Origin of the sequence: Ensifer sp. M14, from assembly GCF_003355565.1 — a bacterium.
Lineage (GTDB): Bacteria > Pseudomonadota > Alphaproteobacteria > Rhizobiales > Rhizobiaceae > Ensifer.
This window is the reverse complement of the sequence record NZ_QJNR01000007.1, coordinates 688447-743403: the sequence shown is the minus strand read 5'-3', so window position 1 is coordinate 743403 and position 54957 is coordinate 688447. Positions and strand designations below refer to the sequence as shown.

The following is a 54957-nucleotide window of genomic DNA, read 5'->3' as shown; positions in this document are numbered from 1 at the left end:
GCGCTGTTTGCGCGCCTGCGTATCGTCGGCAGCAAGGAGTTCGGCGCCGCGATGGACGCACAGGAGCTGCAGGCCCGCCCGGTGTTCGAAATGCTGAGCAAGCATGCGGTTGACGTGGTACTCGGCGCCTTCGTGCCGCTCGCCAGCTTTGCGATGTTCCATCTGGTGACGATCTTTCCGCTCAGCTGGGTCATCCTCAATGGCGGACAGTCGGCGGCCCGGTTCCTCATGGTCCAGGTGGCAGGTGCCGCCGTCGGCGTCGTCGGCATCGTGGTGTCGGGTCTGATCGCCGACCGGATCGGCCGCCGCAACGAGCTGATGCTCGGCGCGACGCTGATCGCGATCTTCAGTTTCTCCGCACCCTTCCTGCTTGACGCCGGCGGGGCCGGACAGGACGCCTATATCCTGATCGGTTTTGCCGTGCTCGGCCTGACCTTCGGCCAGGCCTCCGGCGCCGTTTCCTCGCGTTTCACCCAGTATTACCGCTATACCGGCGCAGCGCTCACCTCGGATCTGGCGTGGCTCGTCGGCGCCGCCTTTGCACCGCTGGTGGCGCTTGGGCTTGCGACCAGCTTCGGCATCATCTTCATCGGCGGTTATCTAATCTCCGGTGCGATCTGCACGCTGGTGGCACTCAGCCTTACGAAGGCCCTCGACCAGAATTAACGGCGCCGCGTCTCAGCGGCCTTCCTCCGGATCAACCGTTGCGACGGGGCGCGTTGCCTCTCGAGGCGCCCCTTTACTCTTGCCGCTTGCCGAGCGAATAGTGCCCGATTGGCAGCAATTGCACCGGAGATCGGCAGAATGGACCGTATCGACGCCATGAAGGTCTTCGTCACGGCGATCGACGAGGGCAGCCTTGCGGGTGCCGCAAGGCGGCTGAACCGCTCACCGACGGCGGTCAGCAGGGCGCTGGGCTTCCTCGAGAACCATGTCGGCGTCGAGCTTTTGCACCGCACGACCCGGACCCTCAAGCTTAGCGAGGCCGGCGAGCGCTACGCGGCTGCGTGCCGGCGCGTGCTCACCGATCTGGAAGAAGCGGATCTGCTGGCCGGCGGCGAACGTTCGGCCCCGCGCGGCACGGTGACCATTTCGGCACCGCCGATCGTCAGCGAGGAGGTTTTGCGTCCGATCGTCGATCGTTTCCTCGATCACTACCCGGATGTCTCGGTCCGGCTGCTCCTGCTCGATCGTTTCGTCAACCTCGTCGACGAGGGCATCGATATCGCGCTGCGCATCGGCCATCTGGCCGATTCATCCGATGTTACCACCCGCCTCGGCGGCGATATCAGGCGCGTCGTCGTCGCTTCACCCGCCTACCTTGCAGATCACCCGCCGATCGAAGAACCCGCGGATCTCGCAAGACACCGGATCGTCGCCTTCAGCAATTTCGGTCTTGAGAGCTGGACCTTCACACCGGCGAAGGGTTCGACCATTCCGCGAACGGTTCACCTGACGCCGCGTTGCGTCGTCAACAGCGTGCGCGCCGCAGCGGACTCGGCTGCATCAGGCAAAGGGGTGACGAGGCTCTATTCCTACCACGTCGCCGAGCATATGCGGAACGGGCGACTGAAGATCGTGCTGGCGGAGGCCGAGCATCCTCCCCTGCCTGTCCATCTGCTCGCGCCGCGCGGCCGCTTGTCCGTGCCGAAGGTGCGCGCCTTTGTCGACTTTGCCGTTCCAACCCTGCGTGCGGAGTTTGCGCGTTTGGCACAGGAGGCAGGGACGCCGATCTGATTATGCCGATAATCGCACGGATGCTCGCCAATAAGCGAATATTCTACCGAATTCGCAATGGATCTAAAACAGTCGCATCAACGCCGAGGGCGTCGAGCGGTCGCCGAATAGCGATCGCTGCAACTGAAAAGGATCAAGATCATGAACACGGACCAGAAAGTCGTCATCATCACCGGCGCGTCGCAAGGCATCGGCGCCGCATTGGTGCAAGCCTACCGCAACCGCAACTATCGCGTGGTCGCCACATCCCGGTCGATCAAGGAGAGCGCCGATCCTGATATCGCGATCGTTCAGGGCGATATCGCCAAGCCCGAGACCGCCGAGCGGATCGCAAGAGTGGCGCTGGAGCGCTTCGGCCGCATCGATTCTCTGGTAAACAATGCCGGCGTCTTCCTGTCGAAGCCGTTTACCGAGTTCACCCAGGCCGACTACGACGACAACCTGGGTGTAAATGTCGCCGGCTTCTTCCACATCACCCAGCGCGCCGCCGCGCAGATGCTGAAACAGGGTTCGGGCCACATCGTCAGCATCACGACCAGCCTGGTCAACCAGCCGATCGCCGGCCTGCCGGCGGCCCTTGCCTCGCTGACCAAGGGCGGTTTGAACGCCGTGACGCAGTCGCTCGCCATTGAGTTTTCAAAGACCGGCGTGCGCGTCAACGCCGTTTCGCCTGGTATCATCAAGACGCCGATGCATGCGCCCGAGACACACGCCGCGCTGGCATCGTTGCACCCGGTCGGCCGGATGGGCGAAATCGACGATATCGTCGATGCCGTGCTCTATCTGGAGACGGCCAATTTCGTGACCGGTGAAATCCTCCACGTCGATGGCGGCCAGAACGCCGGGCGCTGGTAGCTGCCTTGACGCCGGCTCGCCCCTTGGCCGAGCCGGCAAACCGATTTCGGCTGCGCCTGCACACCGCCGCTGTCCCGACATCGCCAAACCACCAACAAAGGAGAGTGCCATGCCTATCGTCACCGTACAGGTCACGCGCGAAGGAACGTCGGCCGACCGCACTTCGGTGTCCGCCGAAGAAAAAGCGGCTATCATCAGCGGCGTCAGTGGAGTGCTGCTCAACGTGCTGAACAAGCCGCTTGAGTCGACCTATGTGATCATCGAGGAGGTCGATCTCGACAATTGGGGCTGGGGCGGCCTGCCGACTGCGCAATACCGGGCTCAGCGCGCAGCCAAAGCTGCGCCGTGAAATTCAGGTTAACCCCTCCCGCACCCTAGAGACGATGGCGCCGACAACTGCGCCGTCGTCTCGCGTGGCCATGGAATAAACTCCTGATGCATCCGTTCTTCCGTCCACCCGAACGGAGAACGGACATGTTGCACTTCTGGAAGAAAGAACCGCCACGCATTCAATTCCTCTGCCAGCCGGAAGACCTGGGGGTGATTGCCCCGCCCGTGGCGGCAAAGACCAGCCTGCCGGAATGGTACCGCAAGCTGCCGGCCGTCGATCCGCAGCATCTTTCGGCGAGAGACAACGGCCTGACCATCAAGCGCTGCATGCCCTTCCTCGACGCGATGACGACAGGCTGGATCCTGCCGCTGGCAGCCACGGTTCGTCTCGACGTCCGCGACGACGGGCGAGCCGTCGAGGCCGGCTGGGAATTCGACCGGGTGATGGTGAGCAATCACGGCGCCCACCAGGTCGCGGGCAATCCGAAAGCGCCGAGCCCCCCTTGCAAGTTTCACAATTACTGGTCCATCCGTACGCCTCCCGGCTGGAGCTGCCTGTTCGTGCCACCGCTCAACCGACCGCCGCAACCGTTCGAGTGCGTCGCCGGCGTCGTCGATACCGATACCTACTCGGCCAACATCCATTTCCCATTCTTCGCAACCGCGCCGGACGGCGTGCATGTTATCGAGAAGGGCACGCCGCTTGTTCAGGTCGTTCCCTTTCGTCGCGAAGATGCCGCGGTCAGGGCGGAGATCCGTGCGGAAACAGGCGAGGAAGCAGCAAGCCGCGACACCGTCTACCGCAACACGATCGCCAGCCCTGGCTGGTATCGAAAGATCGCGCGCGCTGCGCGCTGAGTTGCTGTCGGCAATGAAAACGGGGACCGGTCGATCGGTCCCCGCTTCGTCTCGTTTGTCTTGCGACCATACGGTCAGCGCGTATGCCACACCTTACCCGGGCGATAGGAGCGGTCCGAGCCGTTCGACGAGGAATTGGAAGAGCTATTCGAAGACGAATTCGAACTGGCGTTCGAGCTCGAGTTGGAAGAGCTGTTCGACGACGAATTAGAACTCGAGTTCGACGAAGAATTAGAGCTCGAATTACTCGACGAGTTGGAGGAGCTGTTGCCGGCAACCATGATACTGCCGTCAGTATGGCCGCCCGCCTGCCTGCCGTGGGTATGCGCGGGCGCCGCGCTCTCTTTTGCCTGCGCCTGCGTACCGGCAAAGGCGGCAACGCCGGCGATAAGGGCTGCGCTCAATTTCCAATGGTTCTTCATGCCCGTAACTCCTTGTTGAAAAGCGAACCGGCATCTCCGGTTCGAAGGAGTAACGGGCATCGGAGAACTCTATTCCATCGAGAACAACTTTCTCCGTTCTGACTGCTGCCGGCGCGACGCGACGATCGGTCATGAAACCGCCGACACCTCTACCCGCCGCTCGCGGCTTGCCATAAGCCCCGCGACGGCCGTGACAATGATGACGGCCGCGTAGATGTCGGTCGTTGCCTGGTAGCCCAGCGTCTTTGCCAGGAAACCAGCAGCCATCGCCGGCAGGCTGAAGGCGAGGTAGCTCTGGATGTAGAAAGCGGACAGCAGCCCGGCACGTTCATCCGCCTTGGCGAGCGGCATGATCGACCCCATGATCCCGAGAAAACTGGTGCCGAAGCCGGCCCCGGTCAGAAGGGTGCCGATGATCATGACCGGAACGTTTGCAAGGTGCGTGCCGGCAACCACGATCAGCATGCCCACGGTCGTTGCCGAAACACCGAAGGTCACGTTCGAACGGGCACCGCAGGCGCGGCGCAGGAAGACGCTGATGGCGCCCGCCGCCATCAATGCAGCGACAACGGCACCACCGGTCAACGGTGCCCTGCTGCCGGTGACGGACGCAACCAGCGACGGCATCAGCGAGAGATAGAAGCCGCCAAGCGCCCAGTTGGCGATGTTGATCGGCGTCACCCGTGCGAGCGGTCGCTTGATCTGGTCCGGAATGACGATCGTCGGCTTGAGCGAAGACAAGGCGCCCGACCGCTTGCCGCCGGTCTCCGGCGTCAGCCATATCACTGCTGCCAGCAAGACAAAGCCGATCAAGAGCAGGCCGTAGACGAGATGCAGCGGAAATGGCCCGTATTGAATGAGCGCGCTGGTCCCCAAGGCGCCGACGGCCATGCCGATCAGTGGCGCCAGCGAATTGACGAGCTGTCCCTTCACGCGATCGACGTCGACCAGTGATGCACCGATCGAGGCGCCGGCTATCCCGGTTGCAAGCCCCTGAACGATGCGCGCTGCGATCAGCCAGGATGGTGCATCGGCGACGACGAAGAGCGCCATCGCCACGATTTCGAGCAGCAGTGCACCAAAGATCACCGGTTTGCGACCGAGATGGTCGGATATCGACCCGGCGACCAGCAGAGCCGAAAGAAGTGCAAAGGCATAGACCGCGAAGATCCCGGTCATCATCACAGGCGAGGCTGCAAAGCTCTCCTGGTAGATGCGGTAGAGCGGCGTGGGTGCTGCCGATGCGCCGAAGAAGGTGGCAAGCGTGACCGCGTGGAAGGCGATAGGGTTGGCGGCGGGAGAGCCGCTCTCACTGGATTTGGCAGAGGAGAACATCTATATGGTCCTTAACGCTAAATCATTGCGTTTGGGCGATATAGGAACAAGCAGGCATAAAAGCAAATAATTTGCGTTTATGCTACGATGAACGTTTCTGATCCATACGCAGCGGACGGAAGGAAGGTCTATGGCAGGCAGGGAAGGTCTTCGCCCGGGAGGGCGGAGTGCTCGGGTGCAGGCGTCGGTGCACGGCGCAGTCCAGGCGCTGATGACGAGAATGGAGCGCGGGGATATCACCATCCCTGTGATCGCCGCGGAGGCAGGCGTTACGCCGTCGACCATCTACCGCCGTTGGGGTGATATCCAGGAGCTGTTGGCGGACGTCGCTGTCGAGCGGTTGAAACCCGACATGGAGCCGGTCGCCACGGGAAATGGGCGTGAGGATCTTCTGGCCTGGGCCGAGCAATATGCCGAGGAAATGTCGTCAAAACCGGGGCGCGAAATGATACGCGACGTACTGGCGGCGCAGGATGGCAGCGGCGCCTATCAGTGCTGCAACTTCACCAAGCAGCAGATCGAGGTGATTGCGGAGCGCGCGAAAGGCCGTGGCGAAGCATTTCCAGATGTCGACGCAATCATGGACCGCGTCGTCTCGCCCATCATGTACCGGATCCTCTTTGGCGAGGCGCCGGATGCGGCACATGTCGCACGCCTGGTGTCAGGCGCAATGGAGCTGATTTCGCCCGCGCTGGTCGGCGAACTCGCCTGATCAGAGGTTAACGGCTGTGATAGAGCGCCGCGGCCAGAAGCGCTTGAGCGTCGCCAGACCAAGGACGACGACAGCGCCCAACCCATAGGCGAGCACATCCCACCAGTCCGGCGTGGCGCCGATCACGATCCTCAAGATCGAATTGGCAATGCGAATATCGAGCATGGCCGCCAGATACTGGGTAAGCTCGATGGTCACGCCCAGCAGGAAAGCGACGCTGGCAAGCAGTTGAGGTCGAGCCTTCACGATCGAGCCGAGCGTGCAGTACACCCAAATGACGGCAAGGACATCTCCGGAAAAACCGCGAACCCATCCCCAGCTGGCCCCAAGGGTTGCCAGCAGAACAAGGATGACGAGCAGCAGGATGGAAAACACGAAAGCCGTGCGATCGAAGTGAAGTTGCATGGCAAGCGATGTAACGGGACGCGACCGGCCTGTCGAGCGGCGAAGCAACGCAATGGACACCATCGCGAGCAGCATTTCTGCTGCCTCAGGCCGCGCAAGTTCGGAACAGCCGCGGGACAGTACAAGCCGTTTCACGCGCAGAACGAAATGCCGGATCACCATCGGCGAGCGCGAAATCGTCGCGGATGCCACCGTTGCCGGGAAAAATTCTAAGCACAGCGACGCCTTCGGCCTGCCCTGCATGATGAAGACGAACGCAGCAAGACTGCCAGTCGCAACCGAAGCCCGCCACGCGGCTGCGATAGACGACCGGCTCATCGACATGGAGGTCGGTGGCGCCCAGAAACATGGTGGCGCTGACTTCGCGCCAACGTCGGGTTTCTCCCTGAAACAGACACTGATCGAGGCCGCCAGTCGCGGCTGAAGCGTCAATTTCGCACGACGCGACGGCGGTTTCGTCGGGCGTGCCGTTCATCAGGTCCATAGCCCCCGCTCCGACTTCACCCCACGCCCGCTAGAACAGCAACTCGCCGACGGAGAGCTTTCGGAGCGCGACGGCGATGTTGGCGACGAGCGCCTCCTTGTTGGGACCGTGATCGGGATATCGCGTCATGTTGTCGCCATTGTGCATGAAGACATACCCACCGCGCCCGGTCGGCGTGGGATATTGCCAGATCCAGTCGGCCGGCTTCGGGTCGCCCTCGGGACCGACATCTGTCAGCCAGATCGCCCCTGCCGGCGGGTCGGTCCAACCACGCGCATACTGGCCGAAAATCCCCTGCCATCCGTCGAAGCGCTCTCCGAGATCGGCAAAAATCCCGAACCGGTCGTTGCGCACCCTGACCTTGATATTGCTGAACGGCCGCGGCGAAACCGCGTGGAACGGCGCCATGAACGGCAGCCACGGCTGGCATGGCTCCGCGCAAATGATCAGGTTTCCGCCGTGTTCGAGAAAGGCGACGAGATCGTCGGCCCGGCTTTTCAGGAAGAACTCGTCGTGGCTGCTCGGGATGTAAAGCGTGTCCGTCTTGCCCAGCAGTTCGGGCCCGAGCTCGTAAAGCGGAGCGAAGTGCGGCTCAAATCCCGCCTGCTTCAGGCTCGGGTCAATCCATTCGGGGTGCCACTCCGACGGGACATGCGAGCATTGCAGATAGGTGAAGCGGTTTCTCTTTGGCCGTTCGATCCCGAGTTCGCGGTTCAGCCAGGGATAGAAGGACTGCAGAAAGCGTGTCGTCGCCGGCATGAAGCGCTGGCCGTTGTGCGAGTGCGGGTCCAGCGTTGCAAGCAGCAGCCGACCACCGCCCGAAAGCGACGGAAAGTCGAGGAACAGGCTGCCGCCGCCGTCGTCGATCTCAAGGATCGAGCGCGCGCCCTCTGGCACGTTATAGGAGCCGCCCCAATGCCAGCTCATATGCGCAAGCGGCAGGCTTTCGGTGATCGGGTGATGCGGTGCGGAGAGACTGACCTCCAGCCTTTCGCCCTTGGTCCACCACAACCAGTCACGGCAGTTGCCTGGCGTCCATGTCAGTCCGGGAATGTCGAGCCAGTTCGCATGGCCCTGCAGACAGACAACGAGAAAACCGCCGCCATGCATGTAGGCGTTCAGCTGCTCGGCATAGGCAAGCGGTGCCGCCGCGTCCATCGCATCCGGCATGACCACCGCCGCATAGGCCGACAGGTCGACCTTGGGCAGGTCATGGATATAGACGAGGTCGTTGAGATAATGGCGGAAATCCTGGAAGCTGCGCAGCTGCCAGCTGTTGCCCCAGTGAATATAGGCGATGCCTTTGCCACGTCTCGTCTCAGCCATCGAGATTGGCTCCGTCTTGCCGGAACACCGGCGCATAGGTGTGTTTGGAAAGCCCGTCGAAATCCGCCCGCGCGATCGGCAGGTCGTAAAGGGCGCTCAGGTTTTCGGCGCTGAGCGCGTCTGCGGTCGGGCCGCAGACATAGCTGTTGCCGCTGGTCATCAACAGCACGTCGCTGGCGATCTCGACCGCGTGCTGCGGCATGTGGGTGGAAAAGACGATCGTCATGTCGTGCGTCTCCCCGAGGTGCTCGAGCAGCCCCAGAACCTTGTCCTGGTTCTTGTAGTCGAGGGCCGCGCAGGGCTCGTCGAGCACCAGCAGTTCGCATTCCGATGCCAGCGCCTGGGCGATCATGACCAGCTGGCGCTGGCCGCCGCTCAGGGAATTGAAGACCTGCGGTTCGAAATGTTCGATGCCGAGCATATGGAAGTAGTGCCGGACGATCTCATAGTCTTTTCTGCCGGGCGCGCCGAACAGGCCGAGGTGGCGGGCTCTTCCCATCAGCGCGATATCGAGGGCGGAATAGGCAAACGGCACTTCGAACAGCTGCGGCACGAAGCCCACCTGCCCGCCGATCGAAAGATGTCCGGACCTCGGCTTGATGAGGCCGATGAGGGTGTTGATCAGCGTCGTCTTGCCGACGCCGTTGGCGCCGAGAACGGCCAGCGTCCGGCCGCGTTCAAGGCTCAGGCTGTAATTCCTGAGGATGGTCTTGCCACCACGCTCGACGGTGAGATCGCTCGCCTCAATCACTGGACCAGCCTCCCTTGGCATGCAGGCGACGCAGGATCACCGCAAAAACCGGAACGCCGATCAGCGCGGTGATGATGCCGAGCGGGATTTCGGCCGTCGTCACCGTGCGCGCCAGATTGTCGACCATCAGCAGATAGATCGAACCCATCACGCCGGAAACAGGCAGAAGACGTTGATGATCGGCACCAACCAGTGCGCGGGCGACGTGGGGGATGACGAGACCGACCCAGCCGATAATGCCCGAGGTCGCGACCACGCCCGCCGATATCAACGCCGAGGCGATGAGAATGATCCACTGCACCAGCACGACCTTGGTGCCAAGGGCGCGCGCCTTCTCCTCCCCAAGCGACATGATGTTGATCTGGAAGCGCAGGAGATAGATCGCAAGAGCGGAAGGCACGACGGCGGCGGCCACCAGCAGGACATCGAGATAGTTGCTGGAGGCGATGCTGCCCATCAGCCAGTAGGTGATTGCCGGCAGTTTCTGGAAGGGATCGGCGAGCAGCTTGGCGATGGAAATCGCCGCCGAAAAGAATGCCGATATGACCACGCCGGCCAGAACCAGCGTCAGCATGCTCGTGCGTCCGCGAACGGTCGCCAGCAGCTTGACCAGAAAGACGCTGCCGACACCGAAGAGAAAGGCCAGCCCCAAAAGCAGGTAGCCCTGCATACCGATGAGGATTGCCAGCGTGCCGCCGAAGCCGGCGCCCGACGTGACGCCGATGATGCCCGGATCGACCAGCGGATTGCGGAAAAGCCCCTGGAGTGCAGCACCCGAAACGGCAAGCCCGAAGCCGACGATAACGGCCGCCATGATGCGCGGCAGGCGAACCTGCTCGACGACGACTTCCTGCACCGGATCCCAATAGGCCGTGACCAGCGGGTGGACATTGTCGATCAGGATGTAAGCGACATCCCTGACCGACAGGTCGTAGCGCCCGATCGTTATCGAATAGAGGATGACGACGACCAGCAGCGCAATCAGCGCCGGGAGGACGGAAACCGAAGCCAGTTTCCGGCCGACCCAGCCGGTTGACGGCGCCTCAGTCGAAGAGTTCGGCATATCTGGTCGCCGGCGCGTTGCGCTCGGTTTCGAGGATCGACTTCACCTGCTCGTCCGAAAGGGCGGCACCGTAGATCAGCTTGTAGGTATCGCCGATCTGCGTCTTGAATTCTGGCGCGAAGTCGGCACCGTGGGCGATCGCCGCCAGCCATTCGGACGTCAGGAAAATTTCCGGTGCGTCGGGCGTGCGGGCGAAGACCGGCTGCTTGTAGACGCGCTTGTCCTTGACGGCCTTGAGGCTCGCCAGCACCGGGTTGTCGAAGAAGTCCTTGGGATTGAGATCGTCCGCATAGGCCGGGATGATGATGATTTCGGGGTTCCACACCAGCAGCTGCTCGAAATCGACCGTGCGCCACCATTCGCCGGTGCCGTCGGCTGCCGGGTTGGTGACGCCGCTCAACGACAGGTCCTGCGAACCGTTGGCGATGACCTGGATCTGGTCGGCGACCTTGTCGATGTGCAGCACCGAAGGAAGCTTGGCCTTGTCGAGCTTGGCGACCTTGCCGTCGAGTTCCTTCAGGATATCGGACTGCGCCTTCAGGATCGCCTGGGCGCGGTCGTTGCGGCCGGTCATGTAGCCGGTCAAGGTGACGTAGTCGAGCCGGTCCTGCTCCGAGCAGCACTGCCAGCCAACGACCGTCAGACCGACGCGCTCCAGCGGCTCGATCAGCTTCTCGTCGTGGGTCCACTGGATGATCGCATCCGGCTTCTGTGCCAGGATCGCCTCGACATTCGGCACGAAACCGTCCTGAGCAGCACTTGCGTTGACCTTTGCCATCTCCGGCAGCATCTCGGCATAGATGCCCTTGGTGAAATAGCGCACCAGGCTGTCCTTGTTCATGCCGGCGATATGGTCTGCTTTTTCATCGACGGCGCGATAGATGATCGGCGCGGAGCGGACGATGGTGACGACCCGTTCGGGGGGCTTGGCAAAGGTGATCGTCTTTCCGCGGTGATCGACGAACGAACTTTCAGCAAGCGCCATTGCCGGCAGGACGAGCGACAACGACACTACCAATGCGGAGAAGGCCTTGAGGCGGCAGGACATGGATCACTCCCTTGACTGGCGCCTGCGCCCTGGTGACCCGAGCGCCGACGACCCTGTGGCAATTTCATGAGTTTGCTAGTCAAGTTAAGACTGCGTGTCCAGCACAAATTGAGGGTATGAGGGTCGCATTTGGCCGGCACTGCTCGCGTTGAGCGCAAGAGAGCGGAGGCAGGCAATGTGCGATTGAGCAGTGGGTAGACGTGCTCAAGATCACCTGCCGCACACACTTAAGCCCGCAGTACCGTCACCCGGTCACAGCCCCCTCGTTGGCCGGGCGCGCCAGGGCTGCAAACTTGGCCAGTACGCCGCGCTTGTAGCGCGGTTCCGGCTGCCGCCACTGGGTGCGCCTTCTTGTCAGCTCCTCCGGGTCCACGTCGAGTTGCAGCAGTTGCTGATGGGCGTCGATGACGATGCGGTCGCCCTCTTCCACCAGCGCGATCGTGCCGCCTTCAAAAGCTTCCGGCGTGACGTGGCCGACAACCATGCCCCAGGTGCCGCCCGAAAAGCGGCCGTCGGTGATGAGGCCGACGCTGTCACCGAGCCCCCTGCCGATGATCGCCGAGGTCGGCGCGAGCATCTCGGGCATTCCAGGACCGCCTTTCGGCCCGAGGTAGCGAAGCACGAGGATGTCGCCCGGCCTGATCCTGTCCGACAGGATGGCGTCCATCGCCGATTGTTCGTCCTCGAAGACCCGCGCAGGCCCGCTCATGACAGGGCTTTTCAAGCCGCTGATCTTGGCAACGGCACCACCTTCGGCCAGGTTTCCCTTCAGGACCGCCAGGTGGCCCTCGCGGTAGATCGGTCTTTCATAGGGTCGGATAACCTCCTGGTCCATCCGTGGCTGGTCCGGAACGGCTGCAAGCTCTTCACCGATCGTCCTGCCCGTGATCGTCAGACAGTCGCCGTGCAGAAGGCCCGCATTCAGAAGGATCTTCAACACCTGCGGCACGCCGCCCGCCTTGTGCAGATCGACGGCCATGAATTTGCCAGACGGCTTGAGGTCGCAGAGGACAGGCACGCTGCGGCGGACGCGCTCGAAGTCGTCGAGCGTCCACTCGACCTCGGCCGCATGCGCGATCGCGAGGTAGTGCAGCACCGCATTGGTCGATCCTCCGGTTGCCATTATCAGGGCGACGGCATTTTCGATCGATTTGCGCGTGACGATGTCCCGGGGCTTGATGCCCTTCTTGACCGCTTCGACCAGGACGCGGGCCGATTGGGCGGCGCTGTCCAACTTCTCCTGATCCGGGTTGGCCATATTGGAGGAATAGAGAAGCGACATGCCGAGCGCCTCGAAGGAGGAACTCATGGTATTGGCGGTATACATGCCGCCGCAGGAGCCGGTCGACGGACAGGCATTGCGTTCGATGCCCTCGAAATCCTCTTCACTCATCTTGCCGGCCATGAAGGCGCCGACGGCTTCGAAGGCGGAGACGATGGAAAGGCTTTGCCCCTTCCAATGACCGGGCTTGATCGTGCCGCCGTAGACGTAGATCGCTGGAGCATTGGCCCGAAGGATGCCGATCATGCCGCCCGGCATATTCTTGTCGCAGCCGCCGAGCACAAGCACGCCGTCCATCCACTGACCCTGCACCGACGTTTCGACGCAGTCGGCAATGACTTCGCGCGACACAAGCGAATACTTCATGCCTTCGGTGCCCATCGACATGCCGTCGGAGATTGTCGGCGTCCCGAAGACCTGCGGATTGGCGCCGGCCGCCTTGATGGCAGCCACCGCGGCGTCCGCCAATGGTTGCAGCCCGGCATTGCAGGGCGTGATCGTCGAATGTCCGTTGGCAATGCCGATCATCGGTTTGGCGAAATCGGCTTTCTCGTAGCCCAGCGCATAGTACATCGCCCGGTTGGGGGACCGTGCGACGCCTTGGGTGATGTGTTTCGATCGCTCGTTGTAGGCCATGGCGTGCTCCCTCCATTGGTTCGAGGCCGAGTTTACTGGCGTTCAGGAGGCGTGTGAAATATACTTTTCTCGCTCGAATAAGTCGCTGAACATATCAATGGGACACTGCATCATGGATTTGAGGCAACTTCGCCAGTTCGTCGCCGTCGCCGAAGAACTGCATTTCGGCCATGCGGCCTCTCGCCTCAACATGACCCAGCCGCCGCTCAGCCAATCGATCCAGGCATTGGAGAAGGAACTCAACGTGCAGCTCTTCAGGCGCACGAAGCGGAACGTGGAGCTGACATCTGTCGGAAGGCAATGGCTCGCCCACGTCCGCCAGGTGCTCGACGGCGCGAACGGCCTTGCCGACACGGCAAGAAGGCTGTCGCGCGGCGAGATCGGGGTTCTGCGTCTGTCCTTCGTCAGCACGGCGGACTACAGCGTGCTGCCCGACATGGTCAGCCGCTATCGCGCGGCCTATCCGCATGTGGAATTGACGATGCGCGAAGCCACCAGCGATATCCAGATAGAGGCGTTGCTCGATGAAGAGGTCGATGTCGGGCTGATCATCGCCCCCAGCCGCGCGTCTCTTCATCCGACCCTTTCCTACATGCCGCTCTTGCGCGAGCCGCTGGTTGCCGCGGTGCCCACGGCCTGGATCGAGCAGGGACGAAAGGGCTTTGCCGCAAGCAATCTGGAGCCGGCCGATTTCTTCAAGGCACCCCTTATCGTCTTTCCACGGCGGGCCGCACCGGCCTTTCATGACATCGTCTCGGGGTATTTTGCCGAGCACGGAATGGCATTCTCGACCCACCAGGAAGCCATCCAGATGCAGACGATCGTCGGTCTGGTCGCGTCCGGGCTTGGCGTCGCTCTGGTCCCGCAATCGATGACCAATCTTCAGCGGCGCGGCGCAACCTATCTGTCTCTGGCGGGTCGCGTGCCGGAGGTTGAAACCGGCCTTGCGTGGCGCAGTGCAGACCAAAATCCGGCACTCGACACTTTTCTTGCTGCAGCGGCCGATACCGATTGACCATGCGTCTTCCGCCCACCTGACTGCAGCGCAACGGCATCTCGGGAATGGCGGGGAACGCTACCGCACCAGGCCGCGCAGGTCGGGCATGCGGTTGTTGATGATGGTTTCCATCGAGAAGAAGCCGGTGACCGTCATCAGGTCGAAATCGGTGATGAGCTTTTGATAGAAGGCGTCATAGCCGGCCATTCCGCGCGTCACCACCTTGATCAGGTAATCCCAGTCGCCCCCGATCCGGTAGAGGTCCGTCACCTCCGGCAGGCGCTCGACATGCGTGCGGAAGCTGTCTGCCCATTCCTTGGAATGGTGGCGGGTGCGGATCATCACGAACACGGTGAGGTCGAAGCCGAGCGCTGCGACGTCGATCGCCGCATGGGTGCCGAGCACAAGCCCGCTGGCGTTCAGCCGCTGCAGGCGGCGCCAGCAGGCATTTTGCGACAGGCCGACTCGGTCAGCCAAATCCCGTTGCGAGATCGTGCCGTCCTTTTGCAGGCAGGACAGAATCCGCATATCAATATCGTCAATCTTTTCCATTTTTCCGATCATATGACCCGATTTTTGATCGTCTGAGTATAATAATGATGAGGTTTGCGTGCAACCGATCGATTAGACTTACCGTCTGTCCGACTCTGGGAGGAAACGATGACGACGCCGTGCCCAAGCCAGCTCCACCTTACCGGCCCGCTCGACGCGTTTCGGCAAAGCCTTGCCGGCGACAACGCAATTGCAGCGCTTCGGGCCGGGCTGGTGGGCAAGACCGCAAAGATCGACGGTCCCTTCGGCGTCAAGAACCTCGTTTATGCCGACTATGTCGCATCCGGCCGGGCACTGATGCAGATCGAGCATTTCGTCCTCGAACAGGTGCTTCCCTACTACGCCAACAGCCACACCGAAGCGTCCTACTGCGGCGGCGCCATGACCAGGCTGCGCCGTGACGCGCGCGCTGTGATCGCTGCCTGCTGCGGGGCGGGATCCGAGCACGCCGTTATCTTCGCGGGTTCGGGCGCCACCGCCGGCATCAACCGGCTGGTGAGCCTGCTGGGTGTTGCCGAGGCGGTCGCTGATGGCCGGCGCGTTCGCATCCTGATCGGGCCCTACGAGCATCATTCCAATATCCTGCCCTGGCGCGAAAGCGGTGCGGAGGTGATCGAGATCGCCGAGTGTCCCGCCGGCGGGCCGGATTTTGCCGCGCTCGAGGCAGCGTTGAAGCAACAGGCCGATCTTACCGTTTGCGCCTTCTCCGCCGCCTCCAATGTCACGGGCATCGTCACGGACGTTGCTGCCGTCACCCGGATCGCCAAGGCTGCCGGCGCAAAGATGGTCTGGGATTATGCCGGCGCCGGTCCCTACCTGCCGATCGACATGTCACCCGACGAGGACGGCGCGATCGACGCCGTGGTCATCTCGCCGCACAAGTTCATCGGTGGGCCTGGCACGTCGGGTGTCTTGATCCTGCGGCGCGACGCGGCCGCTGCGACCAAACCCTCCTGGCCCGGCGGCGGCACCGTCAAGTTCGTCTCTCCGACCGGCCATGACTACAGCCAAAGCCTTGAGGCACGCGAGGAGGCAGGAACCCCGAACGTCGTCGGCGATATCCGCGCGGCACTCGCCTTCCTCGTCAAGGAAGCAATCGGCGCTGCGGCAATGCAGGCCAGAAACACGGAGTTGACCCGCCGCGCAATCGCCGCGTGGCAGGGCAACGAGCGGCTGGAACTGCTTGGTCCGCTCGGGCCGCAGCGGTTGCCGATCTTTTCCTTCCGCGTCAGGGACGGCAGGGGCGGCCATGTCCATCAGCAACTGGTAACCCGTATGCTCAGCGATCGCTTCGGCATCCAGGCACGCGGCGGCTGCGCCTGCGCCGGCCCCTACGTGCACCGACTGCTGGGCATCGACGACAAAGAATCGCAGCGACTGCGCGAGGCCATCCTTTCAGGGCAGGAAATGCTGAAGCCGGGTTTTGTCCGGCTGAACTTCAGCGTTCTGCTTTCAGACGAGGAAGTGGCGTTCATCCTCGAGGCCGTCGCACAGCTTGCAGCCGACGCGGCCAGCTACGAGCAGCATTACGATTTCGATCCGGCACGCGCCATTTTCTTCCCGCGCGCTGCACTTGCACTGGGGGCGTGAAAGATGACGAGGCCCGACATTGCGGCTTTCTTCGACCCGCGAACCTGGTCCGTGCAATATGTGGTCAGTGATCCGAAAACGCGGGCCTGTGCGATCGTCGATCCGGTCCTCGACTTCGACGAGAAGTCCGGCGCGATCGCGACGGCCAACGCTGATCGGCTTCTCGACTTCGTGCGGGACCAGAACCTGGACCTCCAGTGGATCCTGGATACCCATCCGCATGCCGACCATTTTTCCGCCGCCGCCTATTTGAAGGCCGAGACCGGCGCGCCGACCGCCATCGGTACGCAGATCGTCAAGGTGCAGAAGCTGTGGGCCGACATCTATAACTGGCCAAGCCTCAAAACGGACGGATCGCAATGGGACCGGCTGTTTGATCGCGGCGACACATTCCGGATCGGCAGCCTCGAGGCCGGGGTGATGTTTTCGCCGGGTCACACGCTGGCGTCGATCACCTATCTGGTCGGAGACGCTGCCTTCGTGCACGACACGGTGTTCATGCCGGACAGCGGCACCGCGCGCACCGATTTCCCCGGCGGCAGTGCCAACGCGCTGTGGTCGAGCATCCGCGATATCATGGCCCTGCCTGATGACACCCGCATCCTGGTCGGCCACGATTATCAGCCAGGTGGCCGCGAACCGCGCTGGGAAAGCACTGTCGCCCTGCAGAAGGCGGACAACATCCATTTGACGCGCTATGCCTGCGAAAACGAGTTTGTCGCGTTCCGCGAGGGACGGGATCGAACGCTGCCGATGCCCAAGCTCATCCTCCATGCCCTCCAGGTCAACATCAATGGCGGCCGGCTTCCGGAGCCGGAGGACAACGGCCGGCGCTACCTGAAATTCCCGATCGACGCGCTGCGAGGGGCAGCATGGTCCTGAAGACTTTCTCTTCGAGACAACGTTCGGCAACAGGGCTTTCCACCGGCCCGGGTGCATCGCTGCTGTCGTCGTCTCACGCTTGCCGGGGCTGCGGGCCATGACGCTAGATGTTGTCCAGTTCGTCCTGGCAGCATTGTGCGGCGGTCTCGTCGGTTTCAGCCTTGGATTGTTTGGCGGCGGCGGCTCGATTCTGGCCGTCCCTCTGCTCGTCCAAGTCGTCGGCGTCAGCAACGTGCATGTGGCAATCGGGACCAGTGCCGTCGCGGTTGCGGCAAACGCGCTGTCGGGACTGGCGATGCATGCGCGACACGGCACGGTGAAATGGCGCTGCGCTGCCCTTTACTGCATCACCGGCATCGGCGGCGCATGGATCGGCGCAACGCTCGGCAAGGCCCTGGATGGACAAAGGCTCTTGCTGTTGTTTGCGGTACTCATGGCTGTCGTCAGCGTGACGATGCTCAGGCGGCGGCACATGGTTGGCGATCCGGGATCGAGCTGCACGCCCAGAAATGCGCCGAAGGTGCTCTCGTTTGGAGCCGGAACCGGCATCGTCTCCGGCTTCTTCGGGATCGGTGGCGGGTTCCTGATCGTGCCGGGCCTGATGGTTTCCACCGGCATGCCGACGATCAACGCAATCGCCACATCGCTGGTGGCCATTTCCGCATTCGGCCTGACCACCGGGGCAAGCTACACATTCTCCGGCCTCGTCGACTGGCCGCTCGCTTTTTCATTCATCGGCGGCGGAGCGCTTGGCGCCCTTACGGGGTGCCGCGCCGCCCATAGCTTCAGCAAGTATCAATCCACGTTGAATCTGCTGTTTGCGGCACTCACCTTCGCCGTCGCAATCGGTCTGGCGCTTTATGCCTTGCGCTAGGACCGCGGGCGCTGTCGAAGCTGATGGCCGACGGCAGGTTGTAATCCGCAATTGCGAAAGACGCTTTATGACACGAGCCTCCAAGACGTCGGTACGTTGGGTTCCATGCTGGATCTGATCAGGCAATCCCTGTCCCAGTTCACGCCCGCCGAGCGCAGGATCGCGGAAGCGATCCTCGACACGCCGAGCACGGCGATCACTTGGTCGATCACGGATGCTGCGCGCGTCGCCAAGGTCAGCGAACCCTCGATCATCCGTTTCTGCCGGCGGCTCGACTGCGACGGATTTCCGGATTTCCGCCTGAAACTTGCCCAGCAGCTTGCCGTGCGCCAGTCCACTGCAACCATCGCCGAAAGCGGAACCGATCCCTTCGCCGGCATGGTGGACGACATCTTCAATCGTGCGGCGGAAGCGTTGCGGGAGACGCGGCATGACCTCGACCTCGCTTCCCTGCGCCGCGCCGTGGATCTTCTGGCGCGTGCCCGCCGGATCGACGTCTATGGCTATGGTGGATCCGGCTTTCTGGCAGGCGAAGCCCAGCATCGCATGGCCTCCCTCGGGATCGCGAGCGTCGCCTATTCCGATCCGACCTTGCAGATGGTCTCTGCGGCACGCCTGTCGCCCTCGGATGTGCTGTTCGTCCTCTCCTTCTCCGGCCGCACCAGCTATCTGATTTCCAACATCGAGATCGCCAAGAAGTCAGGCGCGCGCGTCGTGGCCATCTCACCTGGCGGCTCCATCGTCGCCTCGCTTGCCGACGAGAACATCAATCTCAATGCCTACCGGACATCCGCAGGACCTCTCATCGTTCCGACCGGCCGCGCGCCGATGTATGTGATGCTGGATGTTCTCTTCGCGCTGTTGGCACCGGAGCTCGGCAAAACCGATTGAACCGTCCCGGGCAAGCGCTGCCGTGATGCCCGGCACGCCGGCAACCGCAATGCCGTCATACTTGTTACTCCCATCGAACCCGCTGCGGTGCGAAACTACCTCCAGCGCAATCTCGGGCGAAGACGCCCGCGCCAACGAGGAGGTTTCAAACGTCATGACGACATCAGCGGAAAAAAGCGGGCACCCTGCCATGCAAACGCCACCGGTCGTATCTCCGCAAGCCTGGGAAGAAGCCCGCCAGCAGTTGCTGGTGAAGGAAAAGGCCCAGACCCGCGCGCGCGACGCTTTGGCCGCCGAACGTCGGCGAATGCCATGGGTGGCCGTGGACAAGGCCTATGTCTTCGATGGTCCCGCGGGCAGAGCCAGCCTCATCGAGCTGTTCGCCGGCCGGCGCCAATTGATCATCTACCGCGCCTTCTTCGAACCGGGCGTGTTCGGCTGGCCCGATCATGGCTGCAGAGGTTGCTCCATGGTCGCCGACCAGGTTGCCCACGTGGCCCACCTCAACGCGCGTGACACCACGCTCGTCTTTGTGTCGCGCGCGCCGCAGGCGGATATCGCGCGGCTCAAGGCGCGCATGGGCTGGGAAATGCCGTGGTTCACCATTACCGACGATTTCGATGCCGACTTCGGGGTCGCCGAATGGCACGGAACGAATGTGTTCTACCACGATGGCGCGCGCGTATTCCGCACCTACTTCATCAACAACCGCGGCGACGAACAGATGGGGAGCACCTGGAACTATCTCGACATCACGCCGCTCGGGCGGCAGGAGGTTTGGGAGGAGTCCCCTCCGGGCTATCCACAGACGCCGACCTACAAATGGTGGAACTGGAACGACAACTATGGCGCAGACGCCGCGCCCGACAAAAAATGGGTCGAAGTGTCGGAAACGGGCGAAGCGGCGTTCCGGGACAAGTAAAAATCGAGACGCCATGAGCGTGCCTATCGCATACGCCAAGCGTTCTGCCGGCCGTTGATGCGCGCAACGTCGGCAAAGGTCGCGAAATGCGGAACGTGACGACGACCCCGGGCGCCGACCGGCCGTGATTAAGGCAGGATCCCGCGAGTCGGCGCGCTTGCGGCGCCGAAGCGCAGCGTGCTTTGCCGAATCGCGCGCATACCGCTAAAGCATTCGTCGCGCGTTCAATGTGGCGGGCGAAGGATGCTGCAGCGCCTCAATCCTGCTGCACAAGACCAGCCGGAAGAGTGCCTTGAAGACCATCGCCATCGACTTCGAAACCGCTAATGAGCTGCGAGGCAGCGCCTGCTCCGTCGGTCTGGCCTGGATCGAGGATGGCCGTGTCGTGCGGGTCGAGGAACGGCTGATCCGCCCGAAAAACATGCGCTTTTCCTCCTTCAACATCGCCATCCACGGCATTCGCCCGGAACATGTGGAAGATGCGGGCGAGTTTCCCGAGGTGATGGACGAGTTCGCCGACGACTTTCGCGGCGCGACCATGATCGCCCACAATGCCGCCTTCGATTTCAGCGTCTGGCGTTCATGTCTCGATCTCTACCGGCAAGATTACCCAGAACTGTCCTATCTCTGTTCGGTGAAGATGGCGCAAAAGGTCTGGCCGCATCTCGGATCGCACAAGCTCAATATCCTGGCCGGCCATCTCGGACTGACCTTCGCCCATCACAACGCTGCCGAAGACGCGGCCATCTGCGCCGAAGCGGCAATTGCAATGGCCCGATCTCTGCGTGTTTCGCAGGTCCGCGACGTTCCGATGGCGATTGGCATGCGGGCCGGCCGATTGTTTGCCAACGGCTACGACGCCTGCACCTGCCGAAAGACGTGATCGGCCGGCAGGCACTTTCATTCTGGATACCCGGAATAGGGCGTTGGACATGGCGGTTCCGGCAGACGAACCGACGATGCCTGAAGTCGCCGTCCGAAACATCCAGTGTCGAGGCGACAAAGCCGCCGCCGACCTTCACCGTGCCGGTTGAAGTGATGGCGATCCCGTTGGGGTTGATGATGTAGACCTGTCCGTTGCCGGTCAGAGCACCGGCGATGTCGGATGTCGCCGAACCCGTCACGCGATTGAGGATCGCTGACGATGCTCGGGCTGAACGAAATTGACCGCATGCCCCTGCCCGATGGAAAAGCCATTCCAGTTGACGATGGCCTTGTCCGACCCCTGGGTCACCGTCATGGTGGTGCCGCTTGTGCCGATGGATACGGAACCTGATGCGACGGAGCCGCCCGTCGGCAGCAGATCGCCCGCAAAAACCGGGTTTACGATCAGGGATGTGGAAGCCAGAAAAGCCGGCAAAAGGCGAAATGAGCGAGCGCCCCCGCCAAAGGAGCGATGAGAATTCGTGCTGTTCGCCTTGTATGCCATTCAAAGTATCCCCGGTGACCGTTGCAGCCGGAAGGCAGCTTTCCGCCTTCGCCGTTGTGAGCCTTGCCGCACCAGATTTGTCGCTGCATCGTTCTAAACAGGCCTATGGCACTGAAACGATACGACAAAATTCGGAGCGCAAATCGGGAGCAGCGATATCGCGGGAAAGGCACAAGGAGCCAGGAACGAAATGCGCCAGATGTAACGAGCGGCAACAAAAGGCGTGCTTTTCGCGCAACGCGCCGGGGAATTCAGAGATTCGCCGGTTGGAACCGAAGCAAAGGCGCCATCTCGCGGGCACCGTGGGACACGGTTGTCGTGTTTCAAGATACCGACGAGACAGCGCGAAGGTTTCAACCCAAAGGAGCTGCTTCGACGGAGAGCCGGTAGCGCGTGATGAATGGATGATCGGGATGGAACGACAGCGAGGTCGGGGCGGTCGGTGAAGCCACCGGGTTGTCGGCCGTGCACACGGCCGGGCCGAGGTCGAAGGCCGCACAGACCGGCTCAACGCCGAGGGCCAGATGTTTGCCCTCCCATGGATAGACCCTGCGGCCGCGATTGCTGTACCAGAGCAGCAGGCTTGGAAAGTGCTCCTTCTGCCATTCGAGCCGTGCACGAAACCCTTCGTCCCGATAGTGTAGGGCGACCGCGCCGTCGATGCCGACAAGCTGCAGCAGTTCCTCGGCGTTCCGGTCAAGCGGCACCGACCCCGCATCGACGGTGGTGCCGTCGCGGGTATCAACGCTCTGGAGCCTCGACCAGCGCCCACCCGGCGCAAACAGCGTCGCGCCCGGCTCCACATCGCCGGGAAAGCTGTGGACTTCGCCATAGTTTCCGGGTTCGATGGCGACCGATCCGGGCCGGGGCGACAGACGGAAAGTGGGATGCAGGCCGATCGGAAGCCGGCAAAGTTTCCGCACCTCGATCTCCAGCGTGATATCGACGGCGGCGGCGCGCGGGTCCGGCACGATGCGCCGGCGCAAGTGCCTGACCGGATGGCCGTCAGGATAGCTGCACGTCAAGACGATCTGTCGATCGTCGCAGTCTTCCCAGTTCCAGTGGACGTTCGAGCCGTGGCCGTGCGGCACATCCGCGCCAGTGAAACTCTCACCGGTGTCCGACCAGCCCTTGGGCAACGGGCGCGAGCCGTCGCTGCCAAACGGCACGCAGGGCCATTCGCCGCGCAGTTCCTGAAGGATCGGCGGCAGCGTCGTTCGGTTCGGATCCTGGCCCCAGGGCGCGACATGCAGCGGACTGACCTGCCGCCCATCGGGCAACAGGAAGGTGACCGGTCCCAGCATGGCGCCCAGGGATTGTACCGTGAGGTTTCCGTGCGCCCAGGCCATGCCGCGCCTTGTCGTCTCGGTCATGCGGAAGCAACCCCGCCAAAGCTGTTCTCCGCCAACCCGGCAACGTCGACCTTGAGAGCATAAAGGCTGCCGGCCAGCCGCTCGCCCGGTTTCGAGAGAATGCTGGCCGTCGTGACGTAGAGCGTCTTCAGGTCGGCGCCTCCGAAGGTACAGGTCGTGATATTGGTGACCGGCATTTCGATCACCTCCGCGACAGTCCCTTCGGGCGACAGGCGCGCGATGCATCCGCCGCCGAAGCGGCAGTTCCAGAGATAGCCATCGCTATCCATCGCCGAGCCATCCGGCGAACCGCGGGAAAAGTCGGCAAGGAAGGCTCGTTCGTTCGAAATCGAACCGTCCGCCATTGCATAGTCGAAGGCGTAGATCTCGTTTGCGAGCGTGTCGGCGAAATAGAAGGTGCTGCGATCGGGGCTCCAGCACAGCGTGTTGGAGATACCGAGCCCATGCCGCCACTCGCTCACCGTTCCATCCGTCGCGATGCGGTAGAGAATACCCTCGCCTTCTGCAGTCTCGCCAAGTTCGCCATCGGGCAGAACATTGTTCTTCATCGACCCGACCCAAAAGTTTCCCGCCGGATCGGCACGCCCATCATTCAGGCGCACGCGCGGAGAGCCCGGCAAGCGGAAGCCGTGCTCCTCGCGCCGGTCAGTATCCGGCCACCACCAGACGAGTTTTGAGGCAAGCGCCAGAAGGAACCGCCCGGGCTCGTCGGTCAGCGATACCGCAACGACCGGCTCCTCGAACAACCAGGAGCGGACCGAACCGCTCGCCTCGTCATAGCGGTGAACAAGGAAGCGGTTGATATCGCTCCAGTAGAGCGCCTGTTCGGATGCCGACCAGACGGCGCCCTCGCCGCATTTGTCGCCGACCGGGGCAACGCAAATGACGGACCTCTCCATCCGCGCCTCCTATTCGGCCGCGAGATCGTGGGCGAGCGACTGCGACGGCCCGAGCGCATGGGCGTTTTGCACCAGCGCGCGCATGTACCCCAGCGCAAAGGCCTTGCCCGCATGCCACGACGCAGCGCAGGTCATGGCCGGCGTATGGTCGGGGATCATCACGCCCTGATAGTTCTCATCGCGCAGGATGCGGACGATCTCAGCCATGTCGATATCGCCTTCATCGACGAAGGTTTCGACGTAGCGCGGCATCTTGCCCTTCACATTGCGGAAGTGGATGTAGCCGATGCGCCCTGACCGCGCGAACCGGCGGACGTGTTCATAGATGTCGCCGCCTGGCATTTCCTGCAGCGAGCCGAGACACAACTCCAACCCGTTGGACGGAGAATCGATGATCGACATCAGCCGGTCATACTTCTCCGGCCGGTTGACCAGGCGGGCGGTGCCACGCAGCACTTCCGCCGGCGGATCATCGGGATGGGCGCCAAGCATGACGCCCGCTTCCTCGGCGATCGGAACGACCTCTTTCAGAAATCGGGAGAGACGATCCCAGATCTCGGCGTTGCTGACCGATATCGACTTGGCGCCTGGCACGCCGCGCCGATAGCGCATGTTCCAGACCATGCCATCGGGGATCGGCGCATCCGGATCGGGCACGGCACCCGGCGCATCCTCGACGCCGAAGCCGACGGATTCGGCACCGCCGCGCGCATAGGGACCCCGCGTCCAGCCATAGACGCCGGCGAGCGAGAAATTGTAGCCAATGCAAGGCACGCCAGCGCGTCCGGCATCGCGGATCAACTGCTTCAGCGCTTCGATCTGCACGCCGCGTTCCGGTCCATCGAGCAGGATATCGTGCCAGAAGCGCGGCGAAAAATTCTCGATCGCGGCAAGCTCGAGCCCGCCTGCACGCACGTCCTCGACCAGAACCGACAGCTCCTCATAGGTCCAAAGCCGGTCCGTGGAGCAATCGCCCCATCCACCGTTGTCGCCGCTGTCGATCTTCGGATCCTTGCCGGCGAAATAATTGGTCAGGTGCGCAACGATGTGGGTCGCGCCGGACTGGAGTGCGAAGCGATAGTTGTCGGGCGTGAGCTGTTCACGATAGAGGCCAAGGCCGATTTTCATCTTCATTTTTCCCTGTGCGATTATTTCACGCCGATGCCGGCGGTGAGCCCGCCGTCGATGCGGAAGTCCGATCCGGTGATAAAACCGGCACGATCGGATGCGAGATAGGCGACGAGTTCCGCGACCTCCTCCGGCTCGCCGATGCGGCCGATCGGATGGGCAGCCCCAAAGCGGGCAAAGGCTTCCTCCTCGCTGACGCCCTCGCCGCCATAGGTGCGCGCAGCCAGCGACAAGAGCGGCGTGCGGACGGAACCGGGGCTGACGGAATTCACCCGCACCCCGACGTCGGCGTGATCGAGCGCCATCGCACGCGTCAACGCATGGATGGCCCCCTTGGTGGCGACATAGGCCGCGACGTTCTGCTGGCAGGCGTGGCCCTGAACCGAAGAGATGTTGACGATCGCCCCGCCGCCGCGCTTCGTCATCTCGGGGATGGCGAAACGTCCGGTCAGGTAGATCGAGCCGACATTGACGGACAGGCATCGGTGCCAGGTCTCGAAACTGGTGTCGAGAACGGTGCCAAACGGATGGACGGCAGCCGCGTTGACGACGATATCGAGCCCGCCATGGCGCGATACGACGTCCGCGACGGCAGCCGCCACATCTGCTTCAACCGACACGTCGGTCAATCGCGAAGCCATTGCCAGGCCGCGCTCCTTGGCGACCCGGTCGAATGTCTGGTTGGCTGCGGTATCGTTGCCGCAAGCTAATACCGTGGCGCCGGCCGTGGCAAGCCTTATCGCCGATGCCAGGCCAATGCCGGAGGTTCCGGTCACCAGCGCTATTTTTCCTGCAAATTCAGTCATGATCGGCTCCGAACTTCCCTTAACGCACACGTTCCAGGACCTGGTTGAGAAGCACGGCACCCAGGATGATCCCGCCCCGCACGACGTATTGCCAGTACTCGCTGACGTTCATCAGCGTCATGCCGTTGGAGATGCAGCCGAGGAAAAGCACTCCGATCAACGTTCCCCAGATGCGGCCCTTGCCGCCGAAGAGCGACGTGCCGCCGATGATGACGGCCGCAATCACGTCAAGCTCCATGCCGGTTGCGGTTGTTCCGGTGCCGGCGCCGATCTGCGACGCGATCAACGTGCCGGAAATCGCGGTCAGCGCGCCGGTGAGGCCGAGGGTCAGCGCCTTGACCTTCCAGATGTCGATGCCCGAAAGCCGCGCTGCCTCCATGTTGCCGCCGACCGCATAAACCTCGCGGCCGAAGCTGGTGTATTTCATCAGGAAGTGCATGGCTGCGAAGGTGAGCGCGAAAATGTAGACCGGGAAGGGAATGCCGAAGAGGTAGCCGCCGCCGAGGAAATCGAAGCCGGCCGGAAAGGTCGACAGCGGAAACCCGCCGGTGATGAGATTGGCAACACCGCGAAGGGCGGCAAAAAGCGCCAGCGTGGTAATGAAGGTCGGGACATTGAACCATTGCCGGAAGCGGCCGGTGAGATAGCCGAGCGAAAAGCCGACGGTGAGCGCGACGGCAAAACCGAGAATGACCGCGCTCCAGCCGCCGATCGCGTCCGTGTAGGCATCGGCGAACCAGGCGACGATGCATCCGGAGAGCGCCACCCCGGCGCCGACCGAAAGATCGATTTCGCCCGAGACGATCACCGCGGTCATGCCGAAGGCGATGATCCCCAGCATCGCCACGGTGCGCAACACGTTGAGGATATTGGCGGTCGAGGCAAAGCCGGGCGCCATCAGGATGAGAAACAGGACCAGCCCCGCCAGGATGATTTCCATCGGGTAGGTCTTGAGCAGGCGCAGCGATAGGTTCTGTCCGCCGCCTTCTGCGGTTTGGCTGACAAGTGTCATTGGGAGGCCCCTTCCATGCATAGGCCGTAGAGTTGGGTAAGATCGGTCCGCGTGGGATCGACTTCGGCGACCACATTGCCGTGATGCATCACCAGAATGCGGTCTGCCACTTCGAGAACTTCCTCGAGTTCGGTCGAAACGAAGATGCTTGAAAGGCCGTCCGAGGCCTTTTGCCAGATGATGTCGAAGATCTGCCGCTTGGCCCGAACGTCCACCCCACGGCTCGGCTCGTCGAAAAACATCACCGAGGGCGCCGTGTTCAGCCATTTGCCGATCACCACCTTCTGCTGATTGCCGCCCGATAGCGAAGACACCGGCAGTTCCGGGTCGCCGCACTTGATGTGCAGGTCGGCGATCTGGCGGTCGATAAACGGCTGTTCGCGGCGACGCGAGATGATCCCGCCGCGCGCAATGGGGCCGAGACTTGCCATGCAGAGATTGTCGGCGGTCGGCAGAGCTTGCACGAGGCCAACCTCCTTGCGGTTCTCCGGCGTGTAGCCAAGGCCGGCGGCCCGCATCCGGCTCGGCGTGGCCCCCGTCATCGATCGCCCTTGAAGGCGAACCGTGCCGGCATCGATCCGGTCGGCGCCGAAGATCGCCCGCATGAGCTCGGTGCGGCCCGAGCCGAGCAGGCCAGCAATGCCCAGGATTTCGCCGCGATAAAGGTCGAAGGACACGTCGTTGAAGTGCCCTGCACGGGTCAGGCCGCGCACTTCGAGCAGCGGCTTCCCCCGGTCGATCGCCTGGCGCGGCGGGCGTGTCGTGCGGGCGGCATCGCCGAACATCATGCCGACGATTTCGGAGGGCGAGGTCGCCCGCATCTCGACCGCGCCGATATAGTGGCCGTCGCGAATGACGGTGCAGGTGTCGGCGATCTCGAAAAGCTCGCTCATGCGGTGCGTGATGTAGATCATCGTCACGCCGCGCGCCCGCAACCGCTCGATCAACGCGAAAAGCTGCTTGACCTCTTTCGAGGCGAGCGCCGATGTCGGCTCATCCAACAGCAGGATCGACGGGTTGAACGACATCGCCTTGACGATCTCGACCACCTGCTGTTGTCCGACACTGAGCGCTGAGACCGGCTGGCGGGAATCGATCGAAAGACCCATGTCTGACAGAAGCTCTGTCGCGCGCCGGTGCAAACCCTTCCAGTCGACGACGCGAAAGCCGGCGCGCCTGACATGCGGCAGGCGACCAAGAAAGATGTTCTCGCCGACGGAGAGTTCCGGAACCAGCGACAGTTCCTGGTGCACGGTCACGATGCCGGCATCGAACGCATCATGCGGCGAGGTAAAGGCCTGGTCTTTCCCGTTGACGCTGATCGTGCCCGACGTGGGCTCGGTCACGCCGGCGAGAAGCTTGATCAGCGTCGATTTGCCGGAACCGTTCTTTCCCATCAGGGCATGAACCCGCCCAGGGGCAAACTCATGGGTGAACTCCGACAGGGCAACCGTCGGGCCGTAACGTTTCGTGACGGATCGGAACGCGAGCCGCCCCTGGGCGGCTTCTGTCCGAGGCTGAGAGTAGGTCATCCGTGGTTCCCGGTTGGCGTAGCAAATGGTGGGCAGGGCCGAAAGGCCCCGCCCGACAACCTCACTTCAGAGCCTTCAGGCCTTCCTTGTAAGCGGCAACGCCGTCGGCATTCGCGCGCGTCAAGGGGAGGACGGGAACGTTGACCTTCGTTTCGAACGTCTTGCCTTCCAGAAGCTTCTGGGCGGCCTCGATCGCCTGCTTGCCGACCTCGAGAGGCTGCTGCGCGGTGGTCGCCTGCAGCACGTTGTCCTTGTCGAGAAGCATGTTGGCGAGCTGCTCGGAACCATCAGTGCCGAAGACGAACACCTTGCCCTCGAGCCCGGCCTTCTTCACCGCCTGGACGGCGCCGATCGTGCCGCCTTCGTTGGCAGCATAGATCACCTTGATATCCGGGTTGGCGGTCAACATGTCGCTGGCAACGGCCAATGCCTTTTCGGCGAGCCAGGCATCCTGTTGGGCAACGATCTCGACCTGGTCGGACACCACGTGCAAGAAGCCGTCGACACGCGCATTCGACTGTTCCGGCAGCAGCGCCTTGAAGGCGAGCGTGCCGATCTTGACCTTCTCGCCATTGCCGAGCGTCTTCAGGAACGGCGCGGCCGCCTCGCCGGTACCGATGCCGATATCCCTGTCGGAGCTCGTCACCGTCGCCTGGGCGACATCGCCATTGGCCGATGTGCCATAGGTAACCACGGTGATGCCGGCATCGCGCGCCTTCTTGAGCGCTGGAACGGAAGCGTCGGCCGACAGCGGCGCGACCACGATCGAGTTGACGCCGCGGGCGATGTAGGTGTCGATCAGCTGCGCTTCCTTTTCGAGCTTGCTGTCGCTGTTTCCGGCGAGAAGCTCGTCACCGGCCGCTTCCGCCGCCTTCTCCATGCCGATCTGGATGCCACGGAAATACTGGTCCTGCTGGAAGACGATGCCGGCGATGGCCTTGCCGTCGGCAAGGGCGGCATTGGGTGTGAAGCTGGCGCTCACCAGAAGGGCTGCGAGCGTCAGGACGTGGCGTTTTGCATTGATCATTTTGGGTCTCCTCCCCGATGCCCTTGATCGTATGGCCGGACCCGCGGGCAGAGGGGCCGGTGCTGACTGGATGCTGGAAACGATACGGCCGCCTAGGTCTTGGTCATGGCGGACTGGCCAGCCGATGGCGCGCCGACGAATTTGATGCCGAATTCGAGATGACGGCTCATGAGATAGGCATAGGCGATCCGGTCGCGCGCCCTCAGCGCGCCGATGATTTCGGCGTGGGCCTCGTAGGTCGCCGATTGCACCGGCCGCTCCGCCTTGCCGAGGCGCATGACTTCCTCAATGACCGCGCGCATCATCCGGTAGGCCGCAAGCGTCGTCCTGTTGCCTGACAGTTCGACGATGGCCTCGTGGAATTCGTAGTCGTAGCGGGCCGCTTCTTCGGCGCTCTCGGCCGTCCGGATCCGGACATTGGCCGCCTCCAACCTGTCGAGGTCAGCCTCGCTTGCATGAAGAATGATGTGATCGCCAACGCCCGTTTCGATGATGCGGCGGAAGCCCTGAAGGTCGCGGAAAGAATCGGACGATATGCCGTTGTGAAAGGCAAAAAGCCTGCGGATCGCCTCGCCATGACCGCCGCTGATGACGGCACCGACCTTAGGCCGCGTCTCGACCAGGCCATAGGCGCGCAGAACCTGAAGCGCCTCGCGAACCGTGTTGCGACCCGCCTGGAACTGTTCGCCGAGATCGCGCTCGGTCGGCAGCGCGTCGCCAATGCCGAGGCCGCGTTCGGCGATCAGATCCCTGATCTGCTCGACGAGCCTGTCGACCGCCGACGTCTTGCCGACCTCGCCTGGCTCGACACTTGCCGAATGCTCCGGTTTTGCCGAATTGTGCGCCACGCTCTCCTCCTGTGTGTCGCTTTATTTGTTGGTCCAGATTCGAAAACAAGTCAAGCGCCCTGCAGAATATTCGCTTTCATCAGGGGGAATTTGCACTTATCGACGTCTTTTCACTTGAATTTACGTCGACTGCGATCCTTAATGCGCAAACTGGTCCAACAATAAAGATCGCCACCGAGATCGCAGGAGTTCAAGAGATGAGGCCAATGGAAGAGTGTTTTCGCTGGTATGGCCCGGACGATCCGGTGCCGCTCAGCCATATCCGGCAGGCCGGCGCGACCGGGATCGTCACGGCGCTGCATCACATCTATGACGGCTCACCCTGGTCCGACGATCAGATCCTGAAGCACAAGGCGTTGATCGAGACGGCAGGTCTGCGCTGGAGCGTGGTCGAGAGCATTCCCGTGCACAATTCGATCAAGCTGGCGTCCTCCGACAGCGCACGCTACATCGGCTGGTACAAGGACACGATGCGCGCGCTTTCGCGCTGCGGCATTCACACAGTCTGCTATAATTTCATGCCGGTGGTCGACTGGACCCGCACCGAACTCATGCATCCGCTGCCGACCGGCGGATACGCACTGCGCTTCGATGCCATCGATTTTGCCGCCTACGATCTGTTCGTGCTGAAGCGGCCGGGTGTCGAACAAAGCTACTCCCCGGCTCAAATCGAAACGGCACAGGCTCGCTTTGCCGCGATGGCACCCGCAAAGATCGACCGGATCGAACGCAATCTGATTGCCGGCCTGCCGGCGTCGGAGCGCAAGTTCGATCGCGCCAGTTTTCTTGGAGCGCTGGCGGAATACGATGGCGTCAGCGCCGAGGACCTGCATGGAAACCTCGCCCGGTTCCTGCGCGAGATCGTGCCCGTTGCCGAAGAGATCGGGATAAGGCTCTGCATTCACCCCGACGATCCGGCCTTTCCGCTCTACGGCCTGCCACGGATCGTTTCCACGGCCAATGACGCGCGCCGCATCCTGGCCGCCGCCGACAGCCCGGCCAACGGCCTGACCTTATGCACCGGGTCCTACGGCACCCGCGCCGAGAACGACCTGCCGGCCATGGTGCGCGAGTTCGGCCCCCGCATCCATTTCGCCCATCTGCGCAACGTCCAGCGCGAAGCGGACGGCTCGTTTCACGAGGCCGACCATCTCGGCGGCTCGAGCGACATTCCGGCCGTCATTCTCGCCCTCCTCGACGAGCAGGAACGCCGCCAGGGCGAGGGGCGCGACGATTGGCAGATCCCCGTTCGCCCCGACCATGGGCATCTGCTTGCCGATGACATCGGCAAGGAAAGGATCAATCCCGGCTACTCGCTCATCGGCCGGTTGAAGGGGCTCGCCGAGATCCGTGGCGTGATGCAGGGCATTTCAGTGGTCAAGGCCGCACAGACCGAACAGGTGACACGATGAAGACTTTTGAGGACGATGCCGGCTTGTTCGCTGCCATGCGAAGCCGGCTTTTTACCGCCGTTGTCGGCGACATACTGGACACGATGGGATTACAGCACCAGTTCCTGCCACCGCGGATAAAGGCCCTGCGCGATGACATGGTGGCGGTCGGACGCGCCATGCCGGTGCTGGAGGCGGATTTCTTTGCAACCACGGGCACCAGCGGCCACGCCGAGATCACCACCAAACCCTTCGGCCTGATGTTCCATGCGCTCGACAGCCTGAAGCCCAACGAAATCTACGTCTGTGCCGGTTCCTCGCCACGCTATGCCGTATGGGGCGAGCTGATGTCGACGCGCGCGATCCAGCTGAAGGCCGCAGGCGCGATCTGCGACGGCTACTGCCGCGACAGCGGCGGCATCCTCGCCCTCGATTTCCCGACCTTCTGCTACGGGTCCTATGCACAGGATCAGGGCCCGCGCGGCAAGGTGGTCGACTACGCGGTTCCGATCGAGATCGGCGGCATCCGCATCCGGCCCGGCGACATTCTCTTCGGCGATCGCGACGGCGTGCTGGTCATTCCGCGCGAGGCGGAGCAGGAGGCGATCGCCCTCGCCTTCGAAAAGGCCGAGACGGAAAACAAGGTTCGCCTCGCCATTGAGGCCGGCATGAGCACGGTCGAGGCGTTCGAGCGCTTCGGTGTCATGTAGTCAGCGAAGGTGAGGAGCGGTTAGGTACCTCCGCCCACGGGCGAAAGGCTTGCCGGCCCGCCAAGGCCGACCCCAGCTGCCGCGGCGGCCTTCTAAAACAGAAGGCCGCTCAACCGTCGAGGATGCCGACGGGTTTGGGGACTCGATGAGCAACGGGCGAGCGAGGCGCCCGGGTCGAGCGACAGAGCTGCCCACCCCGGTCTCTCTCCTCTGCGCGATGAGGGCCGCTTGCCGGAGAACGTGCCGGATTGCGGCGCGGCTTGATATTGGTCCCCAACGCCCGGTCCCAAAAGCCTGATGTAACGCCGAAGTTGCCCTCCGGCGACACGTGATGATGCAACGCGTGACGCCGCTTGAGCGTCGAGAGCAGCGACCCTTGGCGCGCGCCTCGATGATGCACGAGATGATGAACCGTGACATACCAGAGATGGCCGAACAGGAAACCTGCCGTCAGGCTGCAGGCAAACGCCAGACCGCCGATCCACCAGAGTGGAAACAGCAACAGGATTAGGTACGCGGGCGCGCTGGTAAATGTTGGCATGCCGATCAAAGCGTGCGGATCGCGATGATGTGCCTCATGCAGGTCGCGGATGCGCGGAGTGCGGTGAAACACGAAGCGATGCAGACCATATTCGGCAAATGTCCAGGCGATCACACCGGTGCAGAACAACAAGCCGTAGCGCCACCATTCCGCGCCGGGCGGCACCCCCAAAGCCAGGACCGCGAGGAGGACGACAACAACCGGATAGACGACGAAGTCACCGTAATAGTTCCACCGATTGAGCTGCACTGCACACCTCCACGCCCCTTGATAGACGAGGTCGCTTGTGTGCATCGCCCCTCCTTCCGTGACCATACGGCGGATGCCGTAGAAACGCGAAGGGGTGGGTGGCCCGGCTCGACCGAAGGTTCGATTGGCGTTTTCAATCCGGCGAACTGCGGTCGCGATGTGCTGCCAGCAAAAAGGCGCAACATTGCGGATCGTCTGATAGAAATGGGCAAAGTGGCACGCAGGAGCAGACCAGCGATATGAACGACGCCTTCACCAGGCTCAACTCCGGCACGAATACGGCCGAGGCGCAGCTTTCTCCAGCAGGTTTCCACGTCTTCACCGATGGCTCGTATGAACCGAGCTCCGGAGAGGGCGGCTGGGCATTTGTCGTCTATCACGATGGTGCGGAGATCGCGTCCGAGTTCGGTGGCGCCCGGCGTTCCGCCGACAACACGATGGAGTTGACTGCGCTTTTCAAGGCAGCGCTATGGATCAACGGCAATGTGCCTGGCGAACGCGCAATCGTCTGGTCCGATTGCGTCTACGCGGTTAACGGCTGCAACAGCTGGCGCCAGATCTGGAAGAACAACGGCTGGAAGAAGATTGTGGCGAATGCGAAAGTCCGAAGCCGGACAATCGCAAATGCCGAGCTTTGGATGGCAATAGACCTTCAGCTACGCAGCAACCCCGAACTGACTGTCGCCTGGTGCAAAGGTCATTCCGGGCTCGTCGGCAACGAGCGTGCAGATAGGCTTGCGGCATTTGGGCGGCAGTCTGCCCGGACCGACGCCCGCTGATACCGCCCGTGTCTTTCGCCAGCATGGTCGCGCCAATGGCGACATTGCCCGGAACCGCTAGTGACAGACGAACGTATTGTGAGACATCGTGGCCTCGGCACCGGCTGATCGCGTCGAAGACAGATGGACGAGGGTGATACCCAGTTCGAGAAGCAGCTCGGCGGACTTGATATCCTGCGTCGCGAGATTGTCCGTGTATCCGCGGATCGTGCAGGCGACGCATTTCGAGTGGGCCGCGAAACGGATGTCGCCCAGGTCTTCCGCCTCTTCGGCGACAGCCTCCAGCGCACAGGCGACCGTCTCCAGCATGCCGCACCGTTCGCGCATGCTCATGTCTTCCAACGTCTTTGGGATCTCGATCATGTTATCTCCTTCGCGCCCGGCTGGATAAGCTGCTGCGCTGGCATCACGTCGAATTCAGGTGTTGGTGTAGATATGGGATCGCAGCGTCCATTAGCAAATCATGTCGGCCATGCGGCTGTTGCATGACGGGCGCGAGGGTGCTCCCACCGCAGACTGCTGCTTCTGTCGGGTTTCATCTTCACGCGTGCGTGCTATGAGATCGGACGGCCCCAATTTTTCCTGGGCAGATTATCGGGCTAGAGATGCGTCAGCCCGCGAAGCAGAGCCATGTTTGAATTGACCTCTCCATTTCCCTTGCACGCGTTGGACCAGGCGGAAGACGCCGGTGGCAGGCCGATCACGTCGTCTTCGACCCTGGATTTGTGGAAGTGAGCAACGGACTCCTGAAATCCTGGCTGTTCGGTATCGCGCTATGGCTTGCAGCGGTTCTTGCCTTTGCGCTCTATTCCGTCGAAGCGTCGCGGCAGCGCCTAGGCGATGAACTGACCGTCGCGGGGCGAACCTTGCACCGGCTGATATCCCAGCGCGCGGCACAGCACGACGCCCACATGACGAGCCTGATCGCGCTTGCCGATGACACCGAGCCGGCCCGGCTGGATGCCACCCGCCAGGTGATGGAAAGCGTTGCACGGTTTTATCCACGCATCGCCTGGCTCGCGCTTGTTTCGCTGGACGACAAAGCTGGCCTGGACGCAACCGCGACAACCCGAAGCAACGATGCGCATGTCCCGATGATCGAAGTCCCCGCCGGCGGGGGCGAAGACCTTTCGCCGCTGCGCGACGCCATCAAAGGGCAGCAACGCGGCAAGGTCGAGGCCTATGCCGGCCGGAACGGACGGTATCTCCTCGCCAAACGGGCGCAAGCGCCTTCAAACGCCGCGCTGGTGCTTTCCATTGATGCCCGCCATTTGCTTGAACCGGAGGAGCGGCCGCCTTGGGCCCATATGCGATTGACGCTCCACAACCATCTCCTGGTCGATCTGCCGGCCGAGGAGACGGCGAGTGCCACCGCGTCCTTCGTTGCCCCCGCCCGCTTCGAATCGACGATAGACAGCGTCAGCCAGAGGATATCGCTGTCGCTCGAGCGGCGGATGTCGACCGAAACATTGTTGCCGATGCGACAACTGATCGGCTTTGCCACTATGGCCGGACTGGCGTCTTTTGCACTGATGTTCGCGCTGCGCCAGCGGGCTGCCGTCCAGAGATCTCTGAAGTCGACGCAGGAGGCTGAAGCCCGGGCTCTGTTGCAGGAGCGCCAGGCGCTTCTCGCACATGCCTCGCGCGTCAACGCCATGGGGGAGCTGGCATCAGGCATCGCACATGAACTGACGCAGCCCCTGACGGCGATGCTGAGCCGCAGTCAGGCAGCACTCAGACTGGCCGGCGCCGACCGGCCCGATATCGGGCTGATCTCCGAGGCGCTTGAAGTCAATGTCCGCGAGGCGAAGCGTGCGGGAGAGATGCTGAAGCGGATGCGCGACTATGCTTCCAATCGCGCGCCGGAACCAGTCACTAGTGCGATCAACGGTATCGTTGCCGAAATTGCAGCGCTGACAGGCGCCGACCTTGAGCGGCGCGGCATCCAATTGAAGCTCGACCTGACGAAAGAAGGGCCCGAGGCCGACGTCGACCCGATCGAGCTGGAGCAGGTGCTGCACAATCTGATCCGCAACGCGGCCGACGCGCTGGAAAACGCGCAGACTGTCCGACCGCAGATCGAGATCGAGACACTTGCTGCTGGCGATGAGCTAGAAATCATTGTTCGCGACAATGGACCGGGGATCGCGGCAAATGCGTTTCCCAAGCTGTTCCAGCCGTTTTTCACCACCAAGGCTGACGGCATGGGGCTGGGGCTCTCGCTGTGTGAGACGCTGATCGAGCGCGTCGACGGCGCAATAGAAGCGCAAAACGCTCCAGATGGCGGGGCATGGTTTACGATCACGCTGCCACGCACGCAGAAACGGGAGACGCTGTGAGCAAATACCGGGTCTATCTGATCGACGATGATGAGGCCGTGCGCACAGCGCTCGCCTTTCTGCTGAGCACATACGGCATCACCGTCGAAACCTTTGGCGATCCCCAGGCTTTCCTGACCCATGTCGATGAAGCGAAACCGGGATGCCTGATTGTCGATCTGCGCATGCCGCTGGTTTCGGGGCTGCAACTGCACGCAAAACTGGCCGAGCGCGGCATTGACTGGCCGACGATCATGATCACCGGCCATGGCGACGTCGCGGCCTGCCGTCGTGCCTTCAAGGCGGGCATCCAGGACTTTCTGACCAAGCCGGTCGACGGCGAGGTGCTGGTGGAAGCGCTGCAGCAGGCATTCGCCAGCTTCGACGCGCGGCTCGAAAAGCGCGAGGCACGCCAGCAGCTGGCCCGACTGACCGAACGCGAGCGCGAAGTCCTCGACATGGTTGCCTTGGGCTGGGCGAGCAAGGAGATCGCGGCGGCGCTCAACATTTCGGCAAGAACAATCGATGCGCACAGGGCGAAGATCGCCGACAAGCTCGGCACCAGTTCCGTGGCCGAGTTCGTGCGCTTGACGATGGCGGAGAAAGGGCCGGCATAGGTTGTCCTACCTATGCAGGGTGGTGGCATCGCGGATTCTGCCGCTCGGGCTGATTGGGTAGTTCTGGTTTCGGAAAAGCGAACCGCTTCCCCGGAACAAGGATAGGACCCACGCCATGAACAAGACCCTTCTCGCAACGGCTTGCGCACTCGTCGTCGCCAGCGGCACCGCAAAGGCAGAACTGCTCACCGAAAAGAACATCCCGTCCAGCCTTGCCGTCGAGATCGCCGTGAATGCCGTTCAGGCCTGCGCCGCCGACAAGTACAACGTGACGGCAGCAGTGGTCGATCGCGCCGGCGTGCTGCGCGCGCTCGTGCGCGCCGACAATGCCGGCCCTCATACGGTTGGGGCGGCGCGTGCCAAGGCGTTCACGTCGGCATCATCACGCACGCCGACCTCGAAAATGGCCGAGAACGTCGCCAAGAACCCGGCAGCGGCCGAGCTGGTCAACATTGAAGGCTTCCTCGTGCTTGCCGGCGGCGTCCCGATCAAGGCCGGCGACGTCACCATCGGTGCGATCGGCGTGGGTGGCGCTCCCGGCGGCAATCTCGACGAGGCCTGCGCCGCGACCGCAATTGAAAAGGCCGCCGGGCAACTCAAGTAATTTGACCCGTGCTGACCGGGCCTTCGGCCAGATCCGCAACGTCCCCCAGGGCGGCCACGCCGCCCTGGGGGACGTATATCGACGGCAGGTCGGTATCCTTCAAGCGCCGCGCAAGCGGCAGAATGTCGTCAGCATCCCTCTCTTTCACAATCGATTGTCTCGCTTCGCGGGATTTCCCAGCGGATCGAAATCTGCTGCACCGGACACGACGTCGAACTGGTAAATCGATCCTGCGCCCCCAGTTGCATAAGCGGCCCGCCACAGGCCTTCCACGATCACAGTGAACCGGCAGGCGCCGTCGTTCAGGGTGCCAGGGCAGCGCTCCGCTGCCACGGGCGCGTACTATTCAAGCGTCTCCTCACAGTGCGCTCAGGCCTGTCGAACGCCCACAACAGTATTGTGTTGCAGACAGGCAACATATTTGCCGTAAGAAATTGCACTTCGAAATTGTGCCTTGCCGAGCAAGCAATCCCGTGCGACGTTACATTGTCTGCAACCCACACTAAAGGAGGCGTGAGATGACATATACTCTCTATAATATGCGCACTTCTGGTGGATCCGTTGCTGTACTCGGGATGCACATTGCATCCTGCTTTGCCCGCCCGGGTTCACAAAGCGCCTGAACGCTGACCGTCAACGGATCGGCATTTCCCAACTGACCTAACGTTACCGGCTTACCGCGAGAAAATTCGCGTCCAGGCCCAAATCAACTTTTAGAGGACCGATCGCGTCGCAGCGACGGGATAACAATATGCGTGAGACATCATTTGCAGTCTCCGGCACTCTGCCGGCGACCCTCGACGACCTGTGCCGTACCTTCGGCATCTGGAGAACAACAACCGGCCTCGTTCGAGCAGCCTGGCGGCATCACCGGCTGGTCAACCAGGCGACCGGTCTCTCCAACCGGATGCGCCGCGATATCGGGCTTCCCGAAATCGACGAGCCGCCCGATGATCCTTGGATCGCGGCCTGGGCATCGCCCAGGTGGGCTCCGACCGTTCGGATCAACTGATGTGGGGACACAACCGTCAACCCGTCAGGGCGAGACGGTTGGTGCCACTATTGCCACACGGGCGCGACGCCAGTCGTGCCCGTGATCTGCTCTGACAGAGCCTTACCCTTGCTGCAGAATTTAGCGCTCAAGCGAACCAAGGGGCTTAATCGGCGAGCGACCGGCCGACCGATGGCGCCATCAGCCCCAAGTCAGTGGATCGAGCCGCAGATAGAAATCAAGACGGGCGCGATCGGGGGCCGAGATCCCCAGCGTCTCGAACAGCATCGCCGCCGCGCGCCGTTCCTGCTCCGCCGTCTTCCAGGTTTCACGCGCGTTAGCGGTCATCAGAGCCAGGTCAGCGTAGCGGTCTGCAGTGCCGAGACGACCGAGATCGATCATGCCCGTGCAGCGTAGAATTTGAGGGTCGACCATGAAATTCGGCATGCACGGGTCGCCGTGGCAGACCACCCGGTCCCTCGCCTCCTGCTCGAGGCGAAGTGCGAGTTCGCGCTCCACCCGTGCCAGCAATTCCGTTGCCGGCGTCTTCCGGTCGTCGTCCGGCAGGAAATCGGAGTTGACGCCATTGCGCGCAACCACGTCTGCAGCTCGTTCGAACATCCGCGCCAGGCTGCGATCGAAAGGGCATTGGCCGGCATCCAGCGCATGGAGAGCACCGAGTTGCCGGGCCATGGAAGGCCAGGCCGAAAGCAGGTCGGTAGCCGACAGCTCGGCGGCCGGCACGCCTTCTATTGCTGAAATTACGAGGCAGGCACCGTCCTCCGCCACGTGCCAATCGATAACGTCCGGCGTCAGGATGCCTTTGCCCTGCAGCCACAGGAGCCGATCGCGCTCGCCGGAAAGCTCGCCGGAGCGAGCAGCCGTTGCGACCTTGGCATAGGCGCGCCCGTCGCCGCGCCGGTAGACGACATCTCCGGACTCGCCGGCCATGACAGGCATCCATTCGCAGGGCAAACGCCCGAGCAATTCCTGTGTCCAAATCAAAGCGAAGGCTCCCACACTCTTGAAACGGCTTGAGTTAGCTGGGTGTCGCCAGCAAAGATTGCAACGGTCGAACGACCGATAGCAGGGCGTCGCCAGCCAGTTCATACATAGGTGTATCGCGCGCCGATGCGCGATCAGTCGGTTGCAGTCAACACGGCAGCACAGCAGGACGAAGGAAATGTGGACATGAACCAGGCGCTCGCACTCATCGCTCTTGTGGTCCGTGACTATGACGAAGCAATCGATTTCTATGTGAACACGCTGAATTTCGTCCTGGTGGAGGATAGCTACCAACCGGAACAGGACAAGCGCTGGGTCGTCGTCAAGCCTGCAGGTGACGGCAACACCTCCTTGCTTCTTGCGCGTGCGTCCAATGCCCATCAGCAGGACTTTATCGGCGACCAGGCGGGAGGACGGGTCTTTCTCTTCCTGCGAACCGACGACTTCTGGCGCGACTACAACAATTTGGTGGGGCGCGGTGTCGATTTCGTCCGGGAACCCAAAGAAGCCTCCTACGGAACTGTCGCGGTCTTTAAGGACCTCTACGGCAACCTTTGGGATCTTGTTCAGTTTACGGATGGCAGGGCCTGAGCGGCAGCCGAAGCCAATACAGCACAACAGGATATGGCGCTCGTGCCCGTCGATACTGCGATCGGGCCGAGCGGTGAAGCGTCCGATTTCGGGCCGCCGTTTTCCCGTAAATCGGGCTTGACTTAATCATAGCTCGCTGGTTATGGATTGAACCCATAGCCAGAGAGTTATTGAATTACCATGCCGCTACCACACGAAATCCTGTTCAAGACACTTGCCGACCCGACGCGGCGGGCGATCTTCGAACGGCTATGCCGCGAAGGCGACCAGACGGTCGGAGCCTTGACGGCACATGCTGGGATTTCGCAACCGGCGGTTTCCAAACATCTGGGCGTGCTGAAGCGTGCCGGCTTGGTCAAGGATCGGCACGAAGGCCGGCTGACCCATTACAGCGCTGAGCTCGGTGCGCTTGACCCGCTAGTCGGCTGGGCAAAAGCGATGACCGGGTTCTGGCAGAACCGTTTTGACGACCTTGAAGACCTGCTCAAAAGGATGGATCAATGAACGAAACCGCAACCGAAACACGCACCGTCGTCGTTGAACGGGAGGTGCCCTATCCAGCGGAAAAAATCTGGCGCGCACTCACCCAGCCGCACCTGATCGAGGAATGGCTGATGAAGAACAACTTTCGCCCGGACAAGGGGCACCGCTTCAATCTCACGGCCGACTGGGGCTCCGTCGACTGCCAGGTGCAGACGGTCGAGGCCAACAAGTCGCTGTCCTACACCTGGGACACCAAGGACCTGAAGAGTGTCGTCACCTGGACGCTTACGCCGACGGGCGCCGGCACCCACCTGCGGATGGAGCAATCCGGTTTCCGGCCGGATCAGCAGCCCTACTATCAAGGTGCACAGGCCGGATGGCCAAGGTTCGTTTCAGCTCTCGAGCAGGTCTTGGAGCGGCTGGACTGACGATCAGACCGAAATCGTGTGTTTGCGCCGGGCGGATCATCCGATCCGTTCCGGCCGGCTTTTTGAGGAGGTGCCAATGAACTGGACCAATTGGATGCGACAGGTTCACCGCTGGACGTCACTTGCTTTCGCGGTGGTTGTCGCCGCCATCTTCATCACCCAGGGAATGGGCAGGCAACCAGCCGAATGGGTCTATTTCCTGCCGCTGTTTCCGCTCGCGATCCTGCTGGCCACCGGCCTTTACATGTTCGTGCTGCCCTATCTCGGCCGACGGCATACGGCCGGTTAGGAGCAGGCGGCATGGCCGGCAAGACGACCAGAAAGCCGACAAAGACATCGAAGAAGCCGACGGCCAAGAAAGCCAAAGCTGGCGGTGCGGCTCCGGCCGCGTTAGGCGAAGTCCCACTGCTGTCCGGCGGCAACCCGCAGATTGCCAAGGGCTATGGCGATGCCCCCGTCCAGGCCTATATCGCGGCGATGCCGGGCTGGAAGAGCGATGTCGGACGGCGCCTCGACGCACTCATCGAACGCGCGGTACCCGATGTCTACAAGGCTGTGAAATGGAACTCTCCGCTCTATGGTCTTGAAGGCGAGGGTTGGTTCCTCGGTGTCCATGTCTTCACCAAGTACATCAAGGTGGCGTTCTTCCGCGGCGCGTCTCTCGATCCGGTCCCGCCCGGCCAATCGAAGCAGCAGGACGTGCGCTATCTCGACATTCGCGAGGATGACGATCTCGATGAAGAACAATTCGCCGATTGGGTAAAGCAAGCCAGCCAATTGCCGGGCGAACGCATGTGACAATCGGCGGGTGGCGCAACCGGATGCCAATACCCGGGAGCGCCGGTCGGGTGGCAATCCCGCCGCGCGCTCCTGCACGCTCAGGCCAAGCTCTGCAGCGTTAACGCTCCATTAAGCATAGCGAGAATGCAGCCGTCCGACAGGCTTGGGAACGAGTCGGGCTTCACCTAAGTACACGCTCCTCACCCGATGCTGGGTGATTTGCCCGATGCTGGGCGATTTGATGGAGTGACATGATGTCAATGGAAAATGAGGCCGCCGCGCAGGCGCTGGCGCTCGATCGATCGGTCAGCGATGCCGAAATCAGTATCGCCATCTCCCATGCGCAAAACGCCATCGAGGCCGCGGGTGAGACACAGACCCCGGGACTGCGCCGCGCGCTGCAGGTCAAGGATGCGCTCGAAGGCGCGCTGCGGCTCCGCGGCCGAGCCATCGGCCAGTGACCTCATGAATTCTGCAGGCTGAATGGTCGTCGCTTGCGTCGCAAGCACGGCCGATAGGTTCCGTACCGTCAAACAGGATCTACGATGCAACTGATGTCCATGCCGGCTGTTGCCGGCATCTCCCTGGGCGTTGCGATCGCCAGCATTTTCTCTCGCAAGCATCGTGGAAAACCCATCGGCGAGAGGACCCTCGCCGCCCTGGGAAGTTTCCTGGCAACGCTTCTCGCACTGCTGGCTCTCAACTTCGGAATCTTCTGCGTCCAGCAATCCTAGCTGGACGCATTTGGGGCGTTGTCGATCACGACTGGAGCAACCAAGCGTCGAACTCTGTCGCGGGCAGGCGTTCGCGCGCCGCAGAATCGCCCGAGGTGTCCGGGCTAAGCAACCGCCCGCAATGCAGGATCGGGAATAGGGACCGCCGCCATCAGTGCTCTTGTGTAGGGCTCCTTGGGGTCTTCGAACACGGCGCGGCGTGTGCCCATCTCGACGATACGGCCACCGCGCATCACTGCAACGTGGTGCGACATGCGTTCGATCACGGCCATATCGTGGGAGACGAAGAGATAGGCAAGGCCCATCGTCTCCTGAAGTTCCAACATCAGGTCCAGCACGCGTGCTCGCACCGAGACGTCGAGTGCAGCAACGCTTTCGTCGGCAACGATCAGCTTCGGATTGACGGCGAGTGCCCGTGCGATGCAGATGCGCTGGCGCTGGCCGCCGGAAAACTCGTGCGGATAACGGCTGGCTGCATCCGGACCGAGCCCGACGCGCCGCAGAAGGTCGGCAACCCGATCTTCCTGCTCGCTTCTGTTGCCGATACCGTGGATGATCAGCGGCTCGGCGATCGCAGCCCCCACTGCCATGCGCGGGTCGAGCGAGGCATAGGGATCCTGAAAGATCATCTGCGCCGAGCGCCGCACCGGCCGCATCTGGCGCTGGCTGAGCGGGCCGATATCGCACCCGTCGACGAGAACTTCGCCGCTGAACGGCACCAGCCCGAGTACCGCCTTGCCGGTGGTCGACTTGCCCGACCCACTTTCGCCGACGAGCCCCAGGGTCTGGCCGGGCAGGATTTCGAAGGAGACATCGCTGACCGCCGGCCGGCTTTCCTTCCCCTTCGAGAACCAACCCGCTTTCTTGCCGTAGTGGACTTCAAGCCCGCGCACCGCCAGCACGGGGCTTGCCGTCTCCGGGCTCCCGGCCAGCGGCTCAGACCCCACGCGCGGCGGGGCGTCGGTGCCGGTATGAGCGCCCAATCTCGGCACCGCCGCCAGAAGCTCGCGGGTGTAAGGCGCTTTTGGTGCCTCAAAGATCGGCAGCACCCCGCCCTGCTCGACAACCCTTCCCTGCTGCATGATGACGACGCGGTCGGCCATCTGCGCGACCACGCCCATGTCGTGGGTGATCAGGATGATCGAGGCGCCGAATTCCTGCTTCAGTTCCTTCATCAGCTTCAGGATCTGCGCCTGCACCGTAACATCAAGTGCCGTCGTCGGTTCGTCGGCGATCAACACCTTCGGCCGGCAGGAAAGCGCCATGGCGATCATCACCCGCTGGCGCATGCCGCCGGAGAGTTCATGTGGATATTGCATCAACCGCCGCGCCGGCTCTGTGATGTGCACGGCATCGAGCATGCGCAGTGCCACTGCCTCGGCCGCCCCCCCTTCCGAGCCCTGGTGCTCGCGGATCGCCTCGGTTAGCTGCGCGCCGATCGACATCACGGGATTGAGCGACGTCATCGGCTCCTGAAACACCATGGCGACATCGCTGCCGCGCACACTGCGCATGGCGCTATTGCTGAGGCGCGATAGTTCACGACCTGCAAGCTGGATGCTGCCGGAGGCGATCCGCAGCGAGGCCTTCGGCAACAACCCCATGATCGCCAACGAAGTGACGGATTTGCCCGATCCGCTCTCGCCGGCAATGCACAGCGTCTCGCCGAACTTCAGCTCGAAGCTGACCTCGTCGAGCACGCGCTTGGCGCCTTCGGGCGTTCGTGCATCGACGCACAGTCTGTCGACACTGAGAACCGGCGGGGGAGCGGATTGGGATGCTGTCACGAAAAGACGATCCTTGGGAAGTAGAAGGACACAACCCAGTTCGGGGCGTCGACGATCTCGCTGATCCGGAGATCACCGCAGACCGAGCAGAGCAGATAGGCATCGACCGGGCTCAATCCGTGTTCGGCACCGAGCAGGTCGATCATCCGCATCAGGCTTTCGCGTGCGCCGGTCATCAGATCCGGGCCGATGCCCGTCGTCACCTCGTAGCCGGCGGCATCAAGATGGCGGGTCACTGGCCCGGGTGTGGTGAAGCGTGGGCTCGCAAGGCGCGCATCCTTGACGAGTTCGATGGTCGCCTCGACCTCCATCTGGCTCTCGATGGCGGTGCCACAGACTTCGCCGTCGCCCTGGGCTGCGTGCGTGTCGCCGATCGAAAACAGCGCGCCCTCGACCTCGACAGGCAGATAGAGCGTGACGCCCGATGTCAGGTCGCGAATGTCGAGATTGCCGCCGACCCGGCGCGGCGGCACGACGGAATGAAGGCCAGGTTCCGCAGGGGCGACACCGATCGTGCCGGCGAACGGCTTCAACGGAACGCGTCCGCCGGGGCCATAGAGCGCCGGCGCCATCGTGCTGGCGTCATAGGACCACATGTGCAGTGCGGGCTCGCTAAACTGGTCGGCCAGCAGGCCGAAGCCCGGAATGTTGGCAGTCCAGCCGACGCCCGAGGGGACGAAGCGGCGGATCGTGACCTTCAGCGCGTCGCCGGGTGCCGCACCTTCGACATAGACGGGACCTGTCACCGGATTGATGCGGTTGAAATCGAGTTTTGACAGCGTCTCGAGCGTCGAGCCCGCACCCAGCTGTCCGCCCGAGGAATCCAGGCACTCGAAATGAATGGTCTCGCCCGGCTTGGCGATCAATGTCGGTTCAAAATCGCGGTTCCAGCCGAAATGGTGCTTGGCGCGATGGATGGTATGGGTGCAGGCAACGCACATTTTCTTCTCCCCAGATAATAAGGAGCTCCCCGGACGAATAGCCCGGAGAGCCCGAGGGCTTATTGCTTCACGTAGATCGCGTCGTAGTTGATGACGCGGGTCGGATCGACGTAGATCTCGCCCGCACCGCCCATGCGCGGCGACTTGGCGACGACACGACGTTCGTTTGTCACCGGCACCCAAGGGGCATCCGCCATGATGTCGGTGAAGATCTTGCCCCAAGCCGCCTGGCGCTCGCCGGCCTTGGCCGGATCCGACATGGAATCGGCGGCAATGGCGCGGGCGTCGAGGTCTTCGTTGCAATACCACGACCAGTTCCAGCCACCCTGGACCGCGCCCGAGCAACCGAGGATCGGACCGTAGAAATTGGACGGATCCGGGAAGTCGGCGATCCAGGCCATGCCGCCCGACCAGATCATCGGCGCTTCGCCTTCAGTGCCGCCGGCGGCAATCACGTTTGCCTGAGCGAGCGCGCGAACCTCGGCCTTGATGCCGACGGCCGCCAGATCCTGCTGGATCGCCTGGGCGATGCGCGGCTGCGGATCGGTGTTGGTGGAATAGAGGATCGTCTCGAAACCATCGGGATGCCCGGCTTCGGCGAGCAGCGCCTTCGCCTTCTCGACGTCGAAGGCGTAGCCGGTGAAACCCTTGTCGTAGCCCGGCATCAGCGGCGGCAGCGGCTGGTTGGCGGGCGTTGCACGGCCATTGAGGATGCGGGTGATGCGCTCCTTGTTGATCGCCATGTTGACGGCCTGACGCACCTTCACATCATCGAAAGGCTTTACTTTGGTGTTGAGCGTCACATAGCCGGTGTGCAACTGCTGGCCGTCGACGATGATATCGGCGCCCTCGGGCGAGTTCTTGATCTCGAGGAATTTTGCCGGCGGAATACCGTCGCCGGCAATATCGACTTCGCCCTTCTGCAACCGAAGCAACGCGACCAGCGGTTCCTGGCCGACTTCGACGGTGAACTTGTCGATGCGCGGCATGTCCTTGATGAAATAATCCGGATTGCGTTCGAAGGTCAGGCTCTGACCGACGGTCCAATCCTTGAGGATGAACGTGCCGGAACCGACCGGCTTCTTGCCGAAATCGCCGGCAGCGGCTTCGACCGCTTCCTTCGGCACGACGGAGGCGAAGTTGACGGCGAGAACATGCAGGAACGTCGCATCGGGGCGCGACAGATGGAACACGACTGTGGCTGCATCCGGCGCCTCGATGCCTTCAAGCGTCGTCGTCTTGCCGCCGGTGACGTCGTCAAACCCCTTGATCGCGCCGAAGAAGCCGGCGCCGGGACCTTGTGTCTTCGGATCGACCGCGCGCTCGATCGAGTATTTCACATCGGCTGCGACGATCTCGCGCCCGTTGGTGAATTTCGCGCCCTTGCGAAGCTTGAACGTGTAGGTCAGGCCATCGGGCGCGACCTCGAAGCTTTCGGCAAGCGACGGCACAAGCTCGGTGGTGCCGGGCGTATAATCCATCAGCCGCGAAAACAGGCTCTTGATCATCGACCAGTTGACCCAGTCGTAACCGATGGCCGGATCGAGCGTGGCGATGTCGTCCTTGTAGGTGATGACGATGTCACCGCCCTGCTTTGGCGCGTCCTGCGCGAAGGCAGGCAACGGCGCAAGCACCAGCGCCGTTGCGACGGTTGAGTTTCGAAGCCAGCGTTTGAACATTGTTGTTCCCCTTTTTGGTTGCCGTGTGATTTAGCGGGCGCGGATGCGCGGATCGACGAGCGGCGCGAGAATGTCGGCAAGCAGATTGCCGAGCACGATCGCGAGCGCCGAAACGAGCGTCACCCCCATGATGATTGGAATGTCGACCTGCTGGATGGCCTGCCAGGCGAGCTGGCCGATGCCGGGCCAGCCGTAGACGGCCTCGACCACGACGACGCCGCTCATGAACTGGCCGATATCGATGCCGATCATGGCGATGATCGGCAGCAGCGCATTGGGAAGCGCATGGCGAAAGATGATGCGGGCCGACGACAGGCCCTTTGCCCGGGCGGTGCGGACATAGTCCTGGTTGAGGACGTCGATCATCGCTGAGCGCACCATGCGCGCATACCAGCCGGCACCGAGAACGCCGAGGGTCAGGGCCGGCAGCACCACATGCGCCGGTGTGCCGAAGCCGCTCATCGGGAACCAGGCGAGCGTGACCGCGAAGACATAGAGCAGCAACAGCGCCGCCACGAACTGCGGCGCCGAGACGCCGACGAAGGACGCCATCATGACGAAACGGTCGACGAAGCCGCCACGACGGACCGCCGCGAGCACGCCGAGAAACACGCCGAGCACCACCTCGACGGCAATGCCTGCCGCCATCAGGATCAGCGTTGCCGGCAATCGGGCGGCAATCAGTGCACCGACATCGGTCTTCTGCGCGTAGGACCGGCCGAGGTCGCCCTGAAACAGGCCCTGCAGGTAGGTCCAGAACTGGACGAGCAGGGGCTGGTCGAGGCCGAGTTCGCGACGGATGTTGGCGACGGTCTGCGCCGTGGCGCTGCGGCCGGCGATCATGCGGGCCGGGTCGGCCGGGAGCGCATAGAGCAGCAGGAAGGTGATGGCGGCGACGCCGAGAAGAATGAGGGCGGTCTGCACAAGACGACGAAGGAGCAGGAAAGCCATCTCAGCCCCTCCCCCGCTGCGTCGGATCGAGGATGTCGCGCAGCGCGTCTCCGACCAGATTGAAGGAAAGCGCGGTCAAGAGGATGACGGCACCGGGAATGAAGACCAGCCAGGGAGCCGCCTGAAAATAGCTCTGGCTTTCGAAGATGATGTTGCCCCAGGACGGTGTCGGCGGCTGCACACCGATACCGAGGAACGAGAGCGTCGCTTCAAGCAGCACTGTTGTGGCAATGCCGAGCGTCCCCCAGACGATCGCTGTGGGGATCAGATGCGGCAGGATGTGGTGAAACAGGATGCGGCCATGCCCGGCGCCGAGCGAGCGTTCGGCCAGGATGAAGTCGCGCTCCACCAGCCCGCGCGTTTCGGTGTAGACGATGCGCGCCACCTGGACCCAGTTGACGAGCGCGATGACCATGGCGACGATCCAGAGACTGGGGCGCAACAATGCTGCGAGAACGATGGCCAAGAGCAACGCCGGAAAGGCCATCATCAGATCGGTAAAGCGCATCAGAGCGCCGCCGACGATGCCGCGCATATATCCGGAGAGGATGCCGATCAGCAGCCCGATCGTCACGGCGATGCCGTTGGCGACGAGGCCGATGACGAGCGAAGTGCGCGCGCCGTAGAGAAGCCGCGAGAACAGATCGCGCCCGAGTGTGTCGGTGCCCAGAAGGAACTGCGCGCTTGGCGGCAGCGGCGCGCCCTCCAGCGTCAGCCCGTCGAACATCTGCTCATCCGGGCTGTAGGGCGCAATCAGCGGCGCGGCAATCGCGAGGACCACCACAAGCACAACGACGATCAGGCCGAACAGGGCTGCCGGCTGGCGGACCATGGCTTTGACTGCCTGCATCAACCTGCCTCCGGCAACGGTTCGGCGCCGCCGATAATTGAGGCCGCAACCTGTTCCATCGACAGCCGCCGTTGCATCGCGCAGTTGCGCAGGATCCGATAGGCTTCTTCTTCGTCGAGCTTGCGGGCATTGCTGATCTTTTGCACCGCGGCATGGACCAGCGGACGCATGCGCACCCGTTCTTCCAAATGGGCGATCTTGTCGATCACGGCCTGGCGCTCGCGATGAACGGCAAGCGCCATCACCAGCGCGGGATAGACGGCCGACGAAGCCACCGGTTTGGCGATGATGGCCGAGGCGCCCTGCTCCATCGCCCAGGCCACCCGACCGGGGGCTTCCGACCCGAGCAGCGCAACGAGCGGGCGCGGCGCACGTTCGTCGGTCCAGGGCAACAGTCCGGTCCAGCCCTGGTCGGCATCGACCAGAATGAGATCGGGCAGCTGATCGGCGGCAAGTGGTGTCCATTGAACATGGACATGAAAGCCGAAGAGTTTCAGCTGACGGGTGAGGCGCTCCGTGGTTGCATCCTCGCGATGGAGGATCGTGGCGCGCCAGCCGGCGAAATTCGGTGTTTCCCTCATGAGACGATCCGGAGCTGGGGTGGCTTGCGCGTGCGTCGACCCGTAAGATACGGGTCGGCAACGATGGCGGGCTCGGAGGCGATGATGTCGAATCCACCTTCGTCGTTGATGCGACCGAGGTGGAAGGGAAGTGCCGCGTGGCGGGTTTCGGTATCGATCCGGAGCGGGCCGAGAACGGTTGAGCGCGGTGCTGCATAAAGCAGACTGGTCACAGCCGCCGGATCGTCGGTTCCGGCTTCGATGATCGCCTCCGCGCAGAGCTTGACGGCGGCATAGGCGCTGGCAAAGACGCTGGAAATCCGGCGCGACGAGCCGAAACGTGCGCTCACCTCGGCCTTGAATGCGGCATTTTCGGCGGAGGCCACCGTGTCGAAATAGGCCGCTGCACAAAGCTGTCCGGTCGCGACGCCGAGGCCGATATCGGTCAGCTCGCATTCCTGCAGATCGCAGCTGACGACAGGGCAGTTTTCCGGGCGAAAGGCAGGATCGCGTTGGCCGAGCGCCCGGATCGCGGCATGCAAGGCATAGCTCGACGGCCCGACGAGATTGTTGAGGATGAAGCTAGGCCGTCGCTGCTCGATCTCGGCGACAATGCGCTCGACTGCGGTTTCCTCGAGCGGCAGGTAGCGTTCGCCGAGCACCGATCCGCCCGCCTCCTCGATCAGTTCGCGGGCGAGCCGGTTCATTTCCCAGCCCCAGACATAGTTGGCGCCAACGAGATAGGGGCGACGACCAAAGCGCGGCAGGAGATAGTCGAGCAGCGGCAGCAGATGCTGGTTCGGACAGCCGCCGGTATAGATGACGTTGTCGTTGGCCTCGAAGCCCTCATAGGGGCACATGTACCAGAGCAGGCCGTCATGCTTTTCGACGAGCGGGATGACCTCCTTGCGCGCCAGCGACGTGATCGTGCCGACGATGTGGCGGCAGCCCTCATCGCGCAGCAGCGAGCGGGCTCCTTCGAGATACCGGTCGATGTTGGCATGGGGATCGACAAAGACGGGCTCGAGGCGCCCAGGATGGCGCGCCTGGATCTCATCGATCGCCAGCTCGGCGCCGTCGCGGCAGTCGCGGCCCATCGTCCCGTAGGGGCCGGTTGTCGAGTAGAGGATACCGATCTTCACCGCGTCACGCATGAACCTGCCAAAAACCAAAAACCCCATGACGCCTATCCCATCGGAGATGGGGCATCATGGGGCGAAACTGCCCGTCGACCATAAGGGTCATGTGAAATGGATTGAATTGCTCAATCTGAAGCCATGATTAAGATACGGGCAGCAGACCTCTGTCAAGCAAGGATTGGCAAGAAGCCGGCGCTCGGTGCGCAACTTTACACACCAGAGGGGACTGAACTCGGCAACAAGGGCCTCACCCAACGTCCTGAGGATGTGCGGCCGTGGAGCATGCAACCGGCCCGCTGCCGCGGGCCGATCGAATGCAGTTTAGATGTCAGAACTTCCGGCTAATCGCGATCTTGAAGTTCCGGCCGGGCATCGCCGAAATACCGTCGCTGAGATAGGGCTCGTAATATTTGTCGAAGATGTTGTCGACCGCCAGATGCAGCTCGCCGCCTTCCATGATGCCCGTTGTCGGCGTCCAGTCGAGAAACAGGCCATGCACGGCGTAACCGGCGCTCGGCGGGCGGGCATAGGTCTGTCCGCCCTGATTGTAGGGCGTGCGGTTCTGGTCGTCGACGAAGGTCCCGGTCCAGCCGAAGGCAAGATCCCGATCCGGCACCTTGATCCCGGCGGTGGCCATCACGGTCAGCGGCGCGAGATCGTTGATGTAGGTGTCGGGGCCCCAGACATTGTTGACGGCGCCGGTGCGCTCGCCGGTCATCCAGGAGACGCCGAGGTCGGCGAACATGCGCTCGGTCTCATAGTGCGATTGCAGTTCGATGCCGCGGATGTCGTAGGACGGCGTGTTCCAGTAGAATGGCACGTTGCCCGAAACGCCGGCGAGGTTCACGGTGCCAAAACGGCGCGTCACCGGGTTGGAGACGTGGTTGTTGTAGGCCGAAATGCGCGTCGACAGCATGTCGTCGGTTGTCAGCACGTCGTTGAAGCTCATGTCTACGCCGATGTTGAAGGTGCTGTTGCGCTCGACGTCCAGGTCTCGGCTGGTGCCGGAGGCCTTGGTCTGTACGCTTTGCGTGGAATAGATTTCATCGATGTTGGGCACGCGCATCGCGTAGGCCCAGTCGGCAAAGAACCGAACCGAGGGTGTTGCCTCAAAGGACAGGCTGACCGCCGGTGTCACGCCCTGGTGCGAAACGGCCGAATAGTCGTGTCCCGCCAGCGGATTGTTGAAGCGCGGCGCCTCGTTCGGCACTCCCTTGGAGCGCACGTGGTCGTAGCGCAGGCCCGGCGTCACGGTCAAAGTGTCGGTCAGTTCGATCCTGTCGCGAACGAAGGCGGCGAAGGTCTTCTGCGTGCCCTCCGGCATGAACCAGGGGGCATAGTAGCCATAGTTGTATTGCGCCTGGGTGCGGTTGGCGATGTCGTACATCCAGATGTCGCGGTCGTGATCGAGGTACTGGACGCCGTAGTTCAGGCTGTGCGACAGGCCGCCGAGCGTGAAGTTGGAGGTGTTTTCCGCCTCGAACTTGATGTCGGTGTAGGTGGCATCGTTTTCGTAGCCGCCGACGGATGCGCTGGGGTTGAGCCCGGGAATATCGGGCCGCGTCGCGTGCTGGCTGGTCTGCGAGAAGCTCGCCATCATGCGGTAGTTCACCAGGTCGCTGTCGCCGGCATAGCTGTAGTTGAGCGTCGAGGTGAAATCCTCGATCTCGCGCCAGGTGAGAAGGCGGCGCATTGCTTCCTTGTAGCCGTAGCGGGTGATGTTGAAATCCGACGGCGCCGACTGGCCGCGGATGGCGGCGACCGGCCCCCAGTTGTTGTTCTGGCCGTAGGCGACTGTGCCCCTGATCTCGTGACCGTCATACTCAGCGCCGACATTGGCAAGCAAGGTCGTCAGCTTCGAGTTGGAATAGTTGTAGATCTCGCCGCCGCCGACGCGCATGTCATCGCTCTTACGCCATGTCGCCGCCAGAAGACCATCATAGGTCACCGGACCGCCGAAATCCGACTTTCCATAGAGCGCGCCGGTTTCGAGGAACTGCTTGTTGGCGCTCTGGAAACCGGACTTGGCCCAGATGCCCCATTCTTCGCCCGGCCGCAACATGTCGGCCGCATCCTTGGTTTCCATCAGCACGGTGCCGCCGAAGCCGCCGTTGCCGTAACGCACAGAGGTCGCGCCTTTTTCGATTTCGACGCGCTTGAGCAGTTCGGGCTCGATGAAGACCGTGCCCTGGTCGTATTTCTCGAAATTCTTCGGTGCGCCGTCAAGGATGATCCGAACATCCGACTGTCTGGCGAAGCCACGGATGGCAAGCGTCTGCCCTTCGATACGCACACCGCCGCCCATCGACACCCCAGGCGTCTTCTGCAGCAACTCCGGCAGGCTCGAGGCCTGGGCCTTCTCGATGTCTTCGGCATCGAGGACTGCTACGTTCGGTGCCCGGTCGCCGCGATTGGCATCGCCGCGCACGACGATCGGCGCCAGCTTCGTGCCCTCGGCGTCAACCGGGGCCGATGCTTCGCTGGCCCCCATGAGCTTTACCGTCGACCCGCCGACGAAACGGTAGCGGACGCCTGTTCCACTCAAGAGCCGCGCGAGCGCCTCATCCGCCGTCATCTCGCCGGAAAGACCTGATGTGCTAACCCCTGATGCAACCGAGCTGTCGAACACGACCTGCAGCTTGAGCTGGCTTGCCAGCCGGTTGACGGCAGCGGTCAGCTTGCCGGCCGGCACATCGACATGATGCACCGACGCGTTCTGGGCAAGCGCGCCAGTGGCCGAAAAGGCAACCACAGTGCCTGCCATCAGCAGGTTGAAAATTCCGGAGTGGCGGCGTCCGCCGGTCGCATTCGAGTGTGGCATGATGGTCCCAGACAATTGGAGGTGGCCGCGAAAAGGCCGGTCTGGTTTCTGGACGAACGAGGTGCCCCGTCAGGGACACCCTGTTTCGATTTTTTTAGCGCAGGATCGTGACGTAGGGGCCGAACCTGGTGATCTTGACGTCGAAGGCTTCGGTAAGGCCTTGCAATGCCCTGACCGGATCCGAGAGGTCGAAGCTGCCGGAGACGCGTCTTGCCCCGACCGTGGCATCGGCAATCAGGATCGTGCCCGGAACGTGCCGCCCGATTTCCTCGACGACGGACGCAATGGTGCGTTCCTCGAAGACGAGACGCCCGTCCCGCCAGGCAACTGCCAGCAGCGGATCAATCGGCTTGATATCGCCGAGCCTGCCCTGTTGGTTGTAGCTCACCTGCTCGTTGACCTCGACGCGACGTGGCGGCGTTGCCGTGTCAGTCGCAACCGACACCGCGTGCTCCAGCACCGTGACGCTGGCGCCGTCGTCGGTCAGGTTGACGTCGAAGGCCGTTCCGAGTGCGGTCGTCGCTCCTGCTCCCGCCTCGACGACGAAGGGCCTGTTTCCGTCGGGTGCGACTTCGACGAATGCCTCGCCGCGCAACAGAACGATACGGCGCTCGCTTGGCGTGAATTCATAGGCAACGGCCGATTGGGCGTTGAGCTGCAGTGTCGAGCCATCGTTTAGCCTCAAGACAGGCCTTTCCCCCTTGCCTGCAATGACGTCGGCGCGCATCCATAGTGCGCCGTCGAACGCAAGAAAGATGCCGGCACCGGCAACGAGAATGGTCACGAGCGACGCGATCGTCTTTCGACGATTTGCAGGCGCGCGCACCGCCCTCTCGGCAAACTCCGGCTCGCGCCGGATCAACAGCGTCGCGTCGCCGACCACCCTTTGCGCCCGCGCAAAAATCTCGGCATGGACAGGGTCTTCCGACCGCCACCGTTCGAACGCCAGCTGCAACTCTTTATCCGAAGGGTCGCCGTTCAGGCGCACGAGCCAGTCCACCGCCTGCTCGCGCACCCGCTTTTCACGGTCCTTGCGGCCACGTTCAGGCTCTCCGCCGGTTGGTAGATGCCGTGCGTCGAGCGCGGTCATATCGCGTCCTCCAGGCGGTCGAGGCAATGCAGGTAGGCCTTACGCAGATGCCGGTCCACCATGTTGCGGCTGATGCCGGTGCGCAGGGCAATTTCGTCGGAGCTCAAATTGCCGATCCGATTGGCGAGAAACACGCGCCGTCGTTGCAGCGACATCTCCATGATGGCTGTTTTCAGGATAGACAGCCTGCGGCGGAGATCGATATTGGCGTCGGGTGCAGCGATATCGCTGGCAACACCAAGAGCTTCTTCTTCGCTGCCAGAGAAAAGCTTCAGTTCGAAACGATCGCGCCGCAGCCGGTCGATGCCGAGATTGGTGCAAGCGCGGCGCAGAAACGCGCGCAAAGACGATTTGCCCTCAAGCGAAGTGCGCCGGTCCACCAGCCGGACATAGAGCTCGTGAACGACGTCGTTCGCCGTTGCCGACGCGTGACCGCACTGCCGCGTCATCACGCAAAGCTCGTCGTAGTAGGTCACGATCGCGTCGTCGAGCATCAAATGCGAAGCTGATTTCTCTGACATGTCTGTTTTCAGGGCGGATCCGGACCGGCCGGCGGGAAGAGGATGGACGGCAATGCGCCGGCAGAAGGCCGGCCGCGGCGTTCATTAGCGCGTCCTTGCAACGCACACAACAAATATGAGAACAAAACTCATCTTTATCACATCACGGCCGTGCACGCCTCCCATTCCGTCTGAATGGTGCAGCATTCGAGCCGAAAACCGCTTCGACGACGCTCCGTCAGTCGCACCTGCCACGGCCGCCTGACCGGTCGAAACGGATGGCCTGCCCTGGGCACAGCGCCTTACGCTTTCCTTATGCCCAGGCCACATCTTACCAAGCGATTTTCTACGGTCGGTCGGAATAGGCTCTCGGCGTGGGTGCGGCATTCTTGGATGATCAGCCGTGCAGCGA

At 62.6% G+C, this 54957-nt stretch carries 59 protein-coding genes and 1 pseudogene (1 of these 60 only partly in view); 28 read left to right on the top strand and 32 right to left on the bottom strand.

Going from position 1 to position 54957, the window contains the following annotated elements; translation table 11 throughout:
* The 6 genes from BLJAPNOD_RS25175 to BLJAPNOD_RS35440 all read left to right on the top strand — a co-directional run.
* On the top strand, positions 1–666 hold the 3' portion of the coding sequence (locus BLJAPNOD_RS25175; RefSeq protein ID WP_077501536.1) for an MFS transporter. 657 nt of this gene lie to the left of the window's left edge; 666 of the gene's 1323 nt are visible here — the last part of the coding sequence; the start codon falls outside the window, past its left edge; its stop codon occupies positions 664–666.
* A gap of 138 nt (positions 667–804) precedes the next feature.
* Positions 805–1737 (top strand): LysR family transcriptional regulator, encoded by a 933-nt coding sequence (locus BLJAPNOD_RS25170; RefSeq protein WP_115421827.1) that lies wholly within the window; start codon positions 805–807, stop codon positions 1735–1737.
* Between the two features lie 141 nt (positions 1738–1878).
* On the top strand, positions 1879–2592 hold the full coding sequence (locus tag BLJAPNOD_RS25165; protein ID WP_115421826.1) for an SDR family oxidoreductase: 714 nt from the start codon (positions 1879–1881) through the stop codon (positions 2590–2592).
* Positions 2593–2701: 109 nt separating this feature from the next.
* Positions 2702–2941: a 4-oxalocrotonate tautomerase family protein gene (locus tag BLJAPNOD_RS25160; RefSeq protein ID WP_115421825.1), complete on the top strand. Its 240-nt coding sequence runs from the start codon at positions 2702–2704 to the stop codon at positions 2939–2941.
* 125 nt (positions 2942–3066) lie between these two features.
* Positions 3067–3780 carry a DUF6065 family protein gene (locus BLJAPNOD_RS25155; RefSeq protein WP_115421824.1) on the top strand — a complete coding sequence of 238 codons (714 nt, stop codon included), beginning with the start codon at positions 3067–3069 and terminating at the stop codon, positions 3778–3780.
* 135 nt (positions 3781–3915) lie between these two features.
* Positions 3916–4221 (top strand): hypothetical protein, encoded by a 306-nt coding sequence (locus tag BLJAPNOD_RS35440; RefSeq protein ID WP_158556166.1) that lies wholly within the window; start codon positions 3916–3918, stop codon positions 4219–4221.
* A 110-nt stretch (positions 4222–4331) separates the two neighbouring features.
* On the opposite strand, the gene BLJAPNOD_RS25145 is transcribed toward BLJAPNOD_RS35440, so the two are convergent.
* Positions 4332–5537 carry an MFS transporter gene (locus tag BLJAPNOD_RS25145; protein ID WP_077501547.1) on the bottom strand — a complete coding sequence of 402 codons (1206 nt, stop codon included), beginning with the start codon at positions 5535–5537 and terminating at the stop codon, positions 4332–4334.
* Positions 5538–5667: 130 nt separating this feature from the next.
* On the opposite strand from BLJAPNOD_RS25145, the gene BLJAPNOD_RS25140 reads away from it, so the two are divergent.
* The gene (locus BLJAPNOD_RS25140; protein WP_115421822.1) at positions 5668–6249 is read left to right on the top strand and encodes a TetR/AcrR family transcriptional regulator; all 582 of its coding nucleotides are present in this window, start codon (positions 5668–5670) and stop codon (positions 6247–6249) included.
* Here the strand turns inward: BLJAPNOD_RS25140 and BLJAPNOD_RS25135 are convergent, their stop codons facing one another.
* The 7 genes from BLJAPNOD_RS25135 to ilvD form a co-directional block, all read right to left on the bottom strand.
* On the bottom strand, positions 6250–6729 hold the full coding sequence (locus tag BLJAPNOD_RS25135) for a DUF2809 domain-containing protein (protein WP_244611081.1): 480 nt from the start codon (positions 6727–6729) through the stop codon (positions 6250–6252).
* 10 nt (positions 6730–6739) lie between these two features.
* Positions 6740–7138 carry a hypothetical protein gene (locus tag BLJAPNOD_RS35220; RefSeq protein WP_139353898.1) on the bottom strand — a complete coding sequence of 133 codons (399 nt, stop codon included), beginning with the start codon at positions 7136–7138 and terminating at the stop codon, positions 6740–6742.
* Positions 7139–7168: 30 nt separating this feature from the next.
* Positions 7169–8464, bottom strand: coding sequence for a hypothetical protein (locus BLJAPNOD_RS25125; protein ID WP_115421820.1), 1296 nt, complete (start codon positions 8462–8464; stop codon positions 7169–7171).
* Complete coding sequence (locus tag BLJAPNOD_RS25120) at positions 8457–9215, bottom strand: ABC transporter ATP-binding protein (RefSeq protein ID WP_115421819.1); 759 nt, start codon at positions 9213–9215, stop codon at positions 8457–8459. The genes BLJAPNOD_RS25125 and BLJAPNOD_RS25120 overlap by 8 nt, the downstream gene beginning before the upstream one ends.
* On the bottom strand, positions 9208–10278 hold the full coding sequence (locus BLJAPNOD_RS25115) for an iron ABC transporter permease (protein WP_115421818.1): 1071 nt from the start codon (positions 10276–10278) through the stop codon (positions 9208–9210). The genes BLJAPNOD_RS25120 and BLJAPNOD_RS25115 overlap by 8 nt, the downstream gene beginning before the upstream one ends.
* A complete protein-coding gene (locus BLJAPNOD_RS25110; protein WP_115421817.1) occupies positions 10259–11326 on the bottom strand; it encodes an ABC transporter substrate-binding protein in 1068 nt (355 codons plus the stop codon). Before BLJAPNOD_RS25110 ends, BLJAPNOD_RS25115 begins: the two co-directional genes overlap by 20 nt.
* Positions 11327–11570: 244 nt before the next feature.
* On the bottom strand, positions 11571–13244 hold the full coding sequence (gene ilvD / locus BLJAPNOD_RS25105) for a dihydroxy-acid dehydratase (RefSeq protein ID WP_077501560.1): 1674 nt from the start codon (positions 13242–13244) through the stop codon (positions 11571–11573).
* A 112-nt stretch (positions 13245–13356) separates the two neighbouring features.
* Between ilvD and BLJAPNOD_RS25100 the strand changes: the two genes are divergently transcribed.
* Positions 13357–14259 (top strand): LysR family transcriptional regulator, encoded by a 903-nt coding sequence (locus BLJAPNOD_RS25100; RefSeq protein ID WP_077501792.1) that lies wholly within the window; start codon positions 13357–13359, stop codon positions 14257–14259.
* A gap of 60 nt (positions 14260–14319) precedes the next feature.
* Here the strand turns inward: BLJAPNOD_RS25100 and BLJAPNOD_RS25095 are convergent, their stop codons facing one another.
* Positions 14320–14793 (bottom strand): Lrp/AsnC family transcriptional regulator, encoded by a 474-nt coding sequence (locus BLJAPNOD_RS25095; RefSeq protein ID WP_115421816.1) that lies wholly within the window; start codon positions 14791–14793, stop codon positions 14320–14322.
* Between the two features lie 108 nt (positions 14794–14901).
* On the opposite strand from BLJAPNOD_RS25095, the gene BLJAPNOD_RS25090 reads away from it, so the two are divergent.
* From BLJAPNOD_RS25090 to BLJAPNOD_RS25065, 6 genes are all read left to right on the top strand, one after another.
* Entirely contained in the window at positions 14902–16383 is a 1482-nt protein-coding gene (locus tag BLJAPNOD_RS25090; protein WP_077501564.1) for an aminotransferase class V-fold PLP-dependent enzyme, read from the top strand.
* A 3-nt stretch (positions 16384–16386) separates the two neighbouring features.
* Entirely contained in the window at positions 16387–17265 is an 879-nt protein-coding gene (locus BLJAPNOD_RS25085) for an MBL fold metallo-hydrolase (protein ID WP_115421815.1), read from the top strand.
* A gap of 97 nt (positions 17266–17362) precedes the next feature.
* Positions 17363–18139 (top strand): sulfite exporter TauE/SafE family protein, encoded by a 777-nt coding sequence (locus BLJAPNOD_RS25080; protein ID WP_115421814.1) that lies wholly within the window; start codon positions 17363–17365, stop codon positions 18137–18139.
* Between the two features lie 105 nt (positions 18140–18244).
* Entirely contained in the window at positions 18245–19030 is a 786-nt protein-coding gene (locus BLJAPNOD_RS25075; RefSeq protein ID WP_077501577.1) for a MurR/RpiR family transcriptional regulator, read from the top strand.
* A gap of 154 nt (positions 19031–19184) precedes the next feature.
* A complete protein-coding gene (locus BLJAPNOD_RS25070) occupies positions 19185–19952 on the top strand; it encodes a thioredoxin family protein (RefSeq protein ID WP_199566023.1) in 768 nt (255 codons plus the stop codon).
* Between the two features lie 292 nt (positions 19953–20244).
* Complete coding sequence (locus BLJAPNOD_RS25065; RefSeq protein WP_244611080.1) at positions 20245–20835, top strand: 3'-5' exonuclease; 591 nt, start codon at positions 20245–20247, stop codon at positions 20833–20835.
* Positions 20836–20974: 139 nt separating this feature from the next.
* On the opposite strand, the pseudogene BLJAPNOD_RS36130 reads toward BLJAPNOD_RS25065, so the two are convergent.
* The 10 genes and pseudogenes from BLJAPNOD_RS36130 to BLJAPNOD_RS25020 all read right to left on the bottom strand — a co-directional run.
* Positions 20975–21076, bottom strand: a pseudogene (locus tag BLJAPNOD_RS36130) (filamentous hemagglutinin N-terminal domain-containing protein); the annotation flags it as partial.
* Positions 21073–21381, bottom strand: coding sequence for a hypothetical protein (locus BLJAPNOD_RS25060; RefSeq protein WP_244611079.1), 309 nt, complete (start codon positions 21379–21381; stop codon positions 21073–21075). The pseudogene BLJAPNOD_RS36130 and the gene BLJAPNOD_RS25060, both read right to left, overlap by 4 nt.
* A 353-nt stretch (positions 21382–21734) precedes the next feature.
* On the bottom strand, positions 21735–22754 hold the full coding sequence (locus BLJAPNOD_RS25055) for a hypothetical protein (protein ID WP_115421812.1): 1020 nt from the start codon (positions 22752–22754) through the stop codon (positions 21735–21737).
* Entirely contained in the window at positions 22751–23653 is a 903-nt protein-coding gene (locus BLJAPNOD_RS25050; protein WP_115421811.1) for an SMP-30/gluconolactonase/LRE family protein, read from the bottom strand. The genes BLJAPNOD_RS25055 and BLJAPNOD_RS25050 overlap by 4 nt, the downstream gene beginning before the upstream one ends.
* Positions 23654–23662: 9 nt before the next feature.
* Positions 23663–24781, bottom strand: a complete 1119-nt coding sequence (locus BLJAPNOD_RS25045) for a mannonate dehydratase (protein WP_115421903.1) — start codon at positions 24779–24781, stop codon at positions 23663–23665.
* Positions 24782–24801: 20 nt separating this feature from the next.
* A complete protein-coding gene (locus BLJAPNOD_RS25040) occupies positions 24802–25587 on the bottom strand; it encodes an SDR family oxidoreductase (protein WP_115421810.1) in 786 nt (261 codons plus the stop codon).
* A gap of 19 nt (positions 25588–25606) precedes the next feature.
* Entirely contained in the window at positions 25607–26599 is a 993-nt protein-coding gene (locus tag BLJAPNOD_RS25035) for an ABC transporter permease (protein WP_158556165.1), read from the bottom strand.
* Entirely contained in the window at positions 26596–28131 is a 1536-nt protein-coding gene (locus BLJAPNOD_RS25030) for a sugar ABC transporter ATP-binding protein (RefSeq protein ID WP_115421808.1), read from the bottom strand. Before BLJAPNOD_RS25030 ends, BLJAPNOD_RS25035 begins: the two co-directional genes overlap by 4 nt.
* Before the next feature lie 61 nt (positions 28132–28192).
* Complete coding sequence (locus tag BLJAPNOD_RS25025; protein ID WP_077501592.1) at positions 28193–29158, bottom strand: substrate-binding domain-containing protein; 966 nt, start codon at positions 29156–29158, stop codon at positions 28193–28195.
* 92 nt (positions 29159–29250) lie between these two features.
* Positions 29251–30006, bottom strand: coding sequence for a FadR/GntR family transcriptional regulator (locus BLJAPNOD_RS25020; protein WP_115421807.1), 756 nt, complete (start codon positions 30004–30006; stop codon positions 29251–29253).
* 206 nt (positions 30007–30212) lie between these two features.
* On the opposite strand from BLJAPNOD_RS25020, the gene uxuA reads away from it, so the two are divergent.
* Positions 30213–31418, top strand: a complete 1206-nt coding sequence (uxuA, locus tag BLJAPNOD_RS25015; RefSeq protein ID WP_115421806.1) for a mannonate dehydratase — start codon at positions 30213–30215, stop codon at positions 31416–31418.
* Positions 31415–32107 carry an RraA family protein gene (locus BLJAPNOD_RS25010; protein WP_077501598.1) on the top strand — a complete coding sequence of 231 codons (693 nt, stop codon included), beginning with the start codon at positions 31415–31417 and terminating at the stop codon, positions 32105–32107. The genes uxuA and BLJAPNOD_RS25010 overlap by 4 nt, the downstream gene beginning before the upstream one ends.
* A gap of 109 nt (positions 32108–32216) precedes the next feature.
* On the opposite strand, the gene BLJAPNOD_RS25005 is transcribed toward BLJAPNOD_RS25010, so the two are convergent.
* Positions 32217–32942: a sterol desaturase family protein gene (locus tag BLJAPNOD_RS25005; protein ID WP_206750051.1), complete on the bottom strand. Its 726-nt coding sequence runs from the start codon at positions 32940–32942 to the stop codon at positions 32217–32219.
* Positions 32943–33136: 194 nt separating this feature from the next.
* Here BLJAPNOD_RS25005 and BLJAPNOD_RS25000 point away from each other — a divergent pair, with 194 nt between their 5' ends.
* A complete protein-coding gene (locus BLJAPNOD_RS25000) occupies positions 33137–33676 on the top strand; it encodes a ribonuclease H (RefSeq protein ID WP_115421804.1) in 540 nt (179 codons plus the stop codon).
* Between the two features lie 57 nt (positions 33677–33733).
* On the opposite strand, the gene BLJAPNOD_RS24995 is transcribed toward BLJAPNOD_RS25000, so the two are convergent.
* Entirely contained in the window at positions 33734–34039 is a 306-nt protein-coding gene (locus tag BLJAPNOD_RS24995) for a hypothetical protein (protein ID WP_115421803.1), read from the bottom strand.
* Between the two features lie 368 nt (positions 34040–34407).
* Between BLJAPNOD_RS24995 and BLJAPNOD_RS24990 the strand changes: the two genes are divergently transcribed.
* The 4 genes from BLJAPNOD_RS24990 (at position 34408) to BLJAPNOD_RS24970 (ending at position 38227) form a co-directional block, all read left to right on the top strand.
* Positions 34408–36015 carry an ATP-binding protein gene (locus BLJAPNOD_RS24990; RefSeq protein WP_147294582.1) on the top strand — a complete coding sequence of 536 codons (1608 nt, stop codon included), beginning with the start codon at positions 34408–34410 and terminating at the stop codon, positions 36013–36015.
* Positions 36012–36611 carry a response regulator gene (locus BLJAPNOD_RS24985; protein ID WP_244611078.1) on the top strand — a complete coding sequence of 200 codons (600 nt, stop codon included), beginning with the start codon at positions 36012–36014 and terminating at the stop codon, positions 36609–36611. The genes BLJAPNOD_RS24990 and BLJAPNOD_RS24985 overlap by 4 nt, the downstream gene beginning before the upstream one ends.
* A 115-nt stretch (positions 36612–36726) precedes the next feature.
* Positions 36727–37215, top strand: coding sequence for a heme-binding protein (locus BLJAPNOD_RS24980; protein WP_077501609.1), 489 nt, complete (start codon positions 36727–36729; stop codon positions 37213–37215).
* Between the two features lie 751 nt (positions 37216–37966).
* Positions 37967–38227 carry a DUF1127 domain-containing protein gene (locus BLJAPNOD_RS24970; protein WP_244611077.1) on the top strand — a complete coding sequence of 87 codons (261 nt, stop codon included), beginning with the start codon at positions 37967–37969 and terminating at the stop codon, positions 38225–38227.
* Positions 38228–38407: 180 nt separating this feature from the next.
* Here BLJAPNOD_RS24970 and BLJAPNOD_RS24965 read toward each other — a convergent pair whose 3' ends face one another.
* Positions 38408–39166: an APH(3'') family aminoglycoside O-phosphotransferase gene (locus tag BLJAPNOD_RS24965; protein ID WP_115421800.1), complete on the bottom strand. Its 759-nt coding sequence runs from the start codon at positions 39164–39166 to the stop codon at positions 38408–38410.
* A gap of 231 nt (positions 39167–39397) precedes the next feature.
* On the opposite strand from BLJAPNOD_RS24965, the gene BLJAPNOD_RS24960 reads away from it, so the two are divergent.
* From BLJAPNOD_RS24960 to BLJAPNOD_RS24930, 7 genes are all read left to right on the top strand, one after another.
* Positions 39398–39802, top strand: a complete 405-nt coding sequence (locus tag BLJAPNOD_RS24960) for a VOC family protein (RefSeq protein WP_077501796.1) — start codon at positions 39398–39400, stop codon at positions 39800–39802.
* Positions 39803–39982: 180 nt separating this feature from the next.
* Positions 39983–40306 (top strand): metalloregulator ArsR/SmtB family transcription factor, encoded by a 324-nt coding sequence (locus BLJAPNOD_RS24955; RefSeq protein ID WP_077501611.1) that lies wholly within the window; start codon positions 39983–39985, stop codon positions 40304–40306.
* Entirely contained in the window at positions 40303–40713 is a 411-nt protein-coding gene (locus BLJAPNOD_RS24950; RefSeq protein WP_077501613.1) for an SRPBCC domain-containing protein, read from the top strand. Before BLJAPNOD_RS24955 ends, BLJAPNOD_RS24950 begins: the two co-directional genes overlap by 4 nt.
* A gap of 76 nt (positions 40714–40789) precedes the next feature.
* Positions 40790–41002 carry a hypothetical protein gene (locus BLJAPNOD_RS24945; protein WP_077501614.1) on the top strand — a complete coding sequence of 71 codons (213 nt, stop codon included), beginning with the start codon at positions 40790–40792 and terminating at the stop codon, positions 41000–41002.
* Positions 41003–41013: 11 nt separating this feature from the next.
* The gene (locus BLJAPNOD_RS24940) at positions 41014–41511 is read left to right on the top strand and encodes a DUF1801 domain-containing protein (protein WP_115421799.1); all 498 of its coding nucleotides are present in this window, start codon (positions 41014–41016) and stop codon (positions 41509–41511) included.
* A gap of 242 nt (positions 41512–41753) precedes the next feature.
* On the top strand, positions 41754–41954 hold the full coding sequence (locus BLJAPNOD_RS24935; RefSeq protein ID WP_077501617.1) for a hypothetical protein: 201 nt from the start codon (positions 41754–41756) through the stop codon (positions 41952–41954).
* Between the two features lie 84 nt (positions 41955–42038).
* Positions 42039–42227 carry a hypothetical protein gene (locus BLJAPNOD_RS24930; RefSeq protein WP_077501618.1) on the top strand — a complete coding sequence of 63 codons (189 nt, stop codon included), beginning with the start codon at positions 42039–42041 and terminating at the stop codon, positions 42225–42227.
* Positions 42228–42331: 104 nt separating this feature from the next.
* Here the strand turns inward: BLJAPNOD_RS24930 and BLJAPNOD_RS24925 are convergent, their stop codons facing one another.
* The 10 genes from BLJAPNOD_RS24925 to BLJAPNOD_RS24880 form a co-directional block, all read right to left on the bottom strand.
* A complete protein-coding gene (locus tag BLJAPNOD_RS24925) occupies positions 42332–44014 on the bottom strand; it encodes an ABC transporter ATP-binding protein (protein WP_115421798.1) in 1683 nt (560 codons plus the stop codon).
* Positions 44011–44955 carry an acetamidase/formamidase family protein gene (locus BLJAPNOD_RS24920; protein WP_115421797.1) on the bottom strand — a complete coding sequence of 315 codons (945 nt, stop codon included), beginning with the start codon at positions 44953–44955 and terminating at the stop codon, positions 44011–44013. The genes BLJAPNOD_RS24925 and BLJAPNOD_RS24920 overlap by 4 nt, the downstream gene beginning before the upstream one ends.
* A 59-nt stretch (positions 44956–45014) precedes the next feature.
* Positions 45015–46634: an ABC transporter substrate-binding protein gene (locus tag BLJAPNOD_RS24915; RefSeq protein WP_115421796.1), complete on the bottom strand. Its 1620-nt coding sequence runs from the start codon at positions 46632–46634 to the stop codon at positions 45015–45017.
* Between the two features lie 30 nt (positions 46635–46664).
* Complete coding sequence (locus tag BLJAPNOD_RS24910; protein WP_077501622.1) at positions 46665–47585, bottom strand: ABC transporter permease; 921 nt, start codon at positions 47583–47585, stop codon at positions 46665–46667.
* A 1-nt stretch (position 47586) separates the two neighbouring features.
* A complete protein-coding gene (locus BLJAPNOD_RS24905) occupies positions 47587–48435 on the bottom strand; it encodes an ABC transporter permease (RefSeq protein ID WP_077501623.1) in 849 nt (282 codons plus the stop codon).
* A complete protein-coding gene (locus BLJAPNOD_RS24900) occupies positions 48435–49016 on the bottom strand; it encodes an ANTAR domain-containing protein (protein ID WP_077501624.1) in 582 nt (193 codons plus the stop codon). Before BLJAPNOD_RS24900 ends, BLJAPNOD_RS24905 begins: the two co-directional genes overlap by 1 nt.
* Complete coding sequence (locus tag BLJAPNOD_RS24895; protein WP_115421902.1) at positions 49013–50149, bottom strand: transporter substrate-binding protein; 1137 nt, start codon at positions 50147–50149, stop codon at positions 49013–49015. Before BLJAPNOD_RS24895 ends, BLJAPNOD_RS24900 begins: the two co-directional genes overlap by 4 nt.
* Before the next feature lie 313 nt (positions 50150–50462).
* Positions 50463–52955 carry a TonB-dependent receptor gene (locus BLJAPNOD_RS24890; protein ID WP_244611075.1) on the bottom strand — a complete coding sequence of 831 codons (2493 nt, stop codon included), beginning with the start codon at positions 52953–52955 and terminating at the stop codon, positions 50463–50465.
* A gap of 94 nt (positions 52956–53049) precedes the next feature.
* A complete protein-coding gene (locus BLJAPNOD_RS24885; RefSeq protein ID WP_077501625.1) occupies positions 53050–54045 on the bottom strand; it encodes a FecR family protein in 996 nt (331 codons plus the stop codon).
* Complete coding sequence (locus BLJAPNOD_RS24880; protein ID WP_115421795.1) at positions 54042–54566, bottom strand: sigma-70 family RNA polymerase sigma factor; 525 nt, start codon at positions 54564–54566, stop codon at positions 54042–54044. Before BLJAPNOD_RS24880 ends, BLJAPNOD_RS24885 begins: the two co-directional genes overlap by 4 nt.
* Between the last annotated feature and the right edge of the window lie 391 nt (positions 54567–54957).

Excerpts from the sequence above, each read along its gene's own strand:
- BLJAPNOD_RS25165 (WP_115421826.1), top strand. The coding sequence starts at position 1,879 with ATGAACACGGACCAGAAAGTCGTCATCATCACCGGCGCGTCGCAAGGC.
- BLJAPNOD_RS25125 (WP_115421820.1), bottom strand. The coding sequence starts at position 8,464 with ATGGCTGAGACGAGACGTGGCAAAGGCATCGCCTATATTCACTGGGGC.
- BLJAPNOD_RS24965 (WP_115421800.1), bottom strand. The coding sequence starts at position 39,166 with ATGCCTGTCATGGCCGGCGAGTCCGGAGATGTCGTCTACCGGCGCGGC.
- BLJAPNOD_RS25000 (WP_115421804.1), top strand. The coding sequence starts at position 33,137 with ATGAACGACGCCTTCACCAGGCTCAACTCCGGCACGAATACGGCCGAG.
- BLJAPNOD_RS25110 (WP_115421817.1), bottom strand. The coding sequence starts at position 11,326 with ATGTCCTGCCGCCTCAAGGCCTTCTCCGCATTGGTAGTGTCGTTGTCG.
- BLJAPNOD_RS25155 (WP_115421824.1), top strand. The coding sequence starts at position 3,067 with ATGTTGCACTTCTGGAAGAAAGAACCGCCACGCATTCAATTCCTCTGC.
- BLJAPNOD_RS25040 (WP_115421810.1), bottom strand. The coding sequence starts at position 25,587 with ATGACTGAATTTGCAGGAAAAATAGCGCTGGTGACCGGAACCTCCGGC.
- BLJAPNOD_RS25135 (WP_244611081.1), bottom strand. The coding sequence starts at position 6,729 with ATGCTGCTCGCGATGGTGTCCATTGCGTTGCTTCGCCGCTCGACAGGC.
- BLJAPNOD_RS24995 (WP_115421803.1), bottom strand. The coding sequence starts at position 34,039 with ATGATCGAGATCCCAAAGACGTTGGAAGACATGAGCATGCGCGAACGG.
- uxuA (WP_115421806.1), top strand. The coding sequence starts at position 30,213 with ATGGAAGAGTGTTTTCGCTGGTATGGCCCGGACGATCCGGTGCCGCTC.
- BLJAPNOD_RS24890 (WP_244611075.1), bottom strand. The coding sequence starts at position 52,955 with ATGCCACACTCGAATGCGACCGGCGGACGCCGCCACTCCGGAATTTTC.
- BLJAPNOD_RS24880 (WP_115421795.1), bottom strand. The coding sequence starts at position 54,566 with ATGTCAGAGAAATCAGCTTCGCATTTGATGCTCGACGACGCGATCGTG.
- BLJAPNOD_RS24895 (WP_115421902.1), bottom strand. The coding sequence starts at position 50,149 with ATGCGTGACGCGGTGAAGATCGGTATCCTCTACTCGACAACCGGCCCC.
- BLJAPNOD_RS24915 (WP_115421796.1), bottom strand. The coding sequence starts at position 46,634 with ATGTTCAAACGCTGGCTTCGAAACTCAACCGTCGCAACGGCGCTGGTG.
- BLJAPNOD_RS25005 (WP_206750051.1), bottom strand. The coding sequence starts at position 32,942 with ATGCACACAAGCGACCTCGTCTATCAAGGGGCGTGGAGGTGTGCAGTG.
- BLJAPNOD_RS25035 (WP_158556165.1), bottom strand. The coding sequence starts at position 26,599 with ATGACACTTGTCAGCCAAACCGCAGAAGGCGGCGGACAGAACCTATCG.
- BLJAPNOD_RS25085 (WP_115421815.1), top strand. The coding sequence starts at position 16,387 with ATGACGAGGCCCGACATTGCGGCTTTCTTCGACCCGCGAACCTGGTCC.
- BLJAPNOD_RS24935 (WP_077501617.1), top strand. The coding sequence starts at position 41,754 with ATGGAAAATGAGGCCGCCGCGCAGGCGCTGGCGCTCGATCGATCGGTC.
- BLJAPNOD_RS35220 (WP_139353898.1), bottom strand. The coding sequence starts at position 7,138 with ATGGACCTGATGAACGGCACGCCCGACGAAACCGCCGTCGCGTCGTGC.
- BLJAPNOD_RS24950 (WP_077501613.1), top strand. The coding sequence starts at position 40,303 with ATGAACGAAACCGCAACCGAAACACGCACCGTCGTCGTTGAACGGGAG.
- BLJAPNOD_RS25140 (WP_115421822.1), top strand. The coding sequence starts at position 5,668 with ATGGCAGGCAGGGAAGGTCTTCGCCCGGGAGGGCGGAGTGCTCGGGTG.
- BLJAPNOD_RS25025 (WP_077501592.1), bottom strand. The coding sequence starts at position 29,158 with ATGATCAATGCAAAACGCCACGTCCTGACGCTCGCAGCCCTTCTGGTG.
- BLJAPNOD_RS25170 (WP_115421827.1), top strand. The coding sequence starts at position 805 with ATGGACCGTATCGACGCCATGAAGGTCTTCGTCACGGCGATCGACGAG.
- BLJAPNOD_RS24885 (WP_077501625.1), bottom strand. The coding sequence starts at position 54,045 with ATGACCGCGCTCGACGCACGGCATCTACCAACCGGCGGAGAGCCTGAA.
- BLJAPNOD_RS25045 (WP_115421903.1), bottom strand. The coding sequence starts at position 24,781 with ATGAAAATCGGCCTTGGCCTCTATCGTGAACAGCTCACGCCCGACAAC.
- BLJAPNOD_RS24955 (WP_077501611.1), top strand. The coding sequence starts at position 39,983 with ATGCCGCTACCACACGAAATCCTGTTCAAGACACTTGCCGACCCGACG.
- BLJAPNOD_RS25090 (WP_077501564.1), top strand. The coding sequence starts at position 14,902 with ATGACGACGCCGTGCCCAAGCCAGCTCCACCTTACCGGCCCGCTCGAC.
- BLJAPNOD_RS25010 (WP_077501598.1), top strand. The coding sequence starts at position 31,415 with ATGAAGACTTTTGAGGACGATGCCGGCTTGTTCGCTGCCATGCGAAGC.
- BLJAPNOD_RS25050 (WP_115421811.1), bottom strand. The coding sequence starts at position 23,653 with ATGGAGAGGTCCGTCATTTGCGTTGCCCCGGTCGGCGACAAATGCGGC.
- BLJAPNOD_RS24945 (WP_077501614.1), top strand. The coding sequence starts at position 40,790 with ATGAACTGGACCAATTGGATGCGACAGGTTCACCGCTGGACGTCACTT.
- BLJAPNOD_RS24930 (WP_077501618.1), top strand. The coding sequence starts at position 42,039 with ATGCAACTGATGTCCATGCCGGCTGTTGCCGGCATCTCCCTGGGCGTT.
- BLJAPNOD_RS24970 (WP_244611077.1), top strand. The coding sequence starts at position 37,967 with ATGCGTGAGACATCATTTGCAGTCTCCGGCACTCTGCCGGCGACCCTC.
- BLJAPNOD_RS24905 (WP_077501623.1), bottom strand. The coding sequence starts at position 48,435 with ATGCAGGCAGTCAAAGCCATGGTCCGCCAGCCGGCAGCCCTGTTCGGC.
- BLJAPNOD_RS25055 (WP_115421812.1), bottom strand. The coding sequence starts at position 22,754 with ATGACCGAGACGACAAGGCGCGGCATGGCCTGGGCGCACGGAAACCTC.
- BLJAPNOD_RS25095 (WP_115421816.1), bottom strand. The coding sequence starts at position 14,793 with ATGGAAAAGATTGACGATATTGATATGCGGATTCTGTCCTGCCTGCAA.
- BLJAPNOD_RS24910 (WP_077501622.1), bottom strand. The coding sequence starts at position 47,585 with ATGGCTTTCCTGCTCCTTCGTCGTCTTGTGCAGACCGCCCTCATTCTT.
- BLJAPNOD_RS25115 (WP_115421818.1), bottom strand. The coding sequence starts at position 10,278 with ATGCCGAACTCTTCGACTGAGGCGCCGTCAACCGGCTGGGTCGGCCGG.
- BLJAPNOD_RS25030 (WP_115421808.1), bottom strand. The coding sequence starts at position 28,131 with ATGACCTACTCTCAGCCTCGGACAGAAGCCGCCCAGGGGCGGCTCGCG.
- BLJAPNOD_RS25080 (WP_115421814.1), top strand. The coding sequence starts at position 17,363 with ATGACGCTAGATGTTGTCCAGTTCGTCCTGGCAGCATTGTGCGGCGGT.
- BLJAPNOD_RS24920 (WP_115421797.1), bottom strand. The coding sequence starts at position 44,955 with ATGTGCGTTGCCTGCACCCATACCATCCATCGCGCCAAGCACCATTTC.
- ilvD (WP_077501560.1), bottom strand. The coding sequence starts at position 13,244 with ATGGCCTACAACGAGCGATCGAAACACATCACCCAAGGCGTCGCACGG.
- BLJAPNOD_RS25145 (WP_077501547.1), bottom strand. The coding sequence starts at position 5,537 with ATGTTCTCCTCTGCCAAATCCAGTGAGAGCGGCTCTCCCGCCGCCAAC.
- BLJAPNOD_RS25075 (WP_077501577.1), top strand. The coding sequence starts at position 18,245 with ATGCTGGATCTGATCAGGCAATCCCTGTCCCAGTTCACGCCCGCCGAG.
- BLJAPNOD_RS24980 (WP_077501609.1), top strand. The coding sequence starts at position 36,727 with ATGAACAAGACCCTTCTCGCAACGGCTTGCGCACTCGTCGTCGCCAGC.
- BLJAPNOD_RS25160 (WP_115421825.1), top strand. The coding sequence starts at position 2,702 with ATGCCTATCGTCACCGTACAGGTCACGCGCGAAGGAACGTCGGCCGAC.
- BLJAPNOD_RS25070 (WP_199566023.1), top strand. The coding sequence starts at position 19,185 with ATGACGACATCAGCGGAAAAAAGCGGGCACCCTGCCATGCAAACGCCA.
- BLJAPNOD_RS25100 (WP_077501792.1), top strand. The coding sequence starts at position 13,357 with ATGGATTTGAGGCAACTTCGCCAGTTCGTCGCCGTCGCCGAAGAACTG.
- BLJAPNOD_RS24960 (WP_077501796.1), top strand. The coding sequence starts at position 39,398 with ATGAACCAGGCGCTCGCACTCATCGCTCTTGTGGTCCGTGACTATGAC.
- BLJAPNOD_RS24900 (WP_077501624.1), bottom strand. The coding sequence starts at position 49,016 with ATGAGGGAAACACCGAATTTCGCCGGCTGGCGCGCCACGATCCTCCAT.
- BLJAPNOD_RS24940 (WP_115421799.1), top strand. The coding sequence starts at position 41,014 with ATGGCCGGCAAGACGACCAGAAAGCCGACAAAGACATCGAAGAAGCCG.
- BLJAPNOD_RS25060 (WP_244611079.1), bottom strand. The coding sequence starts at position 21,381 with ATGGCATACAAGGCGAACAGCACGAATTCTCATCGCTCCTTTGGCGGG.